This is a genomic window from Thermithiobacillus tepidarius DSM 3134, from assembly GCF_000423825.1.
GTDB classification, from domain to species: Bacteria; Pseudomonadota; Gammaproteobacteria; order Acidithiobacillales; family Thermithiobacillaceae; genus Thermithiobacillus; species Thermithiobacillus tepidarius.
On the sequence record NZ_AUIS01000022.1, the window covers coordinates 1 to 44,943 of the forward strand.

Here is a 44,943-nt window from a genome sequence, read left to right on the forward strand (position 1 = left end):
TGCTTGATGCCCACGCCGTTGCGGAAGAAGTTCACATGATCGATGAAGTTGTTGTCCCACGCCATGATGCGGTCGATGAAGATGCCGGCCTCGCGCATGTCGCGGATGGTCACATGGGACAGGAAGATCTTGTTGAACTGCGCGCCGCCGCCGGCGCCGTTGGGCTCATGATGGATGCCGTTGCGCCCGCCCTGCAGGGTCAGGTCGCCCAAGGCGAAGCGGGTCGTGCTGTACTTCTGGGTCAGGCGGGCATCGCTGACGATGAGATCGATATCCGGGCTCTTGGCGATGATGGCGGTCTTGTCCGCGCCGGCGCCGATGATGCCCTGGCCGCCCTTGAGCTTGATCGGCCGGGAGATGTAGTAGATGCCGGCCGGCAGCTTGGCGACACCCTGGCTGTTGACCAGATTTTGGATGTAGTCGGTGGAATCCTTCTGGCCGGCCAGGTTGGCGTTCCAGTTCGGGCCCGCCGGGTCCGGGATGGCATTGAAGGTCGGCCGCTCCCACAGCTGGCCGCTACGGCCGGAGTTGGCGTACATGCGCCGCATGGCGTCTTGCTGGGCGGAGGGCAGCGCAGCGCGGATGCTGCCGCCGTTGACCAGGGCGTCGGCGCTGCCGCCCTCGAAGGCCTTGAAGCGGAAGCCGGCGCCATCATCGGTGGAGAGCTTCTGCAGATTGACCATGGCGGTGCGCTGGCCACGGAAGGCAAGGGCCGGGCTGCCCGTCTTGCCCATGTTGGTGCCGTGCAGCTGGAACTCGTCCGCGTTGACGTCGAAGATGCCGGTCATCAGCGAGTTGCCGTTCTGGCCGCCGTTGACCTGGAACACGCGCAGGGAACCCAGGGAGCGGGCGGTCAGCATGGCCTTGCTGCCCTGGCGGGAGTAGTTCCAGGACTCGGCGTCGATGCCGACGAAGGTGGCATCGGTCTGGTTGTCCAGGTACATGGCGTCGCCGGGCGGGGACAGCATGTTGGTCCACACCCACACGTTGCCGCCGGTCTTGCGGGCGGGGTCGCCCTTGTGCACGAAAGCCGGGTTGTAGCCCTGCGAGGTCATGCGCACGAAGCGGTTATTCTTCATGTAGCCGCCGCCGCTGTTGTCGAACTTGAATTGGCCGTAGAGATCCAGGAACACGTTGTTTTCCAGGGTCGCGCCGTTGACCGTCACCACGCCGGTGATGCGCTGGAACAGGTTGTCGTGGGTCACCAGGCTGGAAGCCGGGAACTCCAGGCCGCTCTGCACGCCGCTCAGGACCGCGCCGGCGGTGCCGCCCTTGACGACCACCTTGGACAGCTTGGTGCTGCCCGCTACGCCATAGAGCTGCTGGCAGCTGTCCAAGGTGATGGTCCCGGCGGAGCTGTAGTCGCCCGGCTGCAGGCGTACGACGCGATGCTTGTTGAGGGCGGCCTGCAAGTCATTTTTTTGACTCAGCGGCAGCTCGTAGGCGTTTTCTGGAAAGGCTTGTTTCTGGGGTTGCTCCGCCATGGCGGGCGCAGCGGAAAAAAGCAAAAGAAGGGCGAAGAACCCGGTGCGGGCTCGGCTCAAATAATTTGTAATCAAGATTTGCTTCCTCTGTTACGACTGCTTCTGAAGAGGCCTTTGGCGAAAAGACATGTAAAATCAGTAACCTAGGTTGGTTTCTTGGGCGTCAAAAAATTGACTGCCTAGCGGGGATAGCAAATCGGGTGCCAACAGGCGGGAAGTGAGGAAAAACCTGGTTTTCTGCTGGATGGACTGCGGGCCGGGTGACAAAATTTGTCAATCGGCCCGGGCGGGTGACGCACACGGACGACCTATCGTGTCAGTGCGACGAGGGGGCACGATCCTCCCCGGAAGATGGAGGTGGGGTCGCGGGCGCCGCTAGTCTCGGGCGAACATGAGTCGCAGCGATTCGCCGATGCCCTGGGCCAGGCGCAGCCAGCGCTGTGCCAGCTCCGGTTCCAGGTGATCGAGCAGGGTCTCGTAGAAGAGCGCCAGCCAGTCGTCCACCAGCGCATGGGTGATGCCCACGGGCGCGTGCTTGTCGCCCAGAGCGTAGCCGTAGTTGCGGTAGGGCTGGCCGCCCATGACCGTCCACCAGTAGTGGGTCAGGCGATCCTTGTGCAGCTCCCAGTCGCTCACGGCGGCGAAGGGCTCCGCCAGGGTGGGGTGTTGCTGGATGCGGTTGTAGAAGTCATCCACCACCGCCCGGATGGTAGGCAGCGGTATCTGGGCGCAAAGCGGCTGCAGCTTGCGTAGCGCGGGTTTGGGTTCGGATTCGGACATGGGGCCTCCACAGATGCCGATGAATGCCATAACATAAAGCGCGCCCGCAACGGGGGCAATGGCCCGCATCCGCGTTGCCTGCCGTGCCGCACGCCCAGCACGATTCCCGTCTCTTTGTCCGAAGGAAGCGATCATGACCATCCAAGTGCAAAGCAATCCGGACCAGAAAATCCTCGAAGCGCTGGGTGTCGGCCGCTGGCCTGTCTGGCAGAAGGAGACCTCCCGCTTTCCCTGGACCTATGACGAGCAGGAGACCTGTTATATTCTGGAAGGGCAGGTCCTCGTCACGCCGGATGGCGGTGTGCCGGTGCGCGTAGGGGCGGGCGACCTGGTCACCTTTCCCGCCGGCCTGTCCTGCACCTGGGAAGTGCTGGCGCCGATCCGCAAGCGCTATCGCTTTGGCTGAAATCCCATGACCCGGAAAACTGCCGTCGTCACCGGCGCCTCCAGCGGCATCGGCGCCGCCGTCGCCCGCCAGCTGGCGGACGCGGGCTTCCAGGTGTTCATCGGCGCCCGGCGCCGGGAGCGCCTGCGGGCGCTGGCCGATGAGATCGGCGCGGTCGCCCTGCCGCTGGACGTCTCTGATGCGGCCAGCGTGGCCGCCTTTGCCGCCCGGGTGCCGGCGCTCAACGTGCTGGTGAACAACGCCGGCGGCGCCCTGGGCCTGGAGCCCCTTGCCGAGCTGGATGAGGCCAAGTGGCTGGCCATGTATCAAAGCAACGTCCTGGGCTTGGCCCGTATGAGCAAGGCCCTGCTGCCGCAACTGCGTGCCTCCGGCGCCGGCCACGTGGTCAACATCGGCTCCGTCGCCGGCTTGGAGACCTACGTCGGCGGCGCCGGCTACACGGCCTGCAAGCATGCCGTGCGCGCCATCAGCGAGACGATGCGGCTGGAGTGGCTGGGCGAGCCCATCCGCGTCACCGAGGTCGATCCCGGCCTGGTGGAGACCGAATTCAGCTTGGTGCGCTTCGCCGGCGACGCCGGGCGCGCCGCCGCGGTCTACGCGGGCCTGCAGCCGCTGACCGCCGATGACGTGGCCGATGCCATCGTTTGGGCCGCTACCCGCCCCGCCCACGTCAACATCGACCAGATCGTCCTCAAGCCCACCGCCCAGGCGCGGGTGGACAAGATTCATCGCCTTTAAAGTAAAGAACCCGCACATGTCCGAGTTGAATCCGCAGCAGCACGCCGCCATCACGCACGTCCACGGTCCCATGCTGGTGCTGGCCGGGGCGGGGTCTGGCAAAACCCGCGTCATCACCCACAAGATTGCCCACCTCATCGAGCGCCACGAAGTGGCCGCCAAGCACATCTGCGCCGTGACCTTCACCAACAAGGCGGCCAGCGAGATGCAGCAGCGGGTGGCCCAGCTCTGTCAGGGCAAGCCGACCCGCGGCCTCATCGTCTCCACCTTCCACAGCCTGGGCCTCAACATCCTGCGCCAGGAGATCCACCGCCTGGGCTACAAGCCCGTGTTCTCCATTCTCGACGCCGGCGACAGCGTCGGTGTGGTGCGCGATCTGCTGAAGGAGCATGACGGCGACGGCGATCTGGCCGAGGCCATCCAAGGGCGCATCTCGCGCTTCAAGAACGCCGGTCTCATGCCGGAGGACGTGCCCCTGGACGGCGATCCGCTGCATCAGCGCGCAGCCCGCCTCTACCCGCTCTACCAGCGGGCGCTGAAGGCATACAGCGCCGTGGACTTCGACGATCTGATCAATCTGCCCAATCACCTCTTCGCCACTGATCCCGAGGCGCGCGCCACCTGGCAGGAGCGCATCCGCTACCTGCTGGTGGACGAGTACCAGGACACCAACAGCGCCCAGTACCAGCTCATCAAGTGGCTGCTCGGCAACCGCCGCAATCTCACCGCCGTGGGCGACGACGACCAGTCCATCTACGCTTGGCGCGGCGCCGAAGCCGAGAACCTGCACCGCCTGAGCCAGGACTTCCCCGAACTCCAGGTGATCAAGCTGGAGCAGAACTACCGCTCCATGGGGCGCATTCTCAATGCCGCCAACCGGCTGATCGCCAACAATCCCCATCTCTACGAAAAGCAGCTGTGGAGCACCCTGGGCCATGGCGAGCCGATCCGCGTGGTGCGCTGCCAGGACGAGGTGCACGAGGCGGAGCGGGTGGTCAGTCTGCTGCTGGCGGAGAAGTTCCAGCGCAAGGCCCGCTTCGGCGACTTCGCCATCCTCTACCGCGGCAACCACCAGGCGCGCGCCTTCGAGACCGCCCTGCGCGCCGCCCATGTGCCTTACCAGATCTCCGGCGGTACCTCCTTTTTCGAGCGCAGCGAGATCAAGGACGTGATGGCCTATCTGCGCCTGCTGGCCAACCCCGATGACGATCTGGCCTTTCTGCGTGCCGTGAACACGCCGCGCCGCGGCATCGGCGGCGCCACCCTGGAAGCCCTGGGCAACTTCGCCCAGCAGCACGATCTCTCGCTCTTCGCCGCCGTGTGGGAGGAGGGCCTGGCCGAGCACCTGCCCGCCCGCGGGCTGGAGGCCCTGCGCCAGTTCGGCCAGTGGGTGAATCGCATGGCCGAGCGCGTGGAAAAGAGCGCCGCCACCGATCAGGAGGTCTGCGCCACCTTGCGCAGCCTGCCCGAGGAAATCGACTATCTGGGCTACCTCAAGGACCAGTGCGACGAGCGCGGCGCGCTGCGCCGCATGGAAAACGTCAACAGCCTCTTCGACTGGATGCAGCGCATGACCGAGCAGGACGACGGTCCGCAAACTCTGCCGGAGCTGCTCAACCGCCTGAGCCTCTTTTCCGTGCTGGAGCGCCAGGGCGAGGCCGGCGACAGCGACGAGGTCCGCCTGATGACCCTGCACGCCGCCAAGGGCCTGGAGTTTCCGCACGTCTTCCTGGTCGGCATGGAAGAAGGCATCCTGCCGCACCGCAACAGCATCGACACCGACAACATCGAGGAGGAGCGCAGGCTGGCCTACGTCGGCCTGACCCGTGCCCAGTACACCTTGACCCTCAGCCTGGCCGCCCGGCGCAAGCGCTATGGTGAGATGGTGGAGTGCGAGCCGTCGCGTTTTCTGGAGGAGTTGCCGCCCGAAGACCTGCGCTGGGAGGGCGATGAGTCCAGCCCCGATCAGCACCAGGCGGTGGCGCAGGGCACCATCGCCCAGCTGCGGCAGATGCTGGCCGGCAAGGGCTAGCCCGCCGTGACGGGCGCTTGCCAACGCGTTAAACTAAACTAGTATTCATCCTAAACAAGGCATTACCTTCCTTCAGAGGCCTTCCCATTGCAGGATCCCCGTTTCGACAACCTTCTCAAGCAGTTGGAATCCGTCCTGGCGGACTATCAATCGCAGCGGCGTGAACAGGTGGATGGCGGCCAGTTCCGCCTGCAGGCCCTGTCCAGCCAGATCGAACAGTTGCAGGCGGAGAACCGCCGCCTGCGCGAGCGCCAGGAAGAGGTCTGCGGCCGCTTGGAGCGGTTGCTGAATGAACTGGAGCCGGTCGAGGAGCACAGCCATGGTGGATGATCGCCCCAGCCGGGCGCCGGGTACCGAGATCATCGACATCCAGCTGCTCGGCAAGGCCTACCGGATTGCCTGCCCGCCGTCGGAGGCGGCCGTGCTCGTGGAGGCCGCCGCCTACTTGGACCAGCAACTGCACGAAGCGCGGAGCGCCGGCAAGGTGGCCGGCACCGACCGTCTGACCCTGATGGTGGCCCTCAACCTGGCCGCCGAAGTGGTGCAGCTGCGCGCCCAGGCGGCCGCTCAGCAGGCCGACTTGGACGAGCTCGTCGAGCGCCTGCAGGGCATGGTTGACAGTGTTCTCCATTGGGGATAAGGTTGAGCCATACCCCCTGCGGTGTTCGTATAGCTCAGGTAGATTCTTGAACCAACATGTCTATGCCCGGGGAGCTTCTAATACCGTCGTGGTGTGCCGCTCAACCGAGTAGCCTGAAGCGACGTGGAGGCGCCCACCTGATCTCCAGGTTCAAGGGATACGGCTTACGGCACAGGCGGGGGGCTTTGTTTTGCCCTTCCCGCTTTTTTCCTCTTTTTCCTGCATGTTGACTAAAAAGGCGCTGCGCCGGGAAATGCGCCGCCTGCGCCGTGCCGTGCCGCCCGACGAGGCGCGCCGCGCCGCCCGCACTCTCGCCCGCGAGCTGAGCAAGCAGCCCGTGTTTCGCCGCGCCCGCCACATCGCCTTCTACTGGGCCGGCGACGGCGAAATCGATCCCGCGCCCCTGCTCCTGCGCGCCCTGCGCCTGAACAAGCACGCCTACCTGCCGGTGCTGGATCCCCTCTACGGCGAGTCGCTGCGCTTCGCGCCGGTGCGCATCGGCACGCCTCTGCGCGCCAACCGGCTGGGCATCCCCGAACCGGAGGTCCACCGGCGCCACTGGCGTCACGCGCGCCAGTTGGATCTGGTGCTCACGCCGCTGGTGGCCTTCGACGCGCAGGGCGGGCGCATGGGCATGGGCGGCGGCTTCTACGACCGCGCCCTGCAGCATCTGGCCCGCCAGCGGCGCTGGCGCCGCCCCCGCGCCGTCGGCTTGGCCTACGAGCTGCAGCGGGTGCCGGCCCTGCCGCGGGAATCCTGGGATGTGCCCCTGGACGGCGTGCAGACGGAGCGGCGCTTCTACCCGGCGCGCCAGCGCTGACGCCCCATGGGCCTTTCGCCGGGGCGGCCGGCGTGGTTCCCGTTTCCCGCTTCGGGTATCATGGGGCGCGTGTCATTCAGCCATGGTGATCTATGAATCTGCTCTTTGTGGGCGACGTGGTGGGCGAGCCCGGGCGGCGGGTGCTGCTCAACAACCTGCGGCAGTTGAAGGACAAGCTGGCCCTCGACTTCATCGTGGTCAACGCCGAGAACGCCGCCGGCGGCTTCGGCGTCACCGAGAAGATCTGCCTGGAGCTGTTCGAGCAGGAGGTGGACGTGATCACCTCGGGCAACCACATCTGGGACAAGCGCGAGGCTCTCACCTACATCGTCGGCGAGCCGCGCCTGCTGCGCCCGCACAATTACCCCGTCGGTACGCCCGGCAGCGGCTGGTACGTGGGCGAGACCGCCGCCGGCGACAAGGTGGGCGTGCTGAATCTCATGGGCCAGGCTTTCATGCACCCCAGCCTGGAATGCCCCTTCGCGGCCGCCGACGCGGTGCTGGCCGAACGGCCCGCCGACCTGAAGATGATCCTGGTGGACATGCACTGCGAGACCACCAGCGAAAAGACCGCCATGGGCTGGCACCTGGACGGCCGCGTCTCCGCCGTGGTCGGCACCCACACCCACATCCCCACCGCCGACGAGCGCATCCTGCCCCAGGGCACGGGCTACATCACCGACGTCGGCATGACCGGCACCTACGATTCGGTCATCGGCATGCACAAGGACAAGACGGTCAAGCGCTTCCTGAGCAAGCTGCCGGAACGGCTGGAGACCGCCAGCGGCCCCGCCACCCTCAGTGCCGTGTTCATCCAGCTCGATGCGGACAGCGGCCGCTGTCACGGCATCAAGCGCGTCCGCATCGCCGAATAGCCGGCGCGGCCGTGGACACCGGCCCGCGTACGCATTATCATTATGGGTTCCAACCCGCGCGGTTAGCTCAGCTGGATAGAGCGTTGGCCTCCGACGCCAAAGGTCATAGGTTCGAATCCTATACCGCGCGCCATTTTCCTTCTCCCCCGTTTGTTCCTGAATCGCGCCCAGGGCCGCGCATGGCCCCGAGCGGCGGCGCACGTGCGCCGGTCAACCCGTGGCGAAGGCGCCGTAGGCGCGTTGCGCGCAGAGGGTCTGGTAGACCAGGTTCTGCAGCACCAGCCGGTCGCTGGTGGACAGTTGCTGGAATTCCACGCCGTAGCGATAGGCGTGCTGGTCCTTGGGATGGCGGTTGCGGACGACCACGGGCAGCTTCAGGTTGAAGTCGGTCCCCTCCAGCCGGATGGGCAGATTCAGCTTCAGGCCGCCGGCGGCGTCGTCCAGCGGGTAGGGGGAGGCGAGCATCGCGCCCGAGGTGGCGATGTCCATCACCTGGGCGGGCCAGGAGCGGCCGTCGCCGGTGGGCAGGAGCGCGGCGAGGAGCTTGACCGGCGCCCGCACGGACCGGCGCAGCGGGGCTTCGCGCACGTCCAGCGGCAGGCTCATGTGCAGGTAGTGCACGGGGAAGCTCTGGGTACGCATCACGGCACTGTCGAAGGCGTAGGCGTTCTTGCCGGTGAAGGCGCGCAACGTGAACTGCTCCCCCGCCTTCAGGAGCAGGGGCACGCCGTTCACGATGGGAGTGGAGACCAGCAGGCTTTTGTCGCGGATGTAGCCGATCAGACGGCCGAAATAGCGGGATTGGCCGTCCGTCAGCTGCACGGGCGTGCCCATCTGCAGGCCCATGCGTTCGAAGGCCGCGCCGGGGCCGTCCTCATTGCCATCCCCCGCATCCGGGATCGCCGCCGATCCCATGGCCGCCTGGGCGGCATTCCGGTACACGCCGTGACCGAGGAGAATATCCCGTTGTGATTCGCATTCGACGACAAAACCGGCGTCGAGCAGCAGTCTGCCTTCCCCATCGTACAGCGGCCAAGGCAGGGGAGACCCCAGGGGGATCTCTGTGCTTGAGACGATTTGCAGTTCCATCGTGACATCCACTCCGCTTCTTTTTATTTTTGAGTCAGCGGATAGTTATATGGCTATGTACTCTGATGCGCAAGCCTGGAGCCGCGTCTTGCCGCCCGGGCCGGTGGGGGCGCATACTGCCCCAAAGCCGTGGGATGCCGGTCATGAATACGCTCATCCACCTTGTCGTCGAACGCCACGCGGATGCCTTCCGGCGCTGCCGGATGCGCCTGAGCGTCGCACTGCTGCTGCTCGGCTTGCCGGGCTGGTCGGCGGCGCAAGACTTGCCGCTCTGGGAATTGGGCGCGGGGCTGGCGGTGCTGAACCTGCCCGAGTACCGCGGCGCTAGCGAGCGGCGCAATTACTACCTGCCTCTACCATATGTGATCTACCGGGGCGAGGTCCTGCGCATCGACCGCCAGCAGGTGCGCGGCCTGCTCCTGCAGACCGAGCGCGTGCAGCTGGACATCAGCGCCAACGCCGCCACGCCGGTGCGCAGCAGCGATGGCGGCCCGCGCGCCGGCATGCCCGATCTGGACCCCACCCTGGAGATCGGCCCTTCCGTGGAATTGCTGCTGCACCAGTCTGCGCGTGGGCCCCGCTTCACGCTGAATTTTCCGCTGCGGGCGGCGGTCGCCGTGGCCGAGGACCTGTCCCGCTGGCAGGGCGTGGGCTGGGTCTCGCAGCCGCATCTAGGCATGGACTGGCTCAACACAGGGCCCGGGCGCGTCTGGCGCTTCGGCCTGGCAGCCGGCCCCGTCTTCGCCGATAGCAAGTACCACCACTATTACTACAGTGTCGCTCCCGCCCTCGCCACGGCCGCGCGCCCGGCCTATGCCGCGCCCGGCGGCTACAGCGGCGCGCGCCTGACCCTCACCCTGAGCCGGCGCTTCAAGCAGGATTACTGGCTGGGCGGCTTCGTGCGCTACGACAGCCTGGCCGGCGCGGCCTTCCGCGACAGTCCCCTCGTGGAGGAGCGGCACGCGCTAATGGCGGGCGTGGGGCTGGCCTGGATCTTCGCCCGTTCCGGGCGGACGGTGAAGGCGACGGACTGGAGTGCCGGCTCTCCTTGAGCTGCTCGGTCCGTCCCGACCTGAGCTATACTTTCAGGCATAAGCATGTATAGCTGCAGGGAGGTGGGCACTCGGGGCCCGTGCGGTCCCTCAGGAGGTGGATATGTTCACCCTAAGGCATGTCGCGCAGCAGTTCGCTCTCTTGTTTTCCCTGCTTCTGATCAGCGCCGTTCCCGCCCAGGCCGCCGAGGTGCAGCGCCACGGCCAAGCCTACGTGGTCTACCTGCCCGGCAATGCCGACATCGGCGGCGTGCTGGAGAGGCTGCAGAGCGAGTTGGGCGGCCAGAACTGGGAAGTGCTGCAGATACAGCACATCGATCAGGGCATGAAGAAGTACGACATGCAGATCGACAACAAGCTGATCCTGGCGTGCAAATCCCAGTACCTGGCGCAGGCGATCAAGGAGGACCCCTACATCAGCCTGCTCATTCCGTGTCGCTTCACCCTGTTCCGCGAAACGGCGCCCGGCGGCAAGGGCCAGCGCGTGGTGCTGGGGGTGGTGGATCCGGTGGCCGAGGCCAAGGCCATGAACATCAAGCAGTACCGCGCCGCCGAGAAGGCGGCGCAGGAGCTGAAGACGGTGCTCGAAGGCGTGGCCAGCTACTACGCCAGGTAGCCGGGTCGCCGGGCGGCGCCCATCATGGGCGCCGCATTTCAGCCCTTCTGGGCCAGGGCCTCGTTGTCGAAGGCCTTGTCGATCTGCTGGGACAGCATCAGCACCCGGCGAAAGTCCCGCGGGTCGGCATCGTCGCGCATGGTCTGCAACCGCAGTTGTCCGAGGGCGGCGATGGTCTCGTTGCGCTGGACGGGGCTGTCGATGCCGCTGCACTGGTTGCCGGCGTAGATGTCCAGCAAGGCCTTTTCCAGGATTTTGTCGTCCAGCCGCCCGGCCTGGGCGGCGCCCAGGGTGGCGGCGGGGTCGCTGTCGACCGCCAGGATCGGGTAGTCGAGCAGCTGGTGCAGGGCAGTGAGCAGTTCGGCGTAGGTCATGGATTTCCCCTCTTGTGTTCGCTGATTACGTGGTTTGCTGGAGCCCGGCGTCCAGATCGGCGCCGCAGGCCTCCGCCACTCGCTGAAAATAATACATGAGGTCCAGCGGGACGGTAACGCCGTCCAGGAGCCGCAGCAGATTGAAGTCGGCGGTGAGGATGACGTCGATGAGCGAGAGGCGGCCGGCGTAGAAGCGGGTCTTGGCCAGTTGGCGGGCCAGCTCCCGCAGGCGGCCCAGGCGCTCCAGCTGCAGGAAGCCGTCGTAGCGGTCGTTGGACAGGGCCTCGGGGCTCATGCCGAAGCGCTGCACGCACTCCTCCTTGTAGAGAGCCAGGGCGTCCGGCTCGCCGCCGATCTCGGCAAAGCCGGGGCGCACCGGCGCGATCAGGCGGGCGAGCAGGGGCTCCAGGCGGGCGCGCCAGTCCAGGAAGGCCTGCCATTCCGCTGCCGCCACCACGCCCTCCAGGAGGGCGGGTGCGGGATAGCGGTGTTCCAACTCCAGTAGCAGCGCAAGGCTGTCATTGCCGCGGCTGCCGTCGGGCCACTCCACGATGGGCAGCTTGCGGTCGAAGCCGAGGTCCAGCGGCGTGCCGAAATCCGTGTAGGCCAGCGGCCGGCTGTCATAATCCAGCTCCTTGGCGCCGAGAGCCAAGCGCAGGCGGGCGCAGGCGGGGGAGGACCAGTGGTGGTAGAGGGCGATGCCGCTCACCCGCCGTCCCCGAGCGCCAGGATGATGTCCCACTCCGCCGGGCTGACCGGCAGCACCGAGAGGCGGTTGCCGCGGCGCACCACCGGGTTGTCTTCCAGCCCCGGGGTGCTGCGCAGCGCGTCGAGGCTGACGGTGCGCGGGAAGCGGCGCACGAACTTCACTTCCACCAGCGACCAACGCGGGTCTTCCGGCCGGGACCGCGGGTCGAAGTGCTTGTCGCCGGGGTCGAACTGGGTGGGATCGGGGTAGGCGGTGCAGGCGACCTCCGCCACCCCCACCACGCCGGGCAGCTCGCAGTTGGAGTGGTAGAAGAGCACGCCGTCGCCCGCCTGCATGGCGCGCATGAAGTTGCGGGCCTGGTAGTTGCGCACCCCATCCCAGGGCTCCGTCTGGCCGGGGCGGGCCTGCAGGTCCTCGATGGAAAACTCGCTGGGTTCGCTCTTCATGAGCCAATAGCGCCGCTCGGCCATGGTCACCTCGCCGCGCTCAGCCCAGGGACACCGGCGCGCCCAGCTTCAGGCTGAGCACCCGCTCCAGCGCGCGTTCCAGCGGCTCGCCGCTGCGCTCGTCCCTCCAGGTCCCGCTGGCCGCATCGTAGTCGAAGTGGGCCGGGCCCAGGGGACTGGCCAGCCAGAGTTGCCGGGCGCTGGACTGGCTGTTGATGATGATCTGGTTGCCGTCCTCGAATTCGGCATGCAGGACGCCGTCGATGAGGTCTACGCTCAGATCTTCCGCGCCTTCGGCCTGCTCCAATTTATGGACCAGGGCGCGGATGCTGTTTTCGGCAAGGATGGGGAAGTTCTCCTGGCTCATGTCTCACTCGCTCGCGTGCTCCCGCGCTCCCCTTGTGGCGGCGGAGGCGGGTGCTCATAATGGGATGGATTTTATACGTCACGCCCGCAGGGCGGTTCTTCGACGTTCAATGATGACGGCAAGGGCCGCGGCGGGCAAGGGTTTTGCGCCGGGGAGAAGGATGGAGCGGAGCGCTGCTGAGGAAGTCAGGGATCTGGAGGCGCTGGGGCGCCGTTGTGTCGCGTTGTATCAGCACCCGGCGGTGCAGGGCAAGGGCTGGATGCCGCGCCTGTTCTGGCGGCCCAATCCGGCCGATCCGCGCGATCCCTTCGGCAGCCTGCGCGTGGATCCTCTGGAGCTGGAGGTGCTCTTCGCCACCATCGCCGGCGAGGCCTCCTTGTGCCACGCCGCGCTGGAAACGCGGCAGCCGGGGCGGGCGGGCTTCATCGTGCGCTCCATCCGCCACGGCGAGCTGCCGCTTCTGACCTTCTATGCGCCGCAATAGGCCGGCATGGACCGCGGACTCTGGGTGTTGGGCTGGCGCGAGTGGGTGAGCCTGCCCGATCTGGGCATCCCCGCCATCAAGGCCAAGGTGGACACCGGCGCCAAGACCTCAGCATTGCACACCTTCCGTATCGAGCGCCTGCGCCGGCGCGGGCAGCGCTGGCTGCGCTTCTGGCTGCACCCGCTGCAGGACAACGATCTGCTGGTTTACCGCTGCGAGGCGCCCCAGGTGGACGAACGCTGGGTGACCGATTCGGGCGGCCATCGCACGCTGCGGCCGGTCATCGTCACCTCCGTGCTGCTCATGGGCGAGTCCTGGCCCATCGAGATGACCCTGACCAGACGCGACAGCATGCGCTTTCGCATGCTGCTGGGCCGCAGCGCCATGGTCGGGCGCTTCGTCGTGGATCCCGAGCAATCCTTCCTGGCCGGAGTGCCTGAGCCGTGAAGATCGCCATCCTGTCCCGCAACCGCAAGCTCTACTCCACCCAGCGCCTGATGGTGGCGGCGCAGGCGCGCGGGCATGAGGCGCGCGTCATTGATCCGTTGCGCTGCTACATGAACATCACTTCGCGCAAGCCGCAGGTCATCTACAAGGGCGAGGTGCTGCAGGGCTTCGACGCGGTGATCCCGCGCATCGGCTCCTCCATCACCTTCTATGGCACAGCGGTGCTGCGCCAGTTCGAGATGATGGGCGTGTACTCGGCCAACGAGTCGGTGGCCATCGCCCGCGCCCGCGACAAGCTGCGTTCCCTGCAGCTGCTGGCCCGCGCCGGCGTGGCCATGCCGGTCACCGGCTTCGCCCACTCGCCCCACGACGTGGACGACGTGATCCGCCAAGTGGGCGGCGCGCCATTGGTGATCAAGCTCCTGTCCGGCTCCCAGGGCATCGGCGTGGTGCTGGCCGAAACCCAGCAGGCGGCGGAGAGCGTGATCGACGCCTTCATGGAGCTGCGGGCCGACATCCTGGTGCAGGAGTTCATCAAGGAGGCCCAGGGCGCCGACATCCGCGCCTTCGTGGTGGGCGGCCGGGTGATCGCCGCCATGCGGCGACAGGCCAAGCCGGGCGAATTCCGCTCCAACCTGCATCGCGGCGGGCGGGCGGAAAGGATCAAGCTGGGGGCGGCGGAGCGGGCGCTGGCGGTGCAGGCGGCCCGCACCCTGGGCCTCAACATCGCCGGCGTGGACATGCTGCAGTCGGCGGCCGGGCCGGTGGTCATCGAAGTCAACTCCACGCCCGGCCTGGAGGGCATCGAGACCAGCACCGGCGTGGACGTGGCCGGGCGCATCATCGAGTTCGTGGAAAAGCACGCGCGCCCCGGCAAGACGGCCACGCGCGGCCGCGGCTAGGGCTGCTGCGCGGCCGCGCGGCGGCGCTGGTGCAGGGTGATGGCGACGCCGAGCAGGGCGCTGGCCAGCATCAGCACGTTGGTGACCACGAAAACCCAGTTGTGCAGCAGCCAGCTGTACAGCGAGAAGCCCGAGGAGGCGGCGATCTGGCCGATGAAGAGCCACTTGGACACGCCCTCGCTGGAGCCCGCCTGCCATTGCTTGTGGATCTGCTTGCCGATGGTCAGCAGCAGGATGAACGAGCTGGTCCAGCCGATGGCTTCGGTCAGGGCTTGGGCAGTCATGGCGCTCCTCTGTGCTTGGTCGCGGGAGCACCTATCTTTGGGGTGGGCGCCCCGGCCCGCAACGGGCTTTCGGCGCAGGAGGGCTCAGGCCATGTCCGGCAGCTGGTCGGCGATCCAGTCGTGCACTTCGTCGTTGAGCACCACAGCGGTCTTGCCCTTGCTGGAAAGGGGCGCGCCGATGCGGACTTCGATGGTGCCCGGATATTTGCGCCAATCGTTGCGCGGCCAGCAGTGGCCGGCATTATGGGCCACGGGCAGCACCGGCACGCCGGTCTTCACCGCCAGGCCGGCGCCGGTGGAGGCGAAGCGCCCCAGCTCATGGGGCGGCTGGCGGGTGCCTTCCGGGAAGACGAGCACCGACACCCCAGCCTGGATGCGCTTTTCCCCCTCGCGCAGCACCTGCCGCACCGCATCGCGCCCGGCCTTGCGATCGATGCCGATGGGCCAGGACAGCTTGAGCGCCCAGCCGAAGATCGGCAGACGGAAGAGCTCCTGTTTCAGCACGTAGGCAAAGCGCGGGAAGACATTCAAAAAGGCCAGGGTCTCCCAGGCGGATTGGTGATTGGCAACGATCACCACCGGCGTGGCGGGGATGTGTTCCCGGCCCTCGACCCGGTAGCGGATGCCGCAGCTCAGCCGGAGCCAGGCGATCGCGACCCGCCCCCAGAAAGCGCAGGAGCGGTAGCTGACCGATCTGGGCAACGGCGCGGTCAGCAGGGTGATGATGCCCCAGAGCAGGGTCCACAACCAGAAACCGACATAGAACAGCAGGGTGCGCAGGGTAATCATGCGGGATTGGCCAGCAGGGCTTTGACCACGGCTTCCAAGTTTTCATAGACGGGCACGTCGGCCGGCACCTGGCCCTTGGCCAGGGTGGCTTCGCCCTTGCCGGTGCGCACCAGGATGGGCATGGCGCCGGCCGCGCGCGCGGCCTCCAGGTCGCGCAGGCTGTCGCCCACGGCCGGCACCCCTTCCAGGGCGGTGTTGAAGCGCTCGCGGATCTCCTCGAAGAGGCCCGGCGCCGGCTTGCGGCAGCGGCAGCCCTCCTCCGGGTGATGCGGGCAGTAGAAGATGGCATCGATGTGCCCGCCCATGCTGAGCAGCTCGCTGCGCAGGCGCTGGTGGATGGCGGCCAGGGTCTGCACGTCGAAGAGGCCGCGGCCGACGCCCGACTGGTTGCTGGCGACCACCACCTTGTAGCCGGCCCGGTTCAGGCGGGCGATGGCTTCCAGGGCGCCGGGAATGGGTTCCCATTCCGCCGGCGACTTGATGAAGGCGTCGCTGTCCTCGTTGATGACGCCGTCGCGGTCCAGGATGACGAGCTTGACCATGCTAGCCCTGCAGCAGGGAGAAATCGGCGATGCGCAGGAAAGCGCCGCGCAGGGTGCCGATCAGGGCCAGGCGATTGGCGCGCAGGGCCGGGTCCTCGGCCATGACCATCACCTCGTCGAAGAAGCGGTCCACCGGCCCGCGCAGGCCGGCCAACAGGTCCAGGGCCGGGCCGTAGTCGCCGACGGCGAGCAGCGCCTCGGTCGGGGCCTGCAGCGCCTGCCAGGCCGTCCACAGGGCGTTTTCGGCGTCCTCGCGCAGCAGCTCGACCCGCACCGCGCCGGTTTCGGTGATGCCTTCCTTGCGCAGGATGTTGCCGATGCGCTTGTTGGCCGCGGCCAGGGCCTCGGCTTCGGGCCGGCTGCGGAAGCGGCTCAGGGCCTCCAGGCGGCTGCGGGCATCCAGGGGATCGCCGGGGCGCAGGCTGAGCACCGCTTCCACGAGGTCGGGCGCGAAGCCTTCCTCGCGGAAGAAGACGCGCAGACGCTCCAGGAAGAAATCGAAAAGCTGCGCCTCGAAGCCGGGGTTGCGGCCGGCGAGGAGGTTGCCGTAGGCCGCCGCGGCCGCCTCGATGGCCGCCGGCAGGTCCAGGACGATTTCGCCCTCCAGCAGGATGCGCAGGATGCCGAGGGCGGCGCGGCGCAGGGCGAAGGGGTCCCGGTCGCCGCTCGGGATCTGGCCGAGTCCGAAAAAGCCGGCCAGGGTGTCCAGCTTGTCCGCCAGGGACAGGGCCTGGGCGCCGGCATCCAGCGGGATGGCGTCGGCGCGCCCCGCCGGCGCATAGTGCCCGCCGATGGCGGCGCTCACCGCGGCGCTTTCGCCGTCATGGCGCGCGTAGTAGCCGCCCATGATGCCCTGCAACTCCGGAAACTCGCCGACCATGCCCGTGAGCAGGTCGCACTTGCACAGCTCGGCGGCCCGCCGCACGGCCTCCGCGTCCGCCCGCACCGCGCCCGCCAGCATGGGCGCCAGGCGCACCAGGCGCTCGCTCTTGTCCAGCAGGCTGCCCAGGCCCTGCTGGAACAGCACCTGCTCCAGCTCGGGCCGGCGCGCCGCCAGCGGGCGCTTGCGGTCCTCGTTCCAGAAGAAGTCGGCGTCGGCCAGCCGGGCGCGCAGCACGCGGCTGTTGCCGTGGATCACCGCGGCCGGGTCGCGGCTTTCCAGGTTGGCGACGAAGATGAAGCGGTTCAGCAGCGCCTTGCCGCCGGCCTCGCGCAGCACGGGGAAGTAGCGCTGGTGCTGAATCATCACCGTGGTCAGCACCTCCGGCGGGATGGCCAGATAGGCTTCCTCGAAGGCGCCCGCCAGCACCACCGGCCATTCCACCAGGCCGGTGACCTCGTCCAGCAGGGTCTCGGGCATGAGGGCCACCCCGCCCAGCTCGGCGGCCAGGCGGCGCACCTCCTCGCCGATGCGCGCGCGCCGGGCGTCGAAGTCGGCCATGACCTTGGCTTCCAGCAGGCAGGCGGCATAATCGGCGGGTTCGGTCACGGCGACCGCCTGCGGGTGCGTCACCCGGTGGCCGTAGCTGACGCCGCCGGCTGTCAGCTCGAAGCAGTGCAACGGCAGCACCTCCTCGCCAAAGCGGGCGAGCAGCCACTGCACCGGACGCACGAAGCTGGCCTGCGAACTGCCCCAGCGCATGCGCTTGCGCAACGGCAGGCGGCTGACGACCTGGGCAATGAGCTCCGGCAGCACCTGCGCGGTGGGGCGGCCCGCTTCCACCTGCCGGTAGACCAGGAACTCGCCCTTGTCGAGGGCCATGCGCTCCAGCTGCGTCACCTCCACGCCGTTGGCGCGGGCAAAGCCCTGCAATGCCGGCGTGGGGTTGCCGGCGGCATCGAAGGCGCGATCCACGGCCGGGCCGCGCTTGATCAGCTCGCGTGCCGCCTGCTCGCCGGCCACGTGGCGCAGGAGCACGGCCAGGCGCCGCGGGGCGGCGAAGGTCCGGCACTCGCCGGCGGCGATCTGCGCCTCGCCGAGGGCGGCCAGCAGGCTTTCGCCCAGGGCCCGGGCCAGCGGCTGCTGGTCCTTGGCCGGGATTTCCTCGCAGCCGATTTCCAGGATGAGATCGCGCACGCTCATGCCTTGCCCTCCAGCAACGGGAAGCCCAGGGCTTCGCGCCGGGCATAGTAGGCCTGCGCCACGCTGCGGGCCAGGTTGCGCACCCGGCCGATGAAGCGGGCGCGCTCGTTCACGCCGATGGCGTGGCGGGCATCCAGCAGGTTGAAGAAATGGGAGCACTCCAGCACGCGCTCGTAGGCGGGCAGGGGCAGGTCCGCCGCCAGCAGTTTTTCGCACTCGGTCTCGGCGGCGGAGAAGCGGTCGAAGAGCTCGGCGGTGTCGGCCAGCTCGAAATTGTAGCGGGACTGTTCCACCTCGTTCTGGTGATAGACGTCGCCGTAGCTGACGCCGGGCGTCCACACCAGGTCGTAGACGCTCTCCACGCCCTGCAGGTACATGGCCAGCCGCTCCAGGCCGTAGGTGATCTCGCCGGTGACGGGGTGGCAGTCGAGGCCGCCCACCTGCTGGAAGTAGGTGAACTGGGTCACTTCCATGCCGTTCAGCCAGACCTCCCAGCCCAGGCCCCAGGCGCCCAGGGTGGGGGACTCCCAGTCGTCCTCCACGAAACGGATGTCATGCACCGTGGGATCGATGCCGATGCGGCGCAGGGAGCCGAGATAGAGCTCCTGGATATCGGTGGGATTGGGCTTCAGGATGACCTGGAACTGGTAGTAATGCTGCAGCCGGTTCGGGTTCTCGCCGTAGCGGCCGTCGGCGGGCCGGCGCGAGGGCTGCACATAGGCGGTGCGCCAGGGTTCCGGGCCGACGGCGCGCAGAAAGGTGGCCGGATGGAAGGTGCCCGCGCCCACCGGCATGTCCAGGGGCTGGAGCAGCACGCAGCCTTGGGCGGACCAGTAGTCCTGCAGGCTGAGGATGAGTTCTTGAAAGGTCACGCTGGCTCTCTGTGGCAAAGAAGCGGTCGCGGGGACCGTCGTTCGCTGATTTTGGATAGCTATTATCTGGACAAAGGCCGCTTACGTCAAAAGCCCCTTCTCCCGGTCGCTTGCCGGAGGCTAATCTGGCCAATCGAGCTGGGCTAGGTTCATAAAAATGTGAAAAGACGCGGTTCAATCTGATAAAAGGAGATCAGCCATGGCTGTGAAGAAAACCGTTTCCGCCTGGACGCTCATCATCATCGGCACCTTGATCGGTGTCTTGGTCTTCGCTTTGGATTATTATTTCAAGCAGCCGGACGAGCCCGATCGCGCCGCCGCCGCGGAATTGAAGAGCAACTTCAATCTGGCCATCAGCACGGTGAAATCCGAGCTGGCCAAGGCGGCGGCGGGCGGCACCGCCACCTCGGACGTCACGGCCGTGTTGAACACGGGCAACCAGAAATCGCCCATCAATCCCAATCACCCCGCCTTCGTGGCCACGGAGCAGGTGCGGGATGACGGCCAGACCATGATCAGTCCGGTCGACATCAACAAGGCCTACCGCGATGGGTTGCCGGTGACGGTAACGCCCGCGCGCAGCCTGAAGAAGGTGGACTCCGGCATCACGCAGCTGTCCATTGACGCCAAGACCGGCGGCGAAGCCCAGGTGCTGCCGCCGCAAAGTTAGCTTGAGGAATTCGTGAAAACCCGCAAAACCCCGTTGCAATCCGTGCCCAAGGTCGGTTTCGTCTCCCTGGGCTGTCCCAAGGCGCTGGTGGACTCCGAGCGCATCCTGACCCAGCTGCGCGCCGAGGGCTACGCCGTGGCGCCGAGCTACGAGGATGCCGACCTGGTGGTGGTCAATACCTGCGGCTTCATCGACGCAGCGGTGGAGGAATCCCTCGACGCCATCGGCGAAGCGCTGGCCGAGAACGGCCGCGTGATCGTCACCGGCTGTCTGGGCGCCCGCGAGGAACAGGTGCGCGCGGCCCATCCGCAGGTGCTGGCGGTGACCGGGCCGCATCAGACCGAGGCGGTGATGGCGGCGGTGCACGAGGCGCTGCCGCCCCGGCACGACCCCTTCACCAGCCTGGTTCCGCCGCAGGGCATCAAGCTCACCCCGGCCCACTATGCCTATCTCAAGATCGCCGAGGGCTGCAATCACCGCTGCACCTTCTGCATCATCCCCGGCATGCGCGGCGATCTCGTCAGCCGCCCGGCGGGCGAGGTGCTGCGCGAGGCGGAAAACCTGGTGGCGGCGGGGGTCAAGGAGCTTTTGGTGATCTCCCAGGACACCAGCGCCTACGGCGTGGACCTCAAATACCGCACCGACTTCTGGGGTGGGCGGCCGGTGAAGACGCGCCTGACCGAACTGGCCCAGGCCCTGGGCTCGCTCGGGGCCTGGGTGCGGCTGCACTACATCTATCCCTATCCCCACGTGGCCGAGCTCATGCCGCTCATGGCCGAGGGCCGGATCCTGCCTTATCTGGACGTGCCCCTGCAGCACGCCAGTCCCGCGGTGCTCAAGGCCATGCGCCGTCCCGGCGGCGCCGAGAGCCATCTGCAGACCATCGCCCAATGGCGCGCCGCCTGTCCGGATCTGGTCATCCGCAGCACCTTCATCACCGGTTTTCCCGGCGAGACCGAAGCCGATTTCGAGCTGCTGCTGGACTTCCTGCGCGGAGCGCGCCTGGACCGCGTCGGTTGCTTCACCTACTCGGAGGTGGAGGGCGCCGCCGCCAACGCACTGCCCAATACCGTGCCGGCGGAGCTGCGCGAGGAACGCAAGGCGCGGCTCATGGCCCTGCAGGCGGAGATCAGCGCCGCCAAGCTGGCCGAGCAGGTGGGCAGGACGATACAGGTCCTGGTGGACGAGGTCGATCCCAGCCAGGACCTGGCCATCGGCCGCAGCTTCCGCGACGCGCCGGAGATCGACGGCATGGTCTTCATCGAGGGCGCCGGTCAGGCGGTGGTGGGCGAGTTCGTCACGGCGCGGGTGGTGGCCAGCGAGGAGCATGACCTGGTGGCGGAGCTGGTGTGAGAGGCTGCCGCCCGTGGCTGTCGGGAGCGGGTGCCGCGTGCACTCCGGCTGAAGCGGGGCGGCGGCAAGGCAGAGAGGAGGCGCAAGTCCCGCAAGGCGGCGTGCGGGAGATCCCCGGGGGCGGTGAGCACCCCCGGAACCGGACGTGTCAGAGCAGCTCGGCGATGCTGTTGGCGGCGCGCTTGGCATCCAGGAACACCAAGCCCAGCTTGGCTTCCTTGCGGGCGATCACCGTCAGGACGGCGTCCTTGCCTGCATGGATGAGCAGGATGTAGCCGTTCTCGCCCTTGACCATCACCTGTTCCAGTTCCCCCCGGCTCAGTTCGGCCGCCGTCCGGTCGCCCAGGGACAGCATGGCGGCGGACATGGCGCCGACCCGATCCTCGTCCATCCCGGCCGAGAGCATCGAGGCGATGGTGAGTCCGTCCGTTGAAATGACCGCCGAGGCCTCGACATCAGCGGAAGCGCCGTTCAGGTCACCGAGGACGGATTTGAGCATCTGTTCACGCATGTTGCATCTCCAAGGCAAATCTCGATCCTTTCGGGATCGAATGAAATACAGTGTAGTCGATATTTCTGAAATGGTCAGCCCAAAGTCGGAGGCTCGACCACGGCACCGGGTTTCGCTCAGGCATAGCGGTTGTTCAGCGCCTGGATCAGGGTGACGAATTCCTGATTCTGCAGCCGCGGCGTCTCGCCGATGATGAGCACGAAATTCTGCTTGCCGATGTACAGCGGCCAGAAGCCGAGTTCGGAGCGGCCGGCCGGGTCCACCAGGGCCCAGGCCTCGGTGGCCAGCTTCAGGTTGTTCTTCAGCAGGCGGCCATGGCGCGCGTGCAGGGCCAGCAGGTCGCCGGCCAAGCCGGCCAGCTCTTCCGCGGCTTCGTGGGGGTAGCCGCTGGCCGCAAGATAGAAACCGTTGTCGTCCGCCAGCACCGCCTTGCCCTTGTCCGAAAGACGGCCGATCAGGGCCGGGAGCACGTCCTCCAGGCGCTCCTGGGGGGCGGGCATGGGAGTTTCGACGCCGCGCACCAGTCCCAGGCGCTGCAGGCGGAACAATACCTTCAAACCGTCCTCGACGCTGTCGGCTCCGGTCCACTCCAGCACCTGGCCGTCGCTGAGCGGGCTGTGTTCGCCGTGGCGCAGGATGCTCAGCAGGGTCTGCCGGCTGTTGTCGGGCTGGGGACTGGCTACGGCGTAAAAGGCGCCGGCGGGGGTAGCCTGGGCGTACAGCTCGCCGGCCAGGGTGAGTTCAACTGCCATGCTTAGCCTTCTAGACCGGGGTCAATGGAAAAGAGCAATGCCATCACCAGGTTCTTGACGTCCTCGCGGCTGCGGCCGTCGACTTCGAAGATGGGTGGGCGCATGCCCTTCTGGCTCAGCGCTTCGGCGTATTCGGTAATGCTGGGGGAAGCGCTCAGGTCCGTTTTGGTCACCCCGATGACCACCGGCACGTGCTCGATGAAGTCCTTGAAGGCATTCAGGAAGAAATGCAGATCCTTGTGCGGGTTCTTGCGGGTATTGTCCAGCATCAGCACCAGGCCCAGCCCGCCCTTGGTCAGGATGTCCCACATGAAGTCGAAGCGCTCCTGCCCCGGCGTGCCGTACAGGTGCACTTTGGTCTGTTCATCCAGGCGGAGCACGCCGTAATCCATGGCGACGGTGGTGTAGCCCTTGCGGTTCAGGGTCATGTCCGAGGCCGCCGCGTCGGTCTTGACCGGAGCCGTGTCGCTGATGGCCGCGATGGCGGTCGTCTTTCCGGCGCCCACCGGGCCGGTAAAGATGATTTTGTTGTCCTGTCTCAAGTCCTGCTCTCCTTGTGGATGATCCGGCCGGCACGCGGCCGGCGCACTCCTTGTACGTGACGGCGCAGCCCGCTACAGGCCGGCGATTTTCCTCAGCAAGCGGTTCAGGAAGCCCTGCTGCGGCTTGGCGGCGGCCGGCGCGGCCTGCGGCTGGGCCGGGGGCGGGGCCATGCTCTCGCTCCGCTCGGTGGCTGGCCGGGCCTGGGGGAGCTGCAGCAGATCCAGGCTATGCGCGGCGGCCAGAAAGTTGAAGATGTCGGCCGGAGCCACCTGCAGCATCTTGGCCATCAGGACCGGGTGCGCCGGCGAGCGCACAAGGAAGGCGGCCATGCGCAGGGCGTTGGGTATGGGGGCCAGGCGCGTCAGGTTGGGCCAGTGCTTGAGCTGCACGGGCATATTGAGCGGCAGGGTTTTCATGAGGCGGCCGTTGGCACTCCAGATGGCCACCTGCCACAGCAGCGCCATGAAGGTGAGCTGCCGCAGGGCCCCGCTGCCGTCCTCGTCGCCGGCCTGCGGCGTGCGGGCCCGGAACTGATCCTGCTCGCGGCGGGCGGCCTGCTGCAGGGACTCTTCTGCTACCAGCAGGCGCACTTCGTTCTCCTCGGGATGGACGATCATCAGCTTCCGGCCGCCGGCATCCACCACCGTGGCGGGAATGCGATCCCGCCGGATCATTTGCAGCAGACCGAACAGGCCTTGCCGCGGATCGAAGTATTCCACGTCCTCCGGCCGGATGCCCACGGCCAAGCGCTCGGAGATGGCGCTGCTGGCAGGGGCCGCGGGCCGGTTGGCTCCCGGAGCTGCCTCCGGCGTCGCAGGACCACCCGCGGCCGGTGCGCTCGCGCCAGGCCGGCTGGCCGTAGGCGCGACCGCAGGCTGCGGAGTGCTGGCCGCCGGGGCGGCACCGGCCTGCCGGATCTGGATCGGCGCGGCGGGGGGGGCGCCGGTCGGCCTGCCGCTGCGCAGGGCCTCCAGTTGCGGAAAGAGGTTTTCCATGCGCACCGGCTTTTGCAGTACCGGCACCGGCGAGTTGTCCACCGGGTGCACCGACACGATGAGGGCGGGCAGCTCAGGATGCTCGGCGCGGAACTGATCCCACAGGCCGATGCCGTCGGGCCCGTCGATATCGACGATGGCCAGTTGCGGACGTTGACTCTCGCCGGGCTCCAGCAGCCGGTACTGGGCCTTGCTGTACATCTTGAAAGCCATGCGGAACACGGCCTGCTTGCGCGTGTCCATGCCGACGGTCAGCACGAGGATTTCACGGGTGGGGAAGGGCGTAATGGTCATGAATACCTCAAACAGCGCGTCTACTGGTTTGGCCCTTTAAGCGATCGCCAACTTCAATCATGAGCCGGAGGGTGTCTTCCGGAGGCAGCTGCTCTCCGTGCAGGATGCTTTCCGTAAAGCGGGTAAAGCGGTTCAGGTCGCCCATGCGCTCGTACATTTCCATCAGCGGAAGATAGTACAGGCCTTCCTGCGGGCTGGTGTGGACTGCGCTTTCCAGGTGGTCGATGGCCTCTTCCACTTGGCCGAACTCCAGCAATTGGTCGAACTCCTGCAGGATGCGATCGTCGCTGTCGCTGCCCACCATGCTGATCTGCGTCCGCAGGCGCTCCTCGACCAGCGGCGGATTGCTGAAGGGGATGGCAGCCAGCGGCACATGCAGGCCCCAGGCATTGGCGAGCAGGGCCAGATCGCCTTCGCCGGCATCCACGTCCAGCAGGTGTTCGAGCAGGGGGTGGCGGCCCAGGCGGAAGCCGAGGTCGAGCAGGCGCTGGCGCAGGCTCTGCCCGGCGCCCCACAGGGTCAGGTACAGGGACAGCAGCGCCTCCGCATAGGCTTCGAGCCGCTGCTGCTGGTAGAGAACCTTCAAGAGCTCGACGTGGTAGGCCAGCTTGCGCGGCTCGAAGAGGGTGCCGCGCCGCAAGATGTCGATGGCGCTGCCCGGGTCATCGAGTTCCAGATGGATGTGGGCGATTTCGATGGGCGACAGATGGGCGCGCAGCGCCTGCGCCTCCAGCGGCGCCAGCGTGCCCCGCAGCCGCCCTTCACCCCGGATCAGGGCCAGATCGCCGGACGCGGCGCCGGCCGGGCCGGCGGCGCTGGGCCGCACGTCCGCGAAGTCCAGCCCGCTGAGATCCAGCGGTTCCGGGTTGATCAGCGCCTGCTTGAGCGCGTGCTGTGCGCGGCTCAGCGAGGACTGGGCATGGAGCGCTTCGCTCTGTTCGGGATGCGCTGCGGCGGGCAGGGGTGCGGCCGGGGACTGGGTGTCGGCGAGCAGGCGATCCACCGCGTCCACGTCGAGGCCCAGATAGCTTTCCGCCAGCACGCGCAGTTGCAGGCTCGCCGGGTCGGCGCGCAGGCCGCGGAGAATGCCCTCGCGGCAGCTGGCTTCATCGGGGAAGAGGGTGCAGAGGCGTTCCTGGATCTCGGCGTAGCCGTCCAGGTCGGGAATATCCAGGTAGATGTCCTGCAGGCGCTGCAGCATCGCCAAGTCGACGGCGTGATGTTCCACGTGCCAGCGCAGGGTGGCGGCGGCCTGTTCCAGATGGCCATAGGCCAGATAGACTTCCACTTCTTCCAGCGGGTCCACTTCGTAGACTTCCGCCGAGGTGACGGGCAGGCTGCTGTCGGCGCTCTCGCCAGCGGCTGAGGGGTCGGCGGCTGCGGCTGGTGCGGCCGCCGCTGGTTGCTGCTGCTTGGCGTGGGGCCGCTCCCGCTTGGCGAGGGTGGCTTCCACCCAGGCGGCCCGGCTGGCCTTGCGCAGCTGCTGGCGTTGGCGGAGCTTGATCAGCAAGGCCAGCAGCAGCAAGATCAGCAGACCGGCAATCACGGCCAGGCTGGCGGCCGGCAGGTCGGCAATGCCGCTGAGAAGGGGGGTGATCAGGTCCATTCCTCGCCTTGGGGTATGTGTTCGGGCTTGCGGTGATTGTGCTTGTATCCGCGCCCATATTATTGGAATTAGTAGTCAACATAGTCGCTGTGCCGGGCTTGTCAAGCCGCGAAGTAGGCCGCCAGTTCGGCCACGCGCCGGCCGGCGTTGCGCTCGCCGAGGCCGGCGGCGCTGATGCTGGCCTGGTAGCCCTGCAGGAAGGCGGGCAGTGCCCGCACCACCACCATCTGACGCTCGCGGCTGACGCCGTACAGGGGCCAGTCGGCCCGCCATCCGGCGCCGGGCTGGGTGCTGCAGACCGCCGCGCCCCAGCCGCGCGCGTGGAGATTCCAGACGTGCTCCCGCACCACCAGTTGATGGGCGGCCGGCGCCCCGGCCAAGCCGGCATGGGGACCGAAGTGCTCGACCTGCAGGTCGCCGGCCAGATCCGACAACAGCAGGTCGAGCCGCTTGAGGGCATCGCGCAGGGCCGGCTGGGAGGGCTGCGCGCCGCCGTGGGCGGCATCGCGCAGTAGCTGAACAAAGGGTTGCTGCATCTTGCGTCTCCGTGGAGGCTGAAAGCTTGGCGGCGCTGGCGCCACTGATCCGTCGAAGCTGTCTATTGAACAGCAATTGCGCCCGGCTTTGAAGCATGGACGGGAATATTTTTCGGCAGCCGGGCGTTAGGGCTTTTGCCGGCTTTGGGCTATACTGCGGAGCTTCCATATCCCGGCCCGTGTAAAGCAGCAGAGCGTGCATGAAGGTACAACATTCTGACGAGAACGCGTCCAGCCTCTGCCAGGTGGCCCGCGATGTCATTCAGCTGGAGGCGGAGGCGGTGGCCGCGCTGGCGCCGCGCATCGGCCCGGACTTCGACCGGGCCTGCGCTCTGCTGCTGGGTTGCCCGGGCCGCATCGTGGTCACCGGCATGGGCAAGTCCGGCATCATCGGCAAGAAGATCGCCGCCACCCTGGCCAGCACCGGCAGCCCGGCGCTCTTCCTGCACCCGGCGGAGGGCAGCCATGGCGATCTCGGCATGCTCACGCGCCAGGACGTGCTGGTGGCGCTGTCCAACTCCGGCGAGACGGCCGAGCTGCTGGCCATCCTGCCGCTGGTCAAGCGCATGCAGGTGCCGACCGTGGCCCTGACCGGGCGCCCGGAATCGACCCTGGCGCGCATGGCCGACGTGCATCTGGACGTGGCGGTTGCCCGCGAGGCCTGTCCCCACAATCTGGCGCCGACTGCCTCCACCACCGCCGCCCTGGCCATGGGCGATGCGCTGGCCATGGCCCTGCTGCATGCCCGCGGCTTCACCATGGAGGACTTCGCCCTGTCGCACCCGGGCGGCGCCCTGGGACGGCGCCTGCTGCTGCGGGTGAGCGATCTCATGCATGCGGGCGGGCGGGTGCCGCGGGTCACGCCCGAGACGCCCCTGCGCCAAGCCATCTACGAGATCAGCAGCAAGGGCTTGGGCATGACCGCGGTGGTGGACGGCGACGGCCGTCTGCTGGGCATTTTCACCGACGGCGACCTGCGGCGCGCCCTGGATCGCGGCGCCGGGCTGCTGGACACTCCCATGGGCCAGCTGATGCATCCCGAGCCGCACACCATCGGCCCTCAGGCCTTGGCTGCCGAAGCCTTGGCCCTGATGGAACGGCACCGCATCAACGGGCTGCTGATCGTCGAGGACGGCCGCCTGGTGGGCGCGCTGAACATGCATGATCTGCTGCGGGCGGGCGTGGTATGAATATGGAGTTTCAGGCACGGGCGCAACCTATCCGCCTGCTGGTGGTCGATGTAGACGGAGTGCTCACCGACGGCAGCATCTTCATGGACAACGAGGGGCAGGAGTACAAAGCCTTCAACGTGCGCGACGGCCATGGCCTCAAGCTGCTGCAGCGCGCGGGCATCATGGTCGCCATCATCACCGGGCGCAGTTCCGGCGTGGTGGCCCATCGCGCCCGCGAGCTGGGCATCGCGCACGTCTTCCAGGGGATCCAGGACAAGCGCCTGGCCTACGCCGAGCTGAAGCTGGCCACGGGCCTGGCGGATCATCAGATCGCCTACATGGGCGATGACGTGGTGGATCTGCCGGTGATGGTCCGGGTGGGCTTGGCGGCGGCGCCCGGCGATGCCCACCCGCTGGTGCAAGCGCAGGCGCATTACGTCGCCCGGCAGCCGGGCGGCCGCGGCGCCGTGCGCGAGCTGTGTGAGCTGCTGCTGCAGAGCCAGGGGCATTGGGACGGCATCGTGGCGGCCTATCTGGATCGGGAAATGGCATGAGGGTCCGGGCATTCGGCACGCCGGCCTTCGCGCCGGGCACCCTGCTCGCCGTCCTGCTGCTGATCGGGGCGCTGCTGCTGACATGGCAGGAGCCGGAGGCGCCCGGTCCGCAGCTGGACTGGCAGGGCAGCACTCGGCGCGGCGACGTGGCGGCCGAGGATGTGCTGCTGCTGCAGTTCCGCCCCGACGGGCAGCTGGATTTCCGGGCGACGGCGACGCACGCCTATCATGATCCCGCCCAGCGGGCCACCTTTCTCTACGGGCTGCATCTCATGCGGCCGCAGGCCCAGGGGCCGCTGACCCTGCAGTCGCGCTCGGGCCGGGTGCTGGATGCCAGCCGGGTGGTCGACCTGTATCAGGATGTGCGCATCGACATGGCGCCGGATTATCGCGCCCTGACCCAGGCGCTGCGCTATGATCCCGCTGCCGGCCTGGTGAGTACCGGATTGCCGGTGCGCCTGCTGCGCGGCGACGACTGGATGACGGGCGTGGGGCTGCGCTTGTCCATTCCCGAACGCACGGCGGAGTTGATGTCACAGGTGAGGGCATACTATGCGCCTTAGGGCAGTAGGGTTAATTTTGGCCTGCCTGGCGGGCGGCACGGGGGCGGCCCTGGCCGCGCCCCAAAGCCGGGTCGGCAATGCGCCGATCCAGGTCAGTGCCGACCGGCTGCTGGTGGAGGACAAGCAGAACCGGGCCACCTACAGCGGCAATGTGGAGGTCAAGCAGGGCGACCTGACCATCACCGCCCAGAAGGTGGTGATCCAGGCCGATGCGCGCACGGTGGAGCGGGTGGTGGCGACCGGCAATCCCGTGCGCCTGAACCAGCTCAACCGGCGCGGCGAGGGCCGTCAGCTGGTCTACGAGCCGCAGCGCCAGGTGATCACCCTGAGCGGCAATGCCCACGTCTGGCAGGATCAGAATGAAGTGACGGGAGAGCGCATCGTCTACTATGTGCAGCAGCAGCGCACCGAGGTCAGCAGCGAAGGCCAGGGGCGGGTCAAATCCATCTTCTATCCCAAGCAGGGGGAGGCCGCCGCGCCCGGCGGCACGGCGCCAAGCCCATGACGACCCTGCTGGCTGAGCACCTGTCCAAGGGCTACCGCCGCCGGATGGTGGTCAATGACGTGTCGCTGCGGGTGGAGCAGGGCGAGATCGTCGGCCTGCTCGGGCCGAACGGCGCGGGCAAGACCACCACTTTCTACATGATCGTCGGCCTGATCCGGCCCGATGCGGGCCACATCACCATCGACGGGCAGGACATCAGCACCCTGCCCATGCACCTGCGCGCGCGCCTGGGGCTCGGCTATCTGCCGCAGGAAGCCTCCGTGTTCCGCAAGATGAGCGTGGCGGACAACATTCTGGCCGTGCTGGAGACCCTGCCTTTGTCGGAGAAGGAAAGGCAGACCCGCCTTGAGACTTTGCTGGCCGAACTCCATATACAACATATCCGGGACACGCTGGGGCACAGCCTCTCCGGCGGCGAGCGGCGGCGGGTGGAGATCGCCCGGGCGCTGGCCACCGAACCCAAGTTCATTCTGCTGGACGAGCCCTTCGCCGGCGTCGATCCCATTTCCGTGCTGGAGATCCAGCGCTTGATCGAGGGACTGAAAAGTCACAACATTGGCGTATTGATTACGGACCACAATGTCCGCGAAACGCTGGGCATCTGCGAGCGGGCTTACATTCTCAATGATGGCGCCGTATTGACCACGGGAACGCCCGAAGAGATCATCTATAATGATACGGTAAGGAAAGTGTATCTCGGTGAGAGTTTCCGCATTTGACCTGCCGTTCGCGAAGCCAAGTCTGCAGGATTAGGGAAGTTGGCTTGACCCATGAAACAGTCCTTAGAGCTTAAACTCGGCCAGCATCTGGCCATGACTCCGCAATTGCAGCAAGCCATCCGGCTGCTGCAACTCTCCACCCTGGAGCTGCAGCAGGAGGTGCGGAGCGTCCTGGATCGCAATCCCCTGCTGGAAGAGGAAGAAGGCGGGGCTGCGCCCGGCCTGGAGCCGGCTCCCACGCCTCCCGAGGAGACGCATGGGCCGGAAACCATGCTGAACCTGTCGGCGGATGCGCCGGTGCCCGAGGAGCTGCCGGTGGACAGCGCCTGGGAAGATGTCTTCGACATCGGCGTGGGCGGCGGGTCCGCCGCGGCGCCGGACGAGGACCTGCCGGAGCTGGAGGCGCGCAACAGCGCGCCGCAGACCCTGCATGATCATCTGCTCTGGCAGATGCGCCTGACCCCATTCACCGACGAGGACCGCGCCATCGCTCTGGCGCTGATCGATGCCATCGACGAGGATGGCTACCTGCGCGCCTCCCTGGAGGAGATTGCGGAAATGCTGGAGATCGAGCCCGAGGCGGTGGCGCCGGTGCTCAAGCAGATCCAGCACTTCGACCCGCCCGGGGTCGGCGCGCGGGACCTGGGCGAGTGCCTGCTGCTGCAGCTCGCGGCCCTGGAGGCGGAGCAGCCCGGCTGGGCGGCGGCGCGCGCCATCTGCGCCGAGCACCTGCACCTGCTGGGCCGCCATGATTACACCCAGCTGCGCGCCGTGCTCGGCATCGACGAGGACACCTTGCGGGCGGCGGTGCGCCTGATCTGCCAGCTCAATCCCCGCCCGGGCGAGGGACTGAACGAGCGGCCGTCGGAGTACGTGGTGCCCGACGTGGTGGTCCGCCGCCAGGGGCGCGGCTGGCGGGTGGAGCTGAACCCCGAGATCCTGCCGCGCCTGCGCATCAACCAGCATTACGCCCGCATGGGCGAAAGCGGCCGCGACGCCGCGCATAAATACATCCAGGAGCATCTGGCCGAGGCGCGCTGGTTCATCAAGAGCCTGCAGAACCGCCAGGAGACGGTGCTCAAGGTGGCCACCGCCATCGTCGAGCGCCAGCGCGCTTTCTTTGAGCGCGGGCCGGAGGCGATGCGGCCCATGGTGCTGCGGGACATCGCCGAGGCGGTCGGCATGCACGAATCCACCATCTCGCGCGTGACCAACCAGAAATACATGCTCACCCCGCGCGGCCTGCTCGAATTCAAATATTTCTTTTCCAGTCATGTGAGCACGGACACGGGCGGCGTCGCCTCGGCGACCGCCATTCGCGCCCTGATCGGCAAATTCATCGCCGAAGAGCCTCCGCTGAAACCGCTGAGCGACAGCCAGTTGGTCGACATGCTGGCCGCCCAGGGTATCCAGATTGCGCGACGTACCGTCGCCAAGTACCGGGAAAGTCTGAATATTTCCCCTTCCAGCCAGCGCAAGCGGCTTACCTGAAAACCCCTTTAACGAGGAATCGCCATGCACCTGAAAATTGCTGGTCAGCACGTGGACTTGACCGACGCCCTGAAGAACTACGTCACGGAGAAGCTGGGCCGGGTGGATCAGTATTTCGACAACGTGATCGACGCCCAGGTGGTGCTGCGGCACGAGAAGTTCCGCAATTCCGTCGAGGTCACCCTGTTTGCCGCCGGCACCACCATCCATGCCGAGATGGAGGACAAGGACATGTATGCGGCCATCGACGGCGTTGCCGACAAGCTGGAACGTCAGGTGATCAAGTACAAAGAAAAGGTGACCGACCACCACAACGCGGAAAACCAGAAGCGCAGCGCCGAGGAAGCGTAAAGTCAGGCTCTTATGCGTATGCAATCTTTGCTGGACCCCAGCCGCGTGGCGGGAGACTTGGTCGCCAGCAGCAAAAAGCGCACCCTGGAGCAGATGGCCCAGTTGCTGGAGAGGGGCCGCGGCGAAGACTCGGCCGACGAGATCTTCGCCAGCCTGCTGGGTCGGGAGCGCTTGGGCAGCACGGCGATCGGCCACGGGGTGGCCATTCCCCACGGGCGCCTGAGCGGGCTGCCGCACGCCATCGGCGCCTTTGGCCGCTATCCGGCGGGGCTGGATTTCGACGCGGCCGACGAGGAGCCGGTCAAACTGGTTTTTGCCCTGCTGGTGCCATCGGAAAGCACGGAGGAGCACCTGCACCTGCTGGCCGGCCTGGCCGAACTCTTCAGCCGGCCACAGGTGCGGGAGAATCTGCTGAAGGCTTTGTCCGACGAGGAGATCTACCGGATTCTGATGGAGCAGGCGCCTTAGCATGCCGCACGGGATTCCCAGCCGCGTCAGCGTGGCGACCCTGTTCCAGCGGCTGCAGGCGGATCTGCAGCTGTCCTGGGTCGCGGGCCGCAGCGGGGGCGAGCGTTGCCTGGAAAGCCAGGGCTGGGGAGATGACGCGGGCCGGGTGGGCAGTCACGCGGTGTTCGACATCGCCCAGGTGGGGCACCTCAATTTCATCCATCCCAACCTGGTGCAGGTGCTCGGCGCGGCCGAACTCCATTACCTGGCGCAGTTGACGACGGGCCGGGAGGCCAATCTGGAGCAGCTCTTCGTGCCGTCGCTGACCGCCCTGGTCATTGCCGAGGATCAACCCGTGCCGGGTTTTCTGCTGCAGGCGGCGGAGGCGGCCGATCTGCCGGTGTTTGCCTCGCCCCTGTCGGCCAACTACCTGGTGGCGCGCATCCAGCACTTCCTGTCGCGCGTGCTGGCCGAGCGGGAAACGCGCCACGGCGTGTTCATGGACGTCTTGGGCATGGGCATCTTCCTGGTGGGCGAATCGGGCATCGGCAAGAGCGAGCTCGCCCTGGAACTCCTGAGCCACGGCCACCGCCTGATCGCCGACGATGCGGCGGAGTTCGCCCGCACCGCGCCCGACGTGATCGTCGGCGCCTGCCCGCCCGGCATCCAGGACCATCTGGAGGTGCGCGGCGTGGGTATCATCAACATCCGCGACATGTTCGGCGCCGGCGCCATCATGCGTTCCAAGCGCCTGCGCCTGGTGGTGGAGCTGAAGCGCATGGCGGTGGCGGACATGGCGCGCATCGACCGCTTGCGCGGCGAGCAGGGCGTTATGTCCGTCCTGGGGGTGCCGATTCCGCAGATCACCCTGCCGGTGACGCCGGGCCGCAACCTGGCGGTGCTGGTGGAAGTGGCCGCGCGCAGCCAGTTTCTCAAGGAAACCGGCGTGGATACCCTGGCCCGCTTCGAGGAGCAGCTCAGGCGGTCGATGGAGGAGGCGGAGTGATGCGTGATGCGTCGGGGGCGGGGCAGGCGTTGCGCATTTCATCAATCGCGAAGCACGGCTGAGGAAGCCCATGGATTTCGTCATCATCAGCGGGCTGTCGGGCTCGGGCAAGTCCACCGCGCTGCGGGCGCTGGAGGACCAGGGCTACTATTGCGTGGACAACCTGCCGGCCACCCTGCTGTCCGCCTTCGGCGAGCAGCTGCTGCATCAGGCGGGCAGCGCCCAGGTGCAGGCGGCGGCCAGCATCGACGTGCGCAACCGCGAGTTCCTGGGCGCCCTGCCGGCGGAGCTGGAGGCCCTGCACCGCCAGGGCATCCGCCCGCGCATCCTGTTCCTGGAGGCCGACGAGGCGGAGCTGATCAAGCGCTTCAGCGAGACGCGCCGGCGCCATCCGCTGACGGACGCGCGCAGCGAGGACCGCGGCGAGTTCGTCCGCGCCCTGGTCGAGGGCCTGCGCCTGGAGCGGGAGATGGTGCAGCCCCTTTCCCAGGCGGCCAGCAAGCGCATGGACACTTCGCGCATCAACACCCATCAGCTGCGCACGCGGGTGCAGGCGTGGAGCCTGGCCGGCCGCAGCCACGGCGGCCTGGTGCTGCTGCTGCAGTCCTTCGGCTTCAAGGAGGGCGTGCCGCTGGATTCGGATTTCGTCTTCGACCTGCGCGGCCTGCCCAATCCCCATTATGAGCCGGAACTGCGGCCGCTGACCGGCCAGGACCGGGCGGTGGCCGAGTTTCTGGCGGCGCAGCCGACCGTGCAAGCCATGTATGCCGATCTGCGCGGCTTCTTCGAGCGCTGGCTGCCGGTCTTCGAGCAGGAAAGCCGCAGTTACGTTACCATTTCCATCGGCTGCACCGGCGGACAGCATCGCAGCGTCTATTTCACGGAACGCCTGGCGCGGGACATGCGGGCGCCGGGCCGCAAGGTGCTGGTCCACCACCGCGAACTGGCACAGGTTGGAGTCATATCATGATAGGTGTCTTGCTGGTGACCCACGACGGGTTGGGAGAGGCGCTGGCGAAAAGCGTGCAGCACGTGCTGGGCCCGGATCAGCCCGCTTTCGAGTGCATCGGCGTCAACCGCCAGGACCTGGTGGAAACGGTGCAGGCGTGGGTGCAGGCGGCGCTGGGGCGGCTGGACCAGGGACAGGGCGTGCTCATCCTCACCGATCTCTTCGGCGGCACGCCCGCCAACGTGGCCATGAGCGCGGTGCAGCCGGGCCGGGTGGAGCTGGTCAGCGGCGTCAGCCTGCCCATGCTGGTGCGGGTCATGAGCGCGCGCCAGGGCAGTCTGGGCGAAACGGTGGCGCGCGCCGTGTGCGGCGGCCAGGAGGGCATCGTGGTCGCCAGCGAGATGCTGGCCTACTGGGCGGCCTGCGAGAGCGACCCGGACGACGGGCGCGAGCAGTCCCCGCCCGGCGCGGGCTTGCAGAGGTAGGCCGCATGCGTACGGAGCTGACCATCGTCAACAAGCTGGGCCTGCATGCCCGGGCATCGGCCAAGTTCGTGACCACCGCGTCCAGCTATCCCTGCGAGGTGTGGCTGGAGCGCTGCGGCAAGCGGGTGAACGGCAAGAGCATCATGGGCGTCATGATGCTGGCCGCCGCCAAGGGCACCACGCTGACCCTGGAGACCGTCGGCGAGCAGGAGGAGGCGTGCGCCCAGGCGCTGCAGGCGCTGGTGGCCGCCCGCTTCGGGGAGGAGGAATGAGCTTCGAACTGGCCGGGATCGGGGTGTCGGGCGGCATTGTCATCGGCAAGGCCTTCGTGCTGGAGCGCTTCGACCTGGAGATCCCGGAGTACAATCTGCCGCAATCGGAGATCGAGCCGGAGGTGGCGCGCCTGCAGGCGGCCCTGGCCCAGACCCGCGAGCAGCTGCTGGCGGTGCGCGACGCCATTCCCGACGACGCCCCGCAGGACACCACTTTCTTCATCAACGCCCATCTCTTGATGCTGGACGACTCGGCCATGCGCGAGAAGCCGGCCCGCGCCATCCGCGAGGAACGCATCAACGCCGAGTGGGCGGTGAAGCGCCAGCGCGACCGCCTGGTGGAGATCTTCGACCGCATGGAGGACGAATACCTGCGCTCCAAGCGGGTGGACGTCATGCAGGTGGCCGAAAGGGTCATCCGCAACCTGCTCGGCCAGCAGGGCGTGCACCGCACCGGCTATACCGCCGAGCACATCATCGTGGCCGACGACCTGACCCCGGCCGACACGGTGCTGATGAAGCGCGACAGCATCGCCGCCTTCGTCACCGACTTCGGCGGCCCCACCTCGCATACCGCCATCCTGGCGCGCAGCCTGCGCCTGCCGGCCATCGTCGGCCTGCGCAACGCCACCCAGCTGATCCGCAGCAACGACGTACTGATCGTGGACGGCGACATGGGCCTGGTGCTGGTCAATCCGGACCCGGCCGTCATTGCCCAGTTCGAGGCGGCGCGGCAGAAGCGGGTGACGCGCGAGCGGCGCCTGGCCAAGCTCAAGAACCTGCCCGCGCGCAGCACCGACGGCGTGGAGGTGGCGCTCAAGGCCAACATCGAGCTGCCCGAGGACGTGGCGCTGGTGACCGAGTTCGGTGCCGGCGGCGTGGGGCTGTACCGCACCGAATTCCTCTACATGAACCGCAGCGAGCCGCCGGGAGAGGAGGAGCAGTTCGAGGCCTACGTGCGCGTGCTGCACGCGCTCAAGAAGAAGCCGGTCACCATCCGCACCCTGGATCTGGGCGCCGACAAGCAGGTGGATGGCGGGCGCCGGCCCGACGGCGGCGCGCACACGGTGAACCCGGCGCTCGGCCTGCGCGCCATCCGCCTGTGCCTGCGCGAGCCGGACCTGTTCCGGCCGCAGCTGCGCGCCATCCTGCGCGCCTCCGCCTTCGGGCCGGTGCGTATGATGATTCCCATGCTGTCCAATCTGGACGAGCTGCATCAGGTGCTGGCGCTGGTCAAGTCCGTCAAGGAGGAGCTGAGCGCCGAGGGGGTGGATTTCGATCCGCAGATGCCCGTCGGCGGCATGGTCGAGGTGCCCGCGGTGGCCATGGCCGCGTGCAGCTTCGCCCGCCATCTGGATTTCTTCTCCATCGGCACCAACGATCTCATCCAGTATGCCCTGGCCATCGATCGGGTGGATGACGACGTGAACTATCTCTACGACCCCATGCATCCCGGCGTCCTGCACCTGATCGCCAACACCATCCGCGCCGGGCGCCAAGCCGGCATTCCGGTCGGCATGTGCGGGGAGATGGCCGGCGATCCGCGCTACACGCGGTTGCTGCTGGGGCTCGGGCTGCAGGAATTCAGCATGCACCCGAGCGCCATTCCCGAGGTCAAGGAGATCATCCGGGAATCCAGCTACGCCGAAGCCGAAAGCTTCGCCCAACAGCTGCTGGCTTGCCTCTGAACGAGCGCGGCACCTCCGGGAAGATGCGGCGCCGGGGCGGCTGGCTGATCGCCGCCATCGTCGTCATTCTCCTCCTGGCCGGCTTGCCGCTGGCCGCCTCTCTGTACCTCGACAGCACGCATTTCCGCGGCCAGGTGCTGCGCGTGCTCAGCGAGCGCGCCGGCCGACCCGTCTCGCTGCACGGGCCGCTGCGCGTGACCCTGGCGCCCGACCTGCAGGTCATCCTGCACCGGCTGGCCGTGTCCGCGGGGCCGGGGTTCGCGGGCGATCTGCTGCAGGTCGAGCAGGTGCGCCTGTCCCTGGCCTGGTGGCCGTGGCTGCGGCACCGCCAGCTGGTCTTCGATGCCATCGAGCTGGAGCGCCCGGTGCTGCGCTTGCAGCAGGACGCCCAAGGCCGGGACAACTGGCGGAGCCTGCTGCACGCGCTGTTCAAGCCGAGCGCCGAGCCGTCCGCGCTGCGGGCCTTGGGGACCCTGCGCCTGCGCGACGGCGAACTGCTCTGGCAGACGCCGCAGCGGACGCTGGTCCTGCACCGGGTGCAGGCGCAGGCCGGGCCGGTGCGCAAGGGCCAGGGCTTTCCCGTGCGGCTCAGCGGCGGCTGGCAAGGCTGGGACCGGCGCGGCGACTGGACCTTGAACGGCCGGGTGCAGCCCGGCTGGGCGGACAAGCGCTACGCGCTGGAGAACGCCCGGCTGCTGCTGACGCTGGCGGGCGCAGCGCCGGTACAGTTGCGCCTCCACGCGCCAGCGCTGGCCCAGGCCGCCAGCGGCGACTGGCGCGCGCCCGTCCTGTTCCTGGCGGCCGAGCGGCAGGGGCGCCGGCTGGCCGCGCAGGCCGACCTGCTGTACCAGCCCGCGGCCGGGCGCCTGCAGTTGGCGCGGTTGCGGGCGGATCTGGGCGGCGACGCGCGTGCCCACGGCGTGCTGCGCGTCGACGGGCTGCCGGGACGGCCCATGCTGCAGGCGCAGCTCAGTCTGCCGCCCTTCAACCCGCGCCGTCTGGCCGCCTATTGGCAGCACCCCCTGCCACCGACCCGCGATCCCGGGGCCTGGTCGCACGCGGCCGTCGCCGCTCTGAGCGTGCGCCAGGGCAATCCCTTCTGGGAGCTGCGGGTGCGGGGAGGCGAGCTGGACCGGAGCCGGGTGGCGGGGGAGGCGGCCGTGCGACTGGCGCCCTTTTTCGCGCGCTTCGACGCGCAGGTGGATCAACTGACCGTGGACGGCTATCTGCCGGCGGCGAAAGCCGCCGCCGGCCCGCCGCGCGTGGTCCTGCCCGACTGGCCGCTGGCCGGCGAAGTGCGGGTGGATCGCTTTCGCAGCGGCCAGATGCGCGGGCGCGGCCTGCGCCTGCGCCTCGGCTGGCAGGGAGGTGACTGGCATGCCCGTTGAGCCCATCGCCCCGGCTCTGCTGGCCTGGTATGCGGCCGAGGGGCGGCACGATCTGCCTTGGCGGCAGACCCGCGACCCCTACGCCCTGTGGCTGGCGGAGATCATGCTGCAGCAGACCCAGGTGGCGACGGTGCTGCCCTATTACGCGCGCTTCCTGGAGCGCTTCCCGACGGTGCAGGCGCTGGCGACGGCGGAGCTCGACGAGGTGCTGCATCTGTGGACCGGGCTCGGCTACTATGCCCGCGCCCGCAACCTGCACGCCGCCGCCCGCCGGATCGTGAGCGAGCATGGCGGCCAGTTTCCCCAGGACCTGGACACGCTCATGCGCCTGCCCGGCATCGGCCGCAGCACCGCCGGCGCCATCCTCAGCAGCGCCTTCGACCAATCCCATCCCATCCTGGACGGCAACGTCAAGCGCGTGCTGAGCCGCTACTACGCTTATGACGCCGATCCCGGCAACGCCGGCGCCCAGCACCAGCTCTGGGCCTGGGCGGCCGAGCAGACGCCGCTGGATGCGGCGCACGACTACAATCAGGCCATCCAGGATCTGGGCGCGACCGTCTGCCGCCGCGGCCAGCCGCAATGCCTGCTGTGTCCGCTGCAGGCCGGCTGCCAGGCCTTCGCCCAGGGCCTGAGCGCGGTGCTGCCGCGCGCCCGCCGCCGTTCGCCGCAGCCCGTGCGCAGCGCCTGGCTCGGCATCATTCGCGACGCCGAGGGCCGGGTGCTGCTGCAGCGCCAGGGGCCGGGCGGCCTGTGGGGCGGCCTGTGGACCCTGCCGCAGGTCGCCCGCGGCGCCGGCGACAGTCCCGCCGACGCGGCGGCGGCCTTTGCCGAGCTGCTGGGCGCGGCGCTGCAGGCTGGGCCGGCCTGGCCCGCGGCCCGGCACAGCTTCACCCATTTCCACCTGGACTACGTGCCCGTCGAGCTGCGGCTGGCCGGCGCCCAGGCCGTGCGGGACAGCGCGGATTGGCTGTGGGTGGCGCCGGCGCAGCCGGGCCGGCGCGGGCTGGCGCGGCCCACCCAGCGCATCCTGCAGCAGCTCGCCGGGGCGCCGCCGGGCTAGGCTGGGTGCGTATTCTTGAGTGAAATGTTCGGGTAAAATGACGCTTTTCGGAGCGCAGATCGGCTCACCATACCCAACCTAAGGAGCGCTTATGACGAGAATGGTCCATTGTGTGAAGCTGGGGCGCGAGGCCGAGGGCCTGGCGGTGCCGCCCTATCCGGGCGAACTGGGCAAGCGCATCTGGCAGAACGTCTCCAAGGAGGCGTGGCAGGGCTGGCTCAAGCACCAGACCATGCTCATCAACGAGTACCGGCTCTCGCCCATCGATCCCAAGGCGCGGCAATTCCTGGAAAAGCAGATGGAGGACTACTTCTTCGGCGCCGGCGGCGCCACGCCGGAAGGCTACGTGCCGCCCAGCCAGTAGCCGGGCCGTGAGCCAGGTCGTCAAGTTCCCCAAGGCCGGCCAGCGGCACCAGGGCAAGACCCTGTGCCGCAGCGGCTTTCATCACTGGGTGGTGGATCAGGCCCAGGTCTTCGACGTCAAGCAGGGCCGGCTGGTGACCCGGCTGCGCTGCGACCGCTGCGGCGCGCGCCAGGTCAAGGCCCTGTAAGCTTTCCAGCCGGATCTTCAGACCAAAGCCTCTCCTCGCCGAGCCGCATAATTCATATATTTTGCAGACCGGTAATACTGTCGGCCGCCCCCCGTCCCGGGCCTTGGTCACTGCCCAGCGCAGTGTCCACCCACAACAATTAAAAAAGATCGGATGGCGAGCAGCGGCAAACGTGGACTGCCGGTGGCTTCATGGGGAGGATGCATGCGGGTACTCCATATCGGCCTGAACGATTACCTGGGCTGCGGCGGCACCGGGATCGCCACCTATCGCCTGCATCATGCCATGCGTCAGGCCGGCGCGGATTCCAAGATCCTGAGCCGGGGCAGGAGCACGGAAGACCCGACCACCGCCAAGATGCCGCGCTGGCGGGTCGCCGAGCTGCCGCTGGAGATCCTGGCGGCCAAGGTGGGGCTCAGGGATTTCGCCCGGATCAGCACCTTCAAGATCAAGCAGCATCCCTTCTACGAAGCGGCCGACGTGGTGACCTTCCACGGCATCCACAGCGGCACGCTGTCGTACCTGTCGCTGCCGTCCCTGACGGCGGACAAGCCGGGCGTCTGGGTGATGCATGACATGTGGGCCTTCACCGGCCACTGTGCCGCCAGCTACGAGTGCACGCGCTGGCAGACCGGCTGCGGCGACTGTCCGCATCTGGACATCAACCCGCGGGTGGCGCGCGACACCACGCGCCTGCACTGGAAGCTCAAGGACTGGACCTACCGCCGTTCCAACCTGACCGTGGTCGCCCCGAGCACCTGGATGGCCGAGCAGGCCAGGAAGAGCATGCTCGGCCGCTTTCCGGTGCATCACATCCCCCACGGCGTGGACACGGCCGTCTACCAGCCGCTCGATCCCGCGCACTGCCGGTCGGCGCTCGGCCTGCCCCCCGACAAGAAGGTGCTGATGTTCGCGGCGGTGAACCTGCGGCTGTCCCATTCCGACGGCCGCGGCGTGCCCAAGGGCGCGGATCTGCTGCTGAAGGCGCTGATAGGTCTGCCGGCCGCCCTGAAGTCGGAGATGGTGCTGCTGACCATCGGCAACGGCGGCGAGGAAATGGCGCAGATGGTCGGCATTCCGGTGCTGAACCTGGGCTACGTGGTCAGCGATCATCTGAAGGCCATCGCCTACTCGGCCGCCGATGTCTTCGTCTCGCCCACCCGGGCCGAGAGTTTCGGCCTGGTCCTGCTGGAGAGCATGGCCTGCGGCACGCCCATGGTGTCGTTCCGGGTGGGTGGCGTGCCGGATTTGGTGCGTCCCGGCGTCACCGGCTACCTGGCGGAGCCGGAAAATGCCGACGACCTGCGCGCGGGCATCGTGCAGTTGCTGGAGGATGACCGCCTGCGCACCCGCCTGGGCGAGCAGGGCCGCGCTCTGGCCGAGGCCGAATTCACCCTGCGGCAGCAGGCCCACCGCTACCTTGGTCTGTATCGCGGCCTGCTGGAAGGCTGTACCCTCGACGCAGTATCCACCAACGCCGCGGCTCCGCATCGGGCCGATCTCTAGCAGGACGACCGGCCGCCGCGAATCCAGTTCGGCTGCACAGCAGACGGAGCCGCTGGCATTTTTCCGACAGGAATGCCAGAGGTTTCGCATGCAAATCTCGGTAGCGCTGTGTACCTACAATGGTGAACGCTTCCTGCAAGCGCAACTGGACAGCCTGGCCTGCCAGACGCGCCTTCCCGACGAGCTGGTGGTCTGCGACGACGGCTCCAGCGATCGCACCCTCGACATTCTGACCCGCTTCGCCGAGCGCGCGCCCTTTCCGGTGCAGATTCACCGCAACGCCTGCAATCTGGGCCCGGTGGACAATTTCTTCCAGGCCGCCAGCCTGTGCCGCGGCGACTACGTCGCCTTTTGCGACCAGGACGACGTCTGGCGCGAGGACAAGCTCGCCCGCTGCGCCGCCGCCTTCGCCGATCCCGACGTGCTGCTGGTAATGCATCCGGCCGAAGTGGTGGACAGCCAATTGCAGCCCCTGGGGCGCATCATGGCGGTGCCGAAGCCGGGGGTGCGGGCGCGGCTGGCCAGCCCGCTCTGGTTCACCGCCTTCGGCATATCCATGGTCTTTGCCGCCTGGCTGGTGCAGCGCATCGACTGGCACGGCCGCCCGCCGGACCGCCACAACAAGGACGCGCCGCCCATGGGGCATGACGGCTGGATCTACGTCCTGGCCAACATGCTCGGCAAGATCGCCTACCTGCCGGAGCCGCTGGTCCGCTATCGCCAGCACGACACCAACGACACCGGCGCGCCGGCGGCGAGCGGCAAAGTCGCGCTGCAGCGCGCTCTGACGGCCGGCTATGCGCAGCAGCAGTGGCTGGCGGACGTGGCTGCGTGCTACGTGGCGAGCATGGAGGGCCTGGCACGGCAGCACCCCGGCCCGCTGGGAGAGCGCTTCCTGGAGGGAGCGGCGGCGTACCGGGACATGTGGCGGCGGCTGGCCGCGCGCGCCGAGCTGTACCGGCCCGACCTGGGCGCCGCGCACAAGGCGGCGCGTCTGCTGCGCCTGGCCGGCAGCGGCGGCTACGGCGCCCGCGACCGCGGCGGGCTGGGCGCGCGTTCGCTGCTGAAGGACACGGCTTTCATCATGCTCGGCCGCGCCCACTAGGCACACTGCTGTCTCCGAAGGGAGACGAGGAGGCTTGATGCGGATTTCCGTAGCCCTGTGCACCTACAACGGCGAGCGCTTCCTGCCGGAGCAACTGGACAGCCTGGCCCGCCAGACTCTGCGCCCGCACGAAGTGGTGGTCTGCGACGACGGCTCCACGGACCGTACCGTGGAGCTCCTGCCCCGTTTCGCCGAGCGCGCGCCTTTTCCGGTACGCGTCTACCGCAACGAGCGCAATCTGGGCGTGATCGACAACTTTCACCGGGCGGCGCGGCTCTGCGAGGGCCGCTACGTCGCCTTTTGCGACCAGGACGACGTCTGGCGCGAGGACAAGCTCGCCCGCTGCGCCGCCGCCCTGGCCGCGGAACCGGACGTGCTGCTGCTCCTGCACGGCGCCACGGTGGTGGACGAAGCGCTCAATCCGCTCTGGGACATGCGCCCGCAGGGCGACGAGCCGGCCGTCCTGGAGCCGCTGCAGATGCCGCCCTGGTATGCGGCCAAGGGCATGAGCATGGTCTTCGACCGCGCGCTGGCGCATGAGGTCGACTGGAGCCGGCGGCCGCCGGATCAGCACAATCCGGACGGCATGTATCACGACGTCTGGGTGCAGTTCCTGGCCAATGTCCTGGGGCGCACGGTCCTGCTGCCCAAGCCGCTGGTGGCCTATCGCCAGCACGGCGGCAACGTGTCCGGCGTGCAGGAAGGCAGCGCCGCCAAGCGCCTTGGCAACGGCCTGCGCAGCGGCTATGCTGATTACCGGCGCTTCGCGGAGCTGGGCCGGCGCTACACGGAGCTGCTGCATGACCTGGCCGGCGCCTATCGGGGCACCTGGCAGGCGCGCCTGCGGGACGGCGCCGCCTACTACGGACGGCTGGCGGACATCTACGCCGGGCGGGCCGCCATCCACGAGCCGGGCGCCGGCGTCGCCGCCCGCCTCGCGCGCCTGGCCCGCTTCGCCCGCGCCGGCGGCTACCGGCCGCGGGCCAACGGCGGCTTCGGCATGAAATCCCTGGTCAAGGACAGCCTCGCCGTCTGGCGCTAAGACTCCGCAGGAGCGGGCTGGCCCGCGATACGCGCGTGTCCGCCGACGCTTTCACCAAATCGGGTGAAGGCTGCGTACTCCTGCAGGCTCCCAGCCCTGAAGGACTTCCATGAACCCCGCCATCCAGCAAATCCGCGCCTACCACGCGCGCAGCAAACACCATGTGAACCGCTTCGCCGCCGGGCCGGGCGGGCTCGACTGGGCGCAGCAGCCGGACCCCTTCCGCCGCTATGCCGGCGCCGAGCGCATCGCCTTGCCGCTGCGGGCCGACGCCCTGGACATCCCCTTCGCCGCCCTGCAACGGCCCGCCGCCGTGGCGGCCCGGCCGCTCGACCGCACGCACGTGGGCCTGCTCTTCGAACTGGCGCTCGGCCTGTCCGCCTGGAAGGCCCTCGGCCACACCAAATGGGCCCTGCGCTGCAACCCCTCCAGCGGCAATCTCCACCCCACCGAAGGCTACCTGGTCTGCCCGGCGCTGCCGGATCTCGCCGGCGGGGTGTACCACTACCTCAGCTGCGACCACGCGCTGGAACGGCGGGCCGCGCCTCCGGCCGAGCCCTGGGCGCGGGCCTGGCCGGGGGCGGGCGCGATCGTCGGCTTGTCCTCCATCCATTGGCGCGAGGCCTGGAAATACGGCGAGCGCGCCTACCGCTACTGCCAGCATGACGTCGGCCATGCCGTCGCCGCCCTGCGCTACGCCGCCGCGGCCCTGGGCTGGCAAGGCCAAGTGCTGGACGGCTGGGGCGACGCGGACATCGCCGCGCTGCTGGGCCTGGACCGGCGCGTCGACTACGCCGAAGCGGAGCCCGAAGCGCCCGACCTGCTGCTGTGGATCGGCCCACCGGCGCACACCCCCGCCCCGGCGCCGCTGCTGGAAGCGCTGGCGGGGGCATCCTGGGCCGGCCGGGCCAACCGCCTGAGCCCCTCCCACCGGCACTGGCCGGCCATCGACGACGCCGAAGCCGCCGCCCGCGCGCCGGGCGGAGTGCGCATGGCGGACGGGCAGGGTGGGCCGGCCCCCGTCTTGCCGCCGCTGGCGCCCCCGCCCAAGGACATGCGCGCCGCCCAAGTGATCCGCCAGCGGCGCAGCGCCGTGGACTTCGACGGCCACACCCACCTGCCTGCCGCCGACTTCTTCGCGATGCTCGACGCCCTGCTGCCGCGCCCCGGCGTGCCGCCCCTGGACGCGCTGCCCTGGCGCCCGCGCGTGCACGGCCTGCTCTTCGTCCACCGCGTCCACGGCCTCGCCCCCGGTCTATACTGCCTGCCGCGCGCGAACGGGGCCGAGGACGCCCTGCGCGCCGCCATGCGCCCCGAGTGGCTCTGGGACAGCGTGCCCGGCTGCCCCGCCCACATTCCCCTCCGGCTGCTCCTGCCCATGGACCTGCGCGCCGCCGCCCGCCTCATCGCCTGCCACCAGGACATCGCCGCCGATTCCGCCTTCTCCCTGGCCCTGCTCGCCGAATTCCGCAGCACTCTGGCGCAAGGCGCCTGGTGGTACCGCCGCCTTTTCTGGGAAGCCGGCGCCATCGGCCAGACCCTCTACCTGCAAGCCGAAGCCCACGGCGTGCGCGGCACCGGCATCGGCTGCTTCTTCGACGACGAGATGCACCGGCTGTTGGGGCTGCAGGATGACACTTTCCAGGATCTGTACCACTTCACGGTGGGCGGGGCGGTGGAGGATGCGCGGTTGATGACGTTGCCGGCGTATGGGCATTTGGATGGGCGTAATTGAAGTACGTGATGGTTTTAAGTGATTGGTATTAAAGTGTGTCGACTTCAGCTCGATTGGCTTAGAAGCAAAAGTAATCACTAGCTATTTGCTTAGCGATGCGTGACCAAAGATGGTTACCGTGCATATTATCTCATCACAATGATGACAGCGGAGCCGGCATCCCGCTGTCACTGTAAGCCGCCTGTGCGGCGGTCAACTTGGTGATGTACGCCTTGGCCCCTTCCCGATACTTCTAAGCCGCCTGTGCGGCGGTCAACCGA

53 protein-coding genes, 1 tRNA gene and 1 other RNA gene are annotated in these 44,943 nt (G+C 68.0%); 37 read left to right on the forward strand and 18 right to left on the reverse strand.

What is annotated here, in order from left to right; all coding sequences use genetic code 11:
* Both G579_RS17035 and G579_RS0110410 read right to left on the reverse strand, forming a co-directional pair.
* The coding region (locus tag G579_RS17035; RefSeq protein ID WP_155989805.1) for a hypothetical protein at positions 1 to 1,484 on the reverse strand (1,484 nt) is incomplete at its 3' end.
* A 375-nt stretch (positions 1,485 to 1,859) separates the two neighbouring features.
* Entirely contained in the window at positions 1,860 to 2,264 is a 405-nt protein-coding gene (locus G579_RS0110410; RefSeq protein WP_028990135.1) for a group III truncated hemoglobin, read from the reverse strand.
* Between the two features lie 58 nt (positions 2,265 to 2,322).
* On the opposite strand from G579_RS0110410, the gene G579_RS0110415 reads away from it, so the two are divergent.
* From G579_RS0110415 to G579_RS0110450, 9 genes are all read left to right on the forward strand, one after another.
* The gene (locus G579_RS0110415; RefSeq protein WP_155989806.1) at positions 2,323 to 2,670 is read left to right on the forward strand and encodes a cupin domain-containing protein; all 348 of its coding nucleotides are present in this window, start codon (positions 2,323 to 2,325) and stop codon (positions 2,668 to 2,670) included.
* Between the two features lie 6 nt (positions 2,671 to 2,676).
* On the forward strand, positions 2,677 to 3,408 hold the full coding sequence (locus G579_RS0110420; protein ID WP_028990137.1) for an SDR family NAD(P)-dependent oxidoreductase: 732 nt from the start codon (positions 2,677 to 2,679) through the stop codon (positions 3,406 to 3,408).
* Positions 3,409 to 3,424: 16 nt separating this feature from the next.
* On the forward strand, positions 3,425 to 5,440 hold the full coding sequence (locus tag G579_RS0110425; RefSeq protein WP_028990138.1) for a UvrD-helicase domain-containing protein: 2,016 nt from the start codon (positions 3,425 to 3,427) through the stop codon (positions 5,438 to 5,440).
* An 87-nt stretch (positions 5,441 to 5,527) separates the two neighbouring features.
* Complete coding sequence (locus tag G579_RS0110430; RefSeq protein WP_028990139.1) at positions 5,528 to 5,770, forward strand: hypothetical protein; 243 nt, start codon at positions 5,528 to 5,530, stop codon at positions 5,768 to 5,770.
* Positions 5,760 to 6,080, forward strand: coding sequence for a cell division protein ZapA (locus tag G579_RS0110435; protein ID WP_028990140.1), 321 nt, complete (start codon positions 5,760 to 5,762; stop codon positions 6,078 to 6,080). The genes G579_RS0110430 and G579_RS0110435 overlap by 11 nt, the downstream gene beginning before the upstream one ends.
* A gap of 10 nt (positions 6,081 to 6,090) precedes the next feature.
* A non-coding RNA gene (ssrS, locus tag G579_RS18685) (6S RNA) lies at positions 6,091 to 6,266 on the forward strand.
* A 37-nt stretch (positions 6,267 to 6,303) separates the two neighbouring features.
* Positions 6,304 to 6,900, forward strand: a complete 597-nt coding sequence (locus tag G579_RS0110440) for a 5-formyltetrahydrofolate cyclo-ligase (protein ID WP_038019455.1) — start codon at positions 6,304 to 6,306, stop codon at positions 6,898 to 6,900.
* Positions 6,901 to 6,992: 92 nt separating this feature from the next.
* Positions 6,993 to 7,775, forward strand: coding sequence for a TIGR00282 family metallophosphoesterase (locus tag G579_RS0110445; protein ID WP_028990142.1), 783 nt, complete (start codon positions 6,993 to 6,995; stop codon positions 7,773 to 7,775).
* Between the two features lie 56 nt (positions 7,776 to 7,831).
* Positions 7,832 to 7,908: transfer RNA gene (locus G579_RS0110450), tRNA-Arg, on the forward strand.
* 77 nt (positions 7,909 to 7,985) lie between these two features.
* Here G579_RS0110450 and G579_RS0110455 read toward each other — a convergent pair.
* Positions 7,986 to 8,864: a flagellar brake protein gene (locus tag G579_RS0110455; RefSeq protein WP_028990143.1), complete on the reverse strand. Its 879-nt coding sequence runs from the start codon at positions 8,862 to 8,864 to the stop codon at positions 7,986 to 7,988.
* Between the two features lie 143 nt (positions 8,865 to 9,007).
* On the opposite strand from G579_RS0110455, the gene G579_RS0110460 reads away from it, so the two are divergent.
* Entirely contained in the window at positions 9,008 to 9,916 is a 909-nt protein-coding gene (locus G579_RS0110460; RefSeq protein WP_162142995.1) for a MipA/OmpV family protein, read from the forward strand.
* A 103-nt stretch (positions 9,917 to 10,019) separates the two neighbouring features.
* Complete coding sequence (locus tag G579_RS0110465; protein ID WP_028990145.1) at positions 10,020 to 10,532, forward strand: DUF302 domain-containing protein; 513 nt, start codon at positions 10,020 to 10,022, stop codon at positions 10,530 to 10,532.
* Between the two features lie 38 nt (positions 10,533 to 10,570).
* Here G579_RS0110465 and G579_RS0110470 read toward each other — a convergent pair whose 3' ends face one another.
* The 4 genes from G579_RS0110470 to cyaY are packed head-to-tail and all read right to left on the reverse strand — an operon-like array spanning position 10,571 to position 12,428.
* The gene (locus G579_RS0110470; RefSeq protein ID WP_028990146.1) at positions 10,571 to 10,906 is read right to left on the reverse strand and encodes a hypothetical protein; all 336 of its coding nucleotides are present in this window, start codon (positions 10,904 to 10,906) and stop codon (positions 10,571 to 10,573) included.
* A 25-nt stretch (positions 10,907 to 10,931) separates the two neighbouring features.
* Complete coding sequence (locus tag G579_RS17040) at positions 10,932 to 11,615, reverse strand: glutathione S-transferase N-terminal domain-containing protein (protein WP_038019441.1); 684 nt, start codon at positions 11,613 to 11,615, stop codon at positions 10,932 to 10,934.
* Positions 11,612 to 12,085 carry an EVE domain-containing protein gene (locus tag G579_RS0110480; protein ID WP_038019444.1) on the reverse strand — a complete coding sequence of 158 codons (474 nt, stop codon included), beginning with the start codon at positions 12,083 to 12,085 and terminating at the stop codon, positions 11,612 to 11,614. The genes G579_RS17040 and G579_RS0110480 overlap by 4 nt, the downstream gene beginning before the upstream one ends.
* Positions 12,086 to 12,101: 16 nt before the next feature.
* Positions 12,102 to 12,428, reverse strand: coding sequence for an iron donor protein CyaY (gene cyaY / locus G579_RS0110485; protein ID WP_028990148.1), 327 nt, complete (start codon positions 12,426 to 12,428; stop codon positions 12,102 to 12,104).
* Between the two features lie 160 nt (positions 12,429 to 12,588).
* Here cyaY and G579_RS0110490 point away from each other — a divergent pair, with 160 nt between their 5' ends.
* From G579_RS0110490 to rimK, 3 genes are read left to right on the forward strand one after another with little or no spacing between them, the layout of a single operon-like run.
* Positions 12,589 to 12,912, forward strand: coding sequence for a hypothetical protein (locus G579_RS0110490; RefSeq protein ID WP_038019447.1), 324 nt, complete (start codon positions 12,589 to 12,591; stop codon positions 12,910 to 12,912).
* Positions 12,913 to 12,918: 6 nt separating this feature from the next.
* Positions 12,919 to 13,359 carry an ATP-dependent zinc protease family protein gene (locus tag G579_RS0110495; RefSeq protein ID WP_028990150.1) on the forward strand — a complete coding sequence of 147 codons (441 nt, stop codon included), beginning with the start codon at positions 12,919 to 12,921 and terminating at the stop codon, positions 13,357 to 13,359.
* Positions 13,356 to 14,261: a 30S ribosomal protein S6--L-glutamate ligase gene (gene rimK / locus G579_RS0110500; RefSeq protein ID WP_028990151.1), complete on the forward strand. Its 906-nt coding sequence runs from the start codon at positions 13,356 to 13,358 to the stop codon at positions 14,259 to 14,261. The genes G579_RS0110495 and rimK overlap by 4 nt, the downstream gene beginning before the upstream one ends.
* On the opposite strand, the gene G579_RS0110505 is transcribed toward rimK, so the two are convergent.
* The 5 genes from G579_RS0110505 to glyQ form a co-directional block, all read right to left on the reverse strand.
* Positions 14,258 to 14,545: a hypothetical protein gene (locus G579_RS0110505; RefSeq protein ID WP_211218718.1), complete on the reverse strand. Its 288-nt coding sequence runs from the start codon at positions 14,543 to 14,545 to the stop codon at positions 14,258 to 14,260. The two genes, rimK and G579_RS0110505, sit on opposite strands and share 4 nt — an antisense overlap.
* Positions 14,546 to 14,629: 84 nt before the next feature.
* Positions 14,630 to 15,334, reverse strand: coding sequence for a lysophospholipid acyltransferase family protein (locus G579_RS0110510; protein WP_028990153.1), 705 nt, complete (start codon positions 15,332 to 15,334; stop codon positions 14,630 to 14,632).
* The gene (gene gmhB / locus G579_RS0110515; protein WP_028990154.1) at positions 15,331 to 15,876 is read right to left on the reverse strand and encodes a D-glycero-beta-D-manno-heptose 1,7-bisphosphate 7-phosphatase; all 546 of its coding nucleotides are present in this window, start codon (positions 15,874 to 15,876) and stop codon (positions 15,331 to 15,333) included. Before gmhB ends, G579_RS0110510 begins: the two co-directional genes overlap by 4 nt.
* Before the next feature lies 1 nt (position 15,877).
* Complete coding sequence (gene glyS / locus G579_RS0110520; protein WP_028990155.1) at positions 15,878 to 17,959, reverse strand: glycine--tRNA ligase subunit beta; 2,082 nt, start codon at positions 17,957 to 17,959, stop codon at positions 15,878 to 15,880.
* Positions 17,956 to 18,831, reverse strand: a complete 876-nt coding sequence (gene glyQ, locus G579_RS0110525; protein WP_028990156.1) for a glycine--tRNA ligase subunit alpha — start codon at positions 18,829 to 18,831, stop codon at positions 17,956 to 17,958. The genes glyS and glyQ overlap by 4 nt, the downstream gene beginning before the upstream one ends.
* Positions 18,832 to 19,030: 199 nt before the next feature.
* Here glyQ and G579_RS0110530 point away from each other — a divergent pair, with 199 nt between their 5' ends.
* Together G579_RS0110530 and rimO are read left to right on the forward strand one after the other, a co-directional pair.
* Positions 19,031 to 19,501, forward strand: a complete 471-nt coding sequence (locus tag G579_RS0110530; RefSeq protein WP_028990157.1) for a hypothetical protein — start codon at positions 19,031 to 19,033, stop codon at positions 19,499 to 19,501.
* A 12-nt stretch (positions 19,502 to 19,513) separates the two neighbouring features.
* Positions 19,514 to 20,854 carry a 30S ribosomal protein S12 methylthiotransferase RimO gene (gene rimO / locus G579_RS0110535; protein ID WP_028990158.1) on the forward strand — a complete coding sequence of 447 codons (1,341 nt, stop codon included), beginning with the start codon at positions 19,514 to 19,516 and terminating at the stop codon, positions 20,852 to 20,854.
* A gap of 148 nt (positions 20,855 to 21,002) precedes the next feature.
* Here the strand turns inward: rimO and G579_RS0110540 are convergent, their stop codons facing one another.
* The 6 genes from G579_RS0110540 to G579_RS0110565 all read right to left on the reverse strand — a co-directional run bounded on the left by G579_RS0110540 (position 21,003) and on the right by G579_RS0110565 (position 26,091).
* Positions 21,003 to 21,365: a roadblock/LC7 domain-containing protein gene (locus G579_RS0110540; protein ID WP_028990159.1), complete on the reverse strand. Its 363-nt coding sequence runs from the start codon at positions 21,363 to 21,365 to the stop codon at positions 21,003 to 21,005.
* Positions 21,366 to 21,481: 116 nt separating this feature from the next.
* Positions 21,482 to 22,117 (reverse strand): hypothetical protein, encoded by a 636-nt coding sequence (locus G579_RS0110545; RefSeq protein WP_028990160.1) that lies wholly within the window; start codon positions 22,115 to 22,117, stop codon positions 21,482 to 21,484.
* A 2-nt stretch (positions 22,118 to 22,119) separates the two neighbouring features.
* On the reverse strand, positions 22,120 to 22,659 hold the full coding sequence (locus tag G579_RS0110550; RefSeq protein ID WP_028990161.1) for a GTP-binding protein: 540 nt from the start codon (positions 22,657 to 22,659) through the stop codon (positions 22,120 to 22,122).
* A gap of 72 nt (positions 22,660 to 22,731) precedes the next feature.
* On the reverse strand, positions 22,732 to 23,949 hold the full coding sequence (locus G579_RS0110555) for a response regulator (RefSeq protein ID WP_028990162.1): 1,218 nt from the start codon (positions 23,947 to 23,949) through the stop codon (positions 22,732 to 22,734).
* Between the two features lie 7 nt (positions 23,950 to 23,956).
* Complete coding sequence (locus G579_RS0110560; protein WP_051181395.1) at positions 23,957 to 25,555, reverse strand: type IV pilus assembly protein FimV; 1,599 nt, start codon at positions 25,553 to 25,555, stop codon at positions 23,957 to 23,959.
* A 101-nt stretch (positions 25,556 to 25,656) separates the two neighbouring features.
* Positions 25,657 to 26,091, reverse strand: coding sequence for a hypothetical protein (locus G579_RS0110565; protein ID WP_028990164.1), 435 nt, complete (start codon positions 26,089 to 26,091; stop codon positions 25,657 to 25,659).
* A 200-nt stretch (positions 26,092 to 26,291) separates the two neighbouring features.
* On the opposite strand from G579_RS0110565, the gene G579_RS0110570 reads away from it, so the two are divergent.
* From G579_RS0110570 to G579_RS0110670, 21 genes are all read left to right on the forward strand, one after another.
* Entirely contained in the window at positions 26,292 to 27,281 is a 990-nt protein-coding gene (locus G579_RS0110570; protein WP_028990165.1) for a KpsF/GutQ family sugar-phosphate isomerase, read from the forward strand.
* On the forward strand, positions 27,278 to 27,817 hold the full coding sequence (gene kdsC / locus G579_RS0110575; protein WP_211218719.1) for a 3-deoxy-manno-octulosonate-8-phosphatase KdsC: 540 nt from the start codon (positions 27,278 to 27,280) through the stop codon (positions 27,815 to 27,817). The genes G579_RS0110570 and kdsC overlap by 4 nt, the downstream gene beginning before the upstream one ends.
* A complete protein-coding gene (gene lptC / locus G579_RS0110580; protein WP_051181397.1) occupies positions 27,814 to 28,380 on the forward strand; it encodes an LPS export ABC transporter periplasmic protein LptC in 567 nt (188 codons plus the stop codon). Before kdsC ends, lptC begins: the two co-directional genes overlap by 4 nt.
* Before the next feature lie 16 nt (positions 28,381 to 28,396).
* Positions 28,397 to 28,885, forward strand: a complete 489-nt coding sequence (gene lptA, locus G579_RS17045; protein ID WP_051181398.1) for a lipopolysaccharide transport periplasmic protein LptA — start codon at positions 28,397 to 28,399, stop codon at positions 28,883 to 28,885.
* Entirely contained in the window at positions 28,882 to 29,604 is a 723-nt protein-coding gene (gene lptB / locus G579_RS0110590; protein ID WP_028990168.1) for an LPS export ABC transporter ATP-binding protein, read from the forward strand. The genes lptA and lptB overlap by 4 nt, the downstream gene beginning before the upstream one ends.
* A 51-nt stretch (positions 29,605 to 29,655) precedes the next feature.
* A complete protein-coding gene (locus tag G579_RS0110595) occupies positions 29,656 to 31,095 on the forward strand; it encodes an RNA polymerase factor sigma-54 (RefSeq protein WP_028990169.1) in 1,440 nt (479 codons plus the stop codon).
* 24 nt (positions 31,096 to 31,119) lie between these two features.
* A complete protein-coding gene (gene hpf, locus G579_RS0110600; protein ID WP_028990170.1) occupies positions 31,120 to 31,446 on the forward strand; it encodes a ribosome hibernation-promoting factor, HPF/YfiA family in 327 nt (108 codons plus the stop codon).
* 18 nt (positions 31,447 to 31,464) lie between these two features.
* Positions 31,465 to 31,914 carry a PTS sugar transporter subunit IIA gene (locus G579_RS0110605; RefSeq protein WP_211218720.1) on the forward strand — a complete coding sequence of 150 codons (450 nt, stop codon included), beginning with the start codon at positions 31,465 to 31,467 and terminating at the stop codon, positions 31,912 to 31,914.
* A gap of 1 nt (position 31,915) precedes the next feature.
* Positions 31,916 to 32,899: an HPr(Ser) kinase/phosphatase gene (gene hprK / locus G579_RS0110610; protein ID WP_028990172.1), complete on the forward strand. Its 984-nt coding sequence runs from the start codon at positions 31,916 to 31,918 to the stop codon at positions 32,897 to 32,899.
* A 70-nt stretch (positions 32,900 to 32,969) separates the two neighbouring features.
* Positions 32,970 to 33,869, forward strand: a complete 900-nt coding sequence (gene rapZ / locus G579_RS0110615; RefSeq protein ID WP_028990173.1) for an RNase adapter RapZ — start codon at positions 32,970 to 32,972, stop codon at positions 33,867 to 33,869.
* The gene (locus tag G579_RS17050) at positions 33,866 to 34,333 is read left to right on the forward strand and encodes a PTS sugar transporter subunit IIA (protein WP_081662731.1); all 468 of its coding nucleotides are present in this window, start codon (positions 33,866 to 33,868) and stop codon (positions 34,331 to 34,333) included. Before rapZ ends, G579_RS17050 begins: the two co-directional genes overlap by 4 nt.
* 5 nt (positions 34,334 to 34,338) lie before the next feature.
* Positions 34,339 to 34,605: an HPr family phosphocarrier protein gene (locus G579_RS0110625; RefSeq protein WP_028990174.1), complete on the forward strand. Its 267-nt coding sequence runs from the start codon at positions 34,339 to 34,341 to the stop codon at positions 34,603 to 34,605.
* Positions 34,602 to 36,293 carry a phosphoenolpyruvate--protein phosphotransferase gene (gene ptsP / locus G579_RS0110630; protein ID WP_028990175.1) on the forward strand — a complete coding sequence of 564 codons (1,692 nt, stop codon included), beginning with the start codon at positions 34,602 to 34,604 and terminating at the stop codon, positions 36,291 to 36,293. Before G579_RS0110625 ends, ptsP begins: the two co-directional genes overlap by 4 nt.
* Positions 36,284 to 37,681, forward strand: coding sequence for an AsmA family protein (locus G579_RS0110635; protein ID WP_028990176.1), 1,398 nt, complete (start codon positions 36,284 to 36,286; stop codon positions 37,679 to 37,681). The genes ptsP and G579_RS0110635 overlap by 10 nt, the downstream gene beginning before the upstream one ends.
* A complete protein-coding gene (mutY, locus tag G579_RS0110640) occupies positions 37,671 to 38,744 on the forward strand; it encodes an A/G-specific adenine glycosylase (RefSeq protein WP_028990177.1) in 1,074 nt (357 codons plus the stop codon). The genes G579_RS0110635 and mutY overlap by 11 nt, the downstream gene beginning before the upstream one ends.
* A 91-nt stretch (positions 38,745 to 38,835) precedes the next feature.
* The gene (locus G579_RS0110645; protein ID WP_028990178.1) at positions 38,836 to 39,108 is read left to right on the forward strand and encodes an oxidative damage protection protein; all 273 of its coding nucleotides are present in this window, start codon (positions 38,836 to 38,838) and stop codon (positions 39,106 to 39,108) included.
* A 7-nt stretch (positions 39,109 to 39,115) separates the two neighbouring features.
* Entirely contained in the window at positions 39,116 to 39,295 is a 180-nt protein-coding gene (locus tag G579_RS0110650) for a hypothetical protein (RefSeq protein ID WP_028990179.1), read from the forward strand.
* Between the two features lie 204 nt (positions 39,296 to 39,499).
* Positions 39,500 to 40,801, forward strand: coding sequence for a glycosyltransferase (locus G579_RS17055; protein WP_051181403.1), 1,302 nt, complete (start codon positions 39,500 to 39,502; stop codon positions 40,799 to 40,801).
* A gap of 88 nt (positions 40,802 to 40,889) precedes the next feature.
* Positions 40,890 to 41,906 carry a glycosyltransferase family 2 protein gene (locus tag G579_RS17060; protein ID WP_051181405.1) on the forward strand — a complete coding sequence of 339 codons (1,017 nt, stop codon included), beginning with the start codon at positions 40,890 to 40,892 and terminating at the stop codon, positions 41,904 to 41,906.
* Positions 41,907 to 41,943: 37 nt separating this feature from the next.
* Entirely contained in the window at positions 41,944 to 42,948 is a 1,005-nt protein-coding gene (locus tag G579_RS0110665; protein WP_028990180.1) for a glycosyltransferase, read from the forward strand.
* A gap of 109 nt (positions 42,949 to 43,057) precedes the next feature.
* Positions 43,058 to 44,683 carry a SagB/ThcOx family dehydrogenase gene (locus G579_RS0110670; RefSeq protein ID WP_028990181.1) on the forward strand — a complete coding sequence of 542 codons (1,626 nt, stop codon included), beginning with the start codon at positions 43,058 to 43,060 and terminating at the stop codon, positions 44,681 to 44,683.
* Positions 44,684 to 44,943: the final 260 nt, after the last annotated feature.

Bases quoted from the DNA above. Each gene is read 5' to 3' on its own strand.
- G579_RS0110545 (WP_028990160.1), bottom strand. From the start codon at position 22,117: ATGGCAGTTGAACTCACCCTGGCCGGCGAGCTGTACGCCCAGGCTACC.
- G579_RS0110490 (WP_038019447.1), top strand. From the start codon at position 12,589: ATGGAGCGGAGCGCTGCTGAGGAAGTCAGGGATCTGGAGGCGCTGGGG.
- G579_RS0110410 (WP_028990135.1), bottom strand. From the start codon at position 2,264: ATGTCCGAATCCGAACCCAAACCCGCGCTACGCAAGCTGCAGCCGCTT.
- hprK (WP_028990172.1), top strand. From the start codon at position 31,916: ATGCCGCACGGGATTCCCAGCCGCGTCAGCGTGGCGACCCTGTTCCAG.
- G579_RS0110540 (WP_028990159.1), bottom strand. From the start codon at position 21,365: ATGCGTGAACAGATGCTCAAATCCGTCCTCGGTGACCTGAACGGCGCT.
- G579_RS0110455 (WP_028990143.1), bottom strand. From the start codon at position 8,864: ATGGAACTGCAAATCGTCTCAAGCACAGAGATCCCCCTGGGGTCTCCC.
- G579_RS0110495 (WP_028990150.1), top strand. From the start codon at position 12,919: ATGGACCGCGGACTCTGGGTGTTGGGCTGGCGCGAGTGGGTGAGCCTG.
- G579_RS0110465 (WP_028990145.1), top strand. From the start codon at position 10,020: ATGTTCACCCTAAGGCATGTCGCGCAGCAGTTCGCTCTCTTGTTTTCC.
- G579_RS0110570 (WP_028990165.1), top strand. From the start codon at position 26,292: ATGAAGGTACAACATTCTGACGAGAACGCGTCCAGCCTCTGCCAGGTG.
- G579_RS0110645 (WP_028990178.1), top strand. From the start codon at position 38,836: ATGACGAGAATGGTCCATTGTGTGAAGCTGGGGCGCGAGGCCGAGGGC.
- G579_RS0110555 (WP_028990162.1), bottom strand. From the start codon at position 23,949: ATGACCATTACGCCCTTCCCCACCCGTGAAATCCTCGTGCTGACCGTC.
- kdsC (WP_211218719.1), top strand. From the start codon at position 27,278: ATGAATATGGAGTTTCAGGCACGGGCGCAACCTATCCGCCTGCTGGTG.
- G579_RS0110460 (WP_162142995.1), top strand. From the start codon at position 9,008: ATGAATACGCTCATCCACCTTGTCGTCGAACGCCACGCGGATGCCTTC.
- hpf (WP_028990170.1), top strand. From the start codon at position 31,120: ATGCACCTGAAAATTGCTGGTCAGCACGTGGACTTGACCGACGCCCTG.
- G579_RS0110530 (WP_028990157.1), top strand. From the start codon at position 19,031: ATGGCTGTGAAGAAAACCGTTTCCGCCTGGACGCTCATCATCATCGGC.
- G579_RS0110505 (WP_211218718.1), bottom strand. From the start codon at position 14,545: ATGACTGCCCAAGCCCTGACCGAAGCCATCGGCTGGACCAGCTCGTTC.
- G579_RS0110415 (WP_155989806.1), top strand. From the start codon at position 2,323: ATGGCCCGCATCCGCGTTGCCTGCCGTGCCGCACGCCCAGCACGATTC.
- rapZ (WP_028990173.1), top strand. From the start codon at position 32,970: ATGGATTTCGTCATCATCAGCGGGCTGTCGGGCTCGGGCAAGTCCACC.
- mutY (WP_028990177.1), top strand. From the start codon at position 37,671: ATGCCCGTTGAGCCCATCGCCCCGGCTCTGCTGGCCTGGTATGCGGCC.
- G579_RS0110670 (WP_028990181.1), top strand. From the start codon at position 43,058: ATGAACCCCGCCATCCAGCAAATCCGCGCCTACCACGCGCGCAGCAAA.
- G579_RS0110480 (WP_038019444.1), bottom strand. From the start codon at position 12,085: ATGGCCGAGCGGCGCTATTGGCTCATGAAGAGCGAACCCAGCGAGTTT.
- G579_RS17055 (WP_051181403.1), top strand. From the start codon at position 39,500: ATGCGGGTACTCCATATCGGCCTGAACGATTACCTGGGCTGCGGCGGC.
- G579_RS0110445 (WP_028990142.1), top strand. From the start codon at position 6,993: ATGAATCTGCTCTTTGTGGGCGACGTGGTGGGCGAGCCCGGGCGGCGG.
- G579_RS0110595 (WP_028990169.1), top strand. From the start codon at position 29,656: ATGAAACAGTCCTTAGAGCTTAAACTCGGCCAGCATCTGGCCATGACT.
- lptB (WP_028990168.1), top strand. From the start codon at position 28,882: ATGACGACCCTGCTGGCTGAGCACCTGTCCAAGGGCTACCGCCGCCGG.
- G579_RS0110560 (WP_051181395.1), bottom strand. From the start codon at position 25,555: ATGGACCTGATCACCCCCCTTCTCAGCGGCATTGCCGACCTGCCGGCC.
- G579_RS0110665 (WP_028990180.1), top strand. From the start codon at position 41,944: ATGCGGATTTCCGTAGCCCTGTGCACCTACAACGGCGAGCGCTTCCTG.
- lptC (WP_051181397.1), top strand. From the start codon at position 27,814: ATGAGGGTCCGGGCATTCGGCACGCCGGCCTTCGCGCCGGGCACCCTG.
- glyS (WP_028990155.1), bottom strand. From the start codon at position 17,959: ATGAGCGTGCGCGATCTCATCCTGGAAATCGGCTGCGAGGAAATCCCG.
- cyaY (WP_028990148.1), bottom strand. From the start codon at position 12,428: ATGAGCCAGGAGAACTTCCCCATCCTTGCCGAAAACAGCATCCGCGCC.
- G579_RS0110420 (WP_028990137.1), top strand. From the start codon at position 2,677: ATGACCCGGAAAACTGCCGTCGTCACCGGCGCCTCCAGCGGCATCGGC.
- G579_RS0110435 (WP_028990140.1), top strand. From the start codon at position 5,760: ATGGTGGATGATCGCCCCAGCCGGGCGCCGGGTACCGAGATCATCGAC.
- gmhB (WP_028990154.1), bottom strand. From the start codon at position 15,876: ATGGTCAAGCTCGTCATCCTGGACCGCGACGGCGTCATCAACGAGGAC.
- G579_RS17050 (WP_081662731.1), top strand. From the start codon at position 33,866: ATGATAGGTGTCTTGCTGGTGACCCACGACGGGTTGGGAGAGGCGCTG.
- ptsP (WP_028990175.1), top strand. From the start codon at position 34,602: ATGAGCTTCGAACTGGCCGGGATCGGGGTGTCGGGCGGCATTGTCATC.
- G579_RS0110510 (WP_028990153.1), bottom strand. From the start codon at position 15,334: ATGATTACCCTGCGCACCCTGCTGTTCTATGTCGGTTTCTGGTTGTGG.
- G579_RS0110440 (WP_038019455.1), top strand. From the start codon at position 6,304: ATGTTGACTAAAAAGGCGCTGCGCCGGGAAATGCGCCGCCTGCGCCGT.
- G579_RS0110605 (WP_211218720.1), top strand. From the start codon at position 31,465: ATGCAATCTTTGCTGGACCCCAGCCGCGTGGCGGGAGACTTGGTCGCC.
- G579_RS0110625 (WP_028990174.1), top strand. From the start codon at position 34,339: ATGCGTACGGAGCTGACCATCGTCAACAAGCTGGGCCTGCATGCCCGG.
- G579_RS0110425 (WP_028990138.1), top strand. From the start codon at position 3,425: ATGTCCGAGTTGAATCCGCAGCAGCACGCCGCCATCACGCACGTCCAC.
- G579_RS0110470 (WP_028990146.1), bottom strand. From the start codon at position 10,906: ATGACCTACGCCGAACTGCTCACTGCCCTGCACCAGCTGCTCGACTAC.
- G579_RS0110565 (WP_028990164.1), bottom strand. From the start codon at position 26,091: ATGCAGCAACCCTTTGTTCAGCTACTGCGCGATGCCGCCCACGGCGGC.
- G579_RS17060 (WP_051181405.1), top strand. From the start codon at position 40,890: ATGCAAATCTCGGTAGCGCTGTGTACCTACAATGGTGAACGCTTCCTG.